The 46,405-nt window shown below is 36.7% G+C and carries 40 protein-coding genes (1 of these 40 running past the window's edge); 17 read left to right on the top strand and 23 right to left on the bottom strand.

Features of this window, described 5'->3' with window-relative positions; genetic code table 11:
- The 3 genes from tkt to glpE all read right to left on the bottom strand — a co-directional run.
- Positions 1-1,883 (bottom strand): transketolase (gene tkt, locus GQR44_RS13635; RefSeq protein ID WP_166372308.1); only part of this gene is annotated, 1,883 nt, incomplete at its 3' end.
- Between the two features lie 208 nt (positions 1,884-2,091).
- On the bottom strand, positions 2,092-2,442 hold the full coding sequence (locus GQR44_RS13630; RefSeq protein ID WP_166372307.1) for a DUF6572 domain-containing protein: 351 nt from the start codon (positions 2,440-2,442) through the stop codon (positions 2,092-2,094).
- Between the two features lie 126 nt (positions 2,443-2,568).
- Positions 2,569-2,880, bottom strand: a complete 312-nt coding sequence (glpE, locus tag GQR44_RS13625) for a thiosulfate sulfurtransferase GlpE (RefSeq protein WP_166372306.1) — start codon at positions 2,878-2,880, stop codon at positions 2,569-2,571.
- Between the two features lie 295 nt (positions 2,881-3,175).
- Between glpE and GQR44_RS13620 the strand changes: the two genes are divergently transcribed.
- The 3 genes from GQR44_RS13620 (at position 3,176) to GQR44_RS13610 (ending at position 6,572) form a co-directional block, all read left to right on the top strand.
- Positions 3,176-4,405 (top strand): O-antigen ligase family protein, encoded by a 1,230-nt coding sequence (locus GQR44_RS13620; protein WP_166372305.1) that lies wholly within the window; start codon positions 3,176-3,178, stop codon positions 4,403-4,405.
- The gene (locus GQR44_RS13615) at positions 4,402-5,478 is read left to right on the top strand and encodes a glycosyltransferase family 4 protein (protein ID WP_166372304.1); all 1,077 of its coding nucleotides are present in this window, start codon (positions 4,402-4,404) and stop codon (positions 5,476-5,478) included. The genes GQR44_RS13620 and GQR44_RS13615 overlap by 4 nt, the downstream gene beginning before the upstream one ends.
- A gap of 86 nt (positions 5,479-5,564) precedes the next feature.
- A complete protein-coding gene (locus GQR44_RS13610) occupies positions 5,565-6,572 on the top strand; it encodes a WavE lipopolysaccharide synthesis family protein (protein ID WP_166372303.1) in 1,008 nt (335 codons plus the stop codon).
- A 195-nt stretch (positions 6,573-6,767) separates the two neighbouring features.
- Here GQR44_RS13610 and GQR44_RS13605 read toward each other — a convergent pair whose 3' ends face one another.
- The 6 genes from GQR44_RS13605 to GQR44_RS13580 form a co-directional block, all read right to left on the bottom strand.
- Positions 6,768-7,724 (bottom strand): WavE lipopolysaccharide synthesis family protein, encoded by a 957-nt coding sequence (locus tag GQR44_RS13605; RefSeq protein ID WP_166372302.1) that lies wholly within the window; start codon positions 7,722-7,724, stop codon positions 6,768-6,770.
- Between the two features lie 2 nt (positions 7,725-7,726).
- Entirely contained in the window at positions 7,727-8,452 is a 726-nt protein-coding gene (locus GQR44_RS13600; protein WP_166372301.1) for a glycosyltransferase family 2 protein, read from the bottom strand.
- Entirely contained in the window at positions 8,449-10,035 is a 1,587-nt protein-coding gene (locus GQR44_RS13595) for a capsular biosynthesis protein (protein ID WP_166372300.1), read from the bottom strand. The genes GQR44_RS13600 and GQR44_RS13595 overlap by 4 nt, the downstream gene beginning before the upstream one ends.
- Positions 10,035-10,406, bottom strand: coding sequence for a capsular biosynthesis protein (locus GQR44_RS13590; protein ID WP_166372299.1), 372 nt, complete (start codon positions 10,404-10,406; stop codon positions 10,035-10,037). Before GQR44_RS13590 ends, GQR44_RS13595 begins: the two co-directional genes overlap by 1 nt.
- Before the next feature lie 36 nt (positions 10,407-10,442).
- Positions 10,443-11,210, bottom strand: coding sequence for a glycosyltransferase family 2 protein (locus GQR44_RS13585; RefSeq protein WP_166372298.1), 768 nt, complete (start codon positions 11,208-11,210; stop codon positions 10,443-10,445).
- A 149-nt stretch (positions 11,211-11,359) separates the two neighbouring features.
- Complete coding sequence (locus GQR44_RS13580; protein WP_166372297.1) at positions 11,360-12,400, bottom strand: UDP-N-acetylglucosamine 2-epimerase; 1,041 nt, start codon at positions 12,398-12,400, stop codon at positions 11,360-11,362.
- Positions 12,401-12,488: 88 nt separating this feature from the next.
- On the opposite strand from GQR44_RS13580, the gene waaA reads away from it, so the two are divergent.
- Positions 12,489-13,745 (top strand): lipid IV(A) 3-deoxy-D-manno-octulosonic acid transferase, encoded by a 1,257-nt coding sequence (gene waaA, locus GQR44_RS13575; RefSeq protein WP_166372296.1) that lies wholly within the window; start codon positions 12,489-12,491, stop codon positions 13,743-13,745.
- A 97-nt stretch (positions 13,746-13,842) separates the two neighbouring features.
- Here the strand turns inward: waaA and GQR44_RS13570 are convergent, their stop codons facing one another.
- Entirely contained in the window at positions 13,843-14,550 is a 708-nt protein-coding gene (locus tag GQR44_RS13570; protein ID WP_166372295.1) for a 3-deoxy-D-manno-octulosonic acid kinase, read from the bottom strand.
- Positions 14,551-14,587: 37 nt separating this feature from the next.
- Between GQR44_RS13570 and GQR44_RS13565 the strand changes: the two genes are divergently transcribed.
- Positions 14,588-15,637, top strand: coding sequence for a glycosyltransferase family 9 protein (locus GQR44_RS13565; RefSeq protein WP_166372294.1), 1,050 nt, complete (start codon positions 14,588-14,590; stop codon positions 15,635-15,637).
- Positions 15,638-15,796: 159 nt separating this feature from the next.
- Here GQR44_RS13565 and GQR44_RS13560 read toward each other — a convergent pair whose 3' ends face one another.
- Positions 15,797-16,801, bottom strand: a complete 1,005-nt coding sequence (locus tag GQR44_RS13560) for an NAD-dependent epimerase (protein WP_166372293.1) — start codon at positions 16,799-16,801, stop codon at positions 15,797-15,799.
- Between the two features lie 246 nt (positions 16,802-17,047).
- On the bottom strand, positions 17,048-18,700 hold the full coding sequence (pgi, locus tag GQR44_RS13555) for a glucose-6-phosphate isomerase (RefSeq protein ID WP_166372292.1): 1,653 nt from the start codon (positions 18,698-18,700) through the stop codon (positions 17,048-17,050).
- 504 nt (positions 18,701-19,204) lie between these two features.
- Here pgi and ubiE point away from each other — a divergent pair.
- The 8 genes from ubiE to hemB all read left to right on the top strand — a co-directional run bounded on the left by ubiE (position 19,205) and on the right by hemB (position 26,284).
- The gene (ubiE, locus tag GQR44_RS13550) at positions 19,205-19,960 is read left to right on the top strand and encodes a bifunctional demethylmenaquinone methyltransferase/2-methoxy-6-polyprenyl-1,4-benzoquinol methylase UbiE (RefSeq protein ID WP_166372291.1); all 756 of its coding nucleotides are present in this window, start codon (positions 19,205-19,207) and stop codon (positions 19,958-19,960) included.
- A 54-nt stretch (positions 19,961-20,014) separates the two neighbouring features.
- Entirely contained in the window at positions 20,015-20,620 is a 606-nt protein-coding gene (locus GQR44_RS13545; protein ID WP_166372290.1) for an SCP2 sterol-binding domain-containing protein, read from the top strand.
- Between the two features lie 50 nt (positions 20,621-20,670).
- Entirely contained in the window at positions 20,671-22,311 is a 1,641-nt protein-coding gene (gene ubiB / locus GQR44_RS13540) for a ubiquinone biosynthesis regulatory protein kinase UbiB (protein WP_205963077.1), read from the top strand.
- Between the two features lie 105 nt (positions 22,312-22,416).
- Positions 22,417-22,641 (top strand): twin-arginine translocase TatA/TatE family subunit, encoded by a 225-nt coding sequence (tatA, locus tag GQR44_RS13535; protein ID WP_166372289.1) that lies wholly within the window; start codon positions 22,417-22,419, stop codon positions 22,639-22,641.
- Between the two features lie 409 nt (positions 22,642-23,050).
- Positions 23,051-23,602 carry a Sec-independent protein translocase protein TatB gene (gene tatB / locus GQR44_RS13530; RefSeq protein WP_166372288.1) on the top strand — a complete coding sequence of 184 codons (552 nt, stop codon included), beginning with the start codon at positions 23,051-23,053 and terminating at the stop codon, positions 23,600-23,602.
- A 3-nt stretch (positions 23,603-23,605) separates the two neighbouring features.
- On the top strand, positions 23,606-24,400 hold the full coding sequence (gene tatC, locus GQR44_RS13525; RefSeq protein ID WP_166372287.1) for a twin-arginine translocase subunit TatC: 795 nt from the start codon (positions 23,606-23,608) through the stop codon (positions 24,398-24,400).
- Between the two features lie 5 nt (positions 24,401-24,405).
- Entirely contained in the window at positions 24,406-25,188 is a 783-nt protein-coding gene (locus tag GQR44_RS13520) for a TatD family hydrolase (RefSeq protein WP_166372286.1), read from the top strand.
- Positions 25,189-25,267: 79 nt separating this feature from the next.
- The gene (gene hemB, locus GQR44_RS13515; RefSeq protein ID WP_166372313.1) at positions 25,268-26,284 is read left to right on the top strand and encodes a porphobilinogen synthase; all 1,017 of its coding nucleotides are present in this window, start codon (positions 25,268-25,270) and stop codon (positions 26,282-26,284) included.
- Positions 26,285-26,688: 404 nt separating this feature from the next.
- Here hemB and GQR44_RS13510 read toward each other — a convergent pair whose 3' ends face one another.
- Both GQR44_RS13510 and GQR44_RS13505 read right to left on the bottom strand, forming a co-directional pair.
- On the bottom strand, positions 26,689-27,165 hold the full coding sequence (locus GQR44_RS13510; RefSeq protein ID WP_166372285.1) for an NYN domain-containing protein: 477 nt from the start codon (positions 27,163-27,165) through the stop codon (positions 26,689-26,691).
- 396 nt (positions 27,166-27,561) lie between these two features.
- Positions 27,562-28,848: a DEAD/DEAH box helicase gene (locus GQR44_RS13505; RefSeq protein ID WP_166372284.1), complete on the bottom strand. Its 1,287-nt coding sequence runs from the start codon at positions 28,846-28,848 to the stop codon at positions 27,562-27,564.
- A 197-nt stretch (positions 28,849-29,045) separates the two neighbouring features.
- Here GQR44_RS13505 and GQR44_RS13500 point away from each other — a divergent pair, with 197 nt between their 5' ends.
- Positions 29,046-30,635, top strand: a complete 1,590-nt coding sequence (locus tag GQR44_RS13500) for an ABC-F family ATPase (protein ID WP_166372283.1) — start codon at positions 29,046-29,048, stop codon at positions 30,633-30,635.
- Positions 30,636-31,343: 708 nt separating this feature from the next.
- On the opposite strand, the gene chrA is transcribed toward GQR44_RS13500, so the two are convergent.
- Positions 31,344-32,528, bottom strand: coding sequence for a chromate efflux transporter (chrA, locus tag GQR44_RS13495; protein ID WP_166372282.1), 1,185 nt, complete (start codon positions 32,526-32,528; stop codon positions 31,344-31,346).
- 220 nt (positions 32,529-32,748) lie between these two features.
- Positions 32,749-33,729, bottom strand: a complete 981-nt coding sequence (locus GQR44_RS13490) for a hypothetical protein (RefSeq protein WP_166372281.1) — start codon at positions 33,727-33,729, stop codon at positions 32,749-32,751.
- A gap of 292 nt (positions 33,730-34,021) precedes the next feature.
- On the opposite strand from GQR44_RS13490, the gene yddG reads away from it, so the two are divergent.
- On the top strand, positions 34,022-34,942 hold the full coding sequence (gene yddG / locus GQR44_RS13485; RefSeq protein ID WP_166372280.1) for an aromatic amino acid DMT transporter YddG: 921 nt from the start codon (positions 34,022-34,024) through the stop codon (positions 34,940-34,942).
- A 481-nt stretch (positions 34,943-35,423) separates the two neighbouring features.
- Here the strand turns inward: yddG and GQR44_RS13480 are convergent, their stop codons facing one another.
- The 7 genes from GQR44_RS13480 to cobT form a co-directional block, all read right to left on the bottom strand.
- Complete coding sequence (locus GQR44_RS13480) at positions 35,424-36,650, bottom strand: type II secretion system F family protein (RefSeq protein WP_166372279.1); 1,227 nt, start codon at positions 36,648-36,650, stop codon at positions 35,424-35,426.
- Positions 36,651-36,811: 161 nt separating this feature from the next.
- On the bottom strand, positions 36,812-38,497 hold the full coding sequence (pilB, locus tag GQR44_RS13475) for a type IV-A pilus assembly ATPase PilB (RefSeq protein WP_166372278.1): 1,686 nt from the start codon (positions 38,495-38,497) through the stop codon (positions 36,812-36,814).
- A gap of 6 nt (positions 38,498-38,503) precedes the next feature.
- Positions 38,504-38,932, bottom strand: coding sequence for a prepilin-type N-terminal cleavage/methylation domain-containing protein (locus GQR44_RS13470; protein ID WP_166372277.1), 429 nt, complete (start codon positions 38,930-38,932; stop codon positions 38,504-38,506).
- Between the two features lie 543 nt (positions 38,933-39,475).
- Entirely contained in the window at positions 39,476-40,921 is a 1,446-nt protein-coding gene (nhaD, locus tag GQR44_RS13465; protein WP_166372276.1) for a sodium:proton antiporter NhaD, read from the bottom strand.
- A 229-nt stretch (positions 40,922-41,150) separates the two neighbouring features.
- The gene (locus tag GQR44_RS13460; protein WP_166372275.1) at positions 41,151-42,020 is read right to left on the bottom strand and encodes a histidine phosphatase family protein; all 870 of its coding nucleotides are present in this window, start codon (positions 42,018-42,020) and stop codon (positions 41,151-41,153) included.
- A 125-nt stretch (positions 42,021-42,145) separates the two neighbouring features.
- Positions 42,146-42,919: an adenosylcobinamide-GDP ribazoletransferase gene (gene cobS, locus GQR44_RS13455; protein WP_166372274.1), complete on the bottom strand. Its 774-nt coding sequence runs from the start codon at positions 42,917-42,919 to the stop codon at positions 42,146-42,148.
- 70 nt (positions 42,920-42,989) lie between these two features.
- Entirely contained in the window at positions 42,990-44,042 is a 1,053-nt protein-coding gene (gene cobT, locus GQR44_RS13450) for a nicotinate-nucleotide--dimethylbenzimidazole phosphoribosyltransferase (protein ID WP_346774358.1), read from the bottom strand.
- A 430-nt stretch (positions 44,043-44,472) separates the two neighbouring features.
- On the opposite strand from cobT, the gene srmB reads away from it, so the two are divergent.
- Positions 44,473-45,843 carry an ATP-dependent RNA helicase SrmB gene (srmB, locus tag GQR44_RS13445; protein ID WP_166372272.1) on the top strand — a complete coding sequence of 457 codons (1,371 nt, stop codon included), beginning with the start codon at positions 44,473-44,475 and terminating at the stop codon, positions 45,841-45,843.
- A gap of 207 nt (positions 45,844-46,050) precedes the next feature.
- Positions 46,051-46,405 carry the 5' portion of a hypothetical protein gene (locus tag GQR44_RS13440; protein WP_166372271.1) on the top strand. It continues 1,196 nt past the right edge of the window, so 355 of the gene's 1,551 nt are visible here — the first part of the coding sequence; its start codon is at positions 46,051-46,053; the stop codon falls past the right edge of the window.

The following is a 46,405-nucleotide window of genomic DNA, read 5'->3' as shown; positions in this document are numbered from 1 at the left end:
GCACCGTTTAAGCCAACGTATTTGTACCAGTAATCAGCAATACCTGCTTCAATTGCTACACGTTTAGTTACCGCTGCTGGTAGTACTGACTCTTTATATTCAGCTGATTGAAGCTCAAACTGCTCTGTACAAGGAATTGATACAACACGTACCGCTTTACCTTGAGCTGTTAATTCTGCAGCACCTTGCATTGCTAACTCAACCTCAGAGCCTGTCGCAATTAAGATGATTTCAGCAGGTGTTTCAGAGTCAAGCAATACATAACCACCTTTTGCCACATCCGCTAATTGCTGTGTATCACGCGCTTGTGGTTTCAGGTTTTGACGGCTAAAGATAAGTGATGACGGTGCATCAACAGATTCAATCGCAAATTTCCAAGCAACAGCAGATTCAACGCTGTCACATGGACGCCATGTGTTCATGTTCGGTGTTAAACGTAAACTTGCAATTTGCTCGACAGGTTGGTGTGTTGGACCATCTTCACCTAGACCAATTGAGTCATGCGTAAACACTTGAATAGAACGTTGCTTCATTATTGCAGACATACGTAGTGCGTTACGTGCGTATTCCATAAACATTAAGAATGTTGCGCCGTAAGGAACAAAACCTTTATGTAATGCAATACCATTGATAATGGCAGCCATTGCAAACTCACGTACGCCGTAATGTAAGTAGTTACCCGTAGCGTCATCAGCAGTAATGGCTTTAGTACCAGACCACATGGTTAAGTTAGATGGCGCTAAATCAGCAGAACCACCTAATAGCTCTGGTAACATTGCACCAAATGCTTCGATACAGTTTTGTGAGGCTTTACGTGTTGCAATATTGCCTTGGTTAGCTTGTAAATCAACAATGTAAGCAGAAGATTTAGCTTCCCATTCAGCAGGCAATTCGTTATTAACACGACGTTTATATTCAGCTGCTAATTCAGGGTAAGCCGCAGCGTAGGCTGCGAATTTTTCATCCCAAGATTGCTCTGCGGCTTGGCCTTGTGTTTTGTTATCCCAACCTGCATAAATATCGGCAGGGATTTCAAATGGACCGTGGTTCCAACCTAATGCTTTACGCGTTGCAGCGATTTCATCGTGACCTAATGGTGCACCGTGACAATCGTGTGTACCTTGCTTAGCAGGTGAGCCAAAACCAATAATTGTTTTACAACAAATCATCGTTGGTTTAGTCGTTTCTGCTTTTGCAGAGATGATAGCCGCTTTAATTTCTTCAGGGTTATGCCCATCAACAGAAATAACTTGCCATCCGTAAGCTTCAAAACGCTTAGGTGTATCATCAGTGAACCAACCTTCTACGTCACCATCGATTGAAATACCGTTGTCATCCCAGAATGCAATCAGTTTACCTAGGCCTAAGGTTCCCGCTAAAGAACAAGCTTCATGAGAAATACCTTCCATTAAACAACCATCACCTAGGAAAGTGTAAGTATGGTGGTCAACAATATCGTGGCCTTCTTTGTTAAAAGAAGCCGCTAAAGAGCGTTCAGCAATCGCCATACCAACGGCATTAGTAATACCTTGGCCTAATGGGCCTGTTGTTGTTTCGACACCTGGTGCGTAACCATATTCCGGATGACCCGGTGTTTTTGAATGTAATTGGCGGAAGCTCTTAAGATCTTCAATTGAAAGGTCGTAACCTGTTAAATGCAATAGAGAATAGATAAGCATTGAACCATGGCCGTTAGACAAAATAAAGCGGTCGCGATCAGCCCAGTTTGGGTTAGTCGGGTTATGCTTTAAAAAGTCAGTCCATAAGACCTGCGCAATATCAGCCATACCCATTGGTGCGCCTGGGTGACCTGAATTGGCTTTTTGGACAGCATCCATACTAAGGGCGCGTATTGCGTTAGCTAACTCTTGACGAGAAGGCATCTGTTTCTCCTGATTACATTTTGAATTAATGAAAAGTGCGGACATATGAGGCGCGGATTATCCCAAATACCCAGAGCAGGGGCAATGGTAAAGTTAAAATTTGATCACATATTTAAACAAAATAAAGATCAATCTAAGGAGGAGAACCTGAAGGGAATGAATTCCAGATAAGGATAAACTAAGGCATCTTATCTGGGATAGAGCAAGCTTAACTATGTTGTTCCGCGTAGCCTGCATTTTTATTCGGACCAAAAACAAAGATAATGCCTTTGTCTAAAAGAATTTGAGTGGTTTTATCAAAAAAGGTAATCGCTTGATCTGTAGGCATATGCTTGAGGATTAATTCAATAGCTATATCAAATCCTTCAGCATCTGGAAAAGCATTAACTAATTCACCTGATTCAATGAAATACAGATACGTATTAATTTTTTCTTGTAACGTAAACAGATGAACGTCGTCATGATCCCACACTAATGAATCAATAATACTTAAAAAGACTCTTTTGGCTTCTTTCTCCATACCAATTGCATCAATGCTATCTGTATCTACTACACTCATAAATAACCTTTATTTTTATCTTTTCTATTTAACTGGATCACTCAGGAATACGAATAATCTATTTTATATATCAACGCGATTGTCCTATGCCATCAGCTTATGTCATTAAACCATGCTATTAAGCCTTTAGTTTATTGGGAATAATTGACGCCACATAGCCATCCCACCTTCGACACTGTAAGTATCTTCATAACCTTGTTCAGCTAAATATTGAGCCACTCCTTTACTACTATTACCACGGTAACAAACCACAAAAACTGGCGTATCAAACTCAACTTTATCGAAAAATGCTTTCAGTGTGTCATTGTTTAAATTGAATGCACCTTCAACATGATCCGCTGTATAAGATTGAAGATCGCGAGTATCCACAAGAATAGCTTCTTCATTTTGTAACCGCTGCTTCGTTTCAGCTATTTCTATTAACTTGAATGTGGGCATACTTTTTCCTTATAATTTGAACGCAAAATACTTTATTTTTATTAGATTACAGATAAAATAATGATATCTCTTTTAACTCAGTTTAACTATGCGTATCATGCCCTAAAATAGTGCTTTTGCAAATTCCATATAGAACCTGAACAATCGATATACCGACCAATCATTTCGATAAAAAATTCAATATAACTCTGACATTACATATGTAAGTCTATTTAATTCACATATTTTTAGGGATAAATTTCCACTTGGAAATTTATCCCTAAAAATATAAACAACTTTAATAAAGAGCCATTTAATGAACACTAAGCATTTAACTTTACTCACTTCTTTGTTAACTTTCCTATACTCTTTAACCATACTTATGTCAGGCAAAAGTTATTCTTATATTGCTATTTTATTATGTATTATTTCTTTGTTAATTTTACCTATAACCTTAAAAAACAGATTACCTTCTGAGTTTTATAAAATTGGATTTTCTTTCATTTGCTATGCATTGGTTACCGCTTTATCACTATTAATATTAGGCGGTAAACTTAGTAACTTAGATATGCCTAGTCGAACGTTTTTCATCCTTCCAGTCTTTATTCTTCTATTGAATTTCCCTCCGAAAAAGGAGTGGGTTTTTATAGGGATTTTAACAGGCTCTTTCATCAGTGGATTGATTGCACTGTATCATTATCAAGTTTTAGGTATACGCGCATTTGATGATTTTGGATATATGGTAATTCAATCCGGTGATATTGCCATGTCGCTAGGCATTTTTTCTTTAACTATTGCAATTCAACACCTAAAAGACAAAAAAATTGCATGGACAATAATAGCATTAACATGTGCATTTTTTGGTGTGTTAGCAAGTATGTTATCAGGTGCTCGTGGCGGGTGGATAATTGCGCCCTTTGTGATTATTTGGCTGTTAATAATTAACCGCGAGTTAATCTCTGTAAAAGTAGGTGTAACCTTAGCGATAATACTTATAAGTAGTAGTCTAATTTCTCATAACATTGTAGATAAACGCATTAAGAAAGCACTTCAAGATATAACTCAGTTTACTGAACAAAATAATAGCAACTCATCTCTTGGCGCACGTATAGAGATGTGGAAAAGTGGCATTTATAATTTCATTGAAAATCCAATCTTTGGTACGGGTTACAAGGACAGACAAAAATATAACCAAACTCTAGTTGACAAGAAGTTAGTTGCCCCTATTGTCCTTAAATTTGGTAGGCTGCATAATAGCTACATTGAAGAACTATCTATAAAAGGAGTTATTGGCTTAACAACATTAATGCTGTTCTTTTGTTTACCGTTATACTTTTTCATATTCAAAAGAGATGTTAAAAACAGTGTTTTTGCACAGCTCGGCGTTGCACATATTACACTTGTGATGGGATATTGTATGACTCAAAACTACATAAATCATCATTCTGGAATGCTGCATTATTTAATGTATACAATAATATTTTACGCGATGTTTCTTCATACCAACCAAACATCAGTTCCTGAAAAGAAAGGGGTAGTACGATGAAAATTCTCGTTTGCAGCTCATATAAGCATGCTTGGAACAGTGTAAGACCTGAGGCTGAAATGTTTATTGAAATGGTCAATCAAGGGCACCGTGTAACAGTAATGACACAAGGAGATAGCCCTTATAAACAGAGGTTCCTGGACTGTGGAGTTGATGTCATTGATGGTTACCCCACAAAAAAAATATGCATTACTACGATCAAAAAAATTCGTAAAGTTTTACAAGAAAACAACATTGATATTTGTTATGCATTTAATTCTAAAACAATCCCTAACGCTGCATTTGCATGTATTGGGAGTAAAGCTAAATTAGTTGTCTATCGGGGCACGACAGGCGGCTTGTATCGTCATGACCCATCGGCTTACTTAACTCAGTTACACCCTCGCGTTGACGGTATTGTATGTGTATCAAAAGCAGTTGAAAGAGATGTTGTTCAACGAGTTTGGAAAAACAAAGATAATGTAGTAACTATTTATAAAGGTCACAAGCTAGAGTGGTATCAAGTTGCACCTACTCTACGCAGTGAATTTGGTTTAACAGATGAGCATATTATTGCTGTTTGTGCCGCACATGTAAGGCCCAGCAAAGGTATTTCTCTTTTATTACAAGCGACCCATTCGATTACAAACCCAGATTTTCATTTGATTTTAGCTGGTAGTGGATTTGAACCGTATTTTGATGAGATCAAAGCAAGTCCAATGAGTGAACGTATTCACTATATTGGGCATAGAACAGATATTCCGTCATTAATGACAATGGCAGATTTTCAGGTTCAACCATCAATCAGTGGCGAGGGTTTACCTAGAACCATTATTGAAGCAATGGCAAATGCGACTCCATCCGTCGCAACAACAACAGGAGGCTCACCTGAACTTGTTGTGGATGGTAAAACTGGCTTCATAGCGGAAGCCGGAAATGTTCAAGAGTTTGCAGATGCAATGAATAAGCTAATTAATAATAAAGAACTAATTCAATCAATGAGTATTGCCGCACAAAAGCGCTTAGCACAAAAGTTTAACGAGAAAAATACTGTTAAAGAACACTTATTGTTCTTTAACAGACTACTTAATTGAGTGATGTACAAAATAGACGTAGTTCTATCATTTGGTGCTTCTTTTGCATTGTATGAAAATAAGTTTTTATAATTAAAGAGATAAACATGAAGAATAAAATTTATACCGATATTAGTGTTGTGGTTCAAGGGCCAGTCCAAAGTTTAGGCAATAGAGGACAAGAAGAAGGTATAACTAAAAAATGTCTCAATTCAGTTAGAATGCATTTACCTGGGGCAAAAATAATTTTATCTACATGGCACAATCAAAATTTAGATGGTCTAGATTATGATGAATTAGTTTTATGTGAGGATCCAGGTCAGAATATTCGTAAATACAATAAAGATGGGTCACCTAAATATTATAATAATAATAGACAAATTGTTTCAACTTTAGAAGGTCTTAAACGAGTAACAACCAAGTATGCGATCAAATTAAGAAGTGATAATTATCTAACATCTAATAACTTTATATCATTACAAACGCAGTTCCCTGCTCGAAGTAATAAATATAGATACCTCAAAGAAAGAGTTGTTACAGCGAACGCATTTACTAGAAAGTACGCTAAAGGGCAAAAAGTAGCTTTTCATCTAAGCGATTTTTTTTATTTCGGTTTGACTGGTGATTTACTCACGTTATGGGATCTACCTTTAGTCAAAGATTATAAAAAGAAATCTGAACACGATTTTAGTCCATCACACCCTAATTATATAACTGATTGTACTCAATTATTTTGGTTACAAGCATTACAAAAATTTGAACCTTCAATTACACTTGAACACTTATTAGACAATAGTACAGAAAAATCTAAGCAATCTGATATCTGCTATGCGAATAATTTAATTATTTCTTCTCCCGAAGAGATCGGACTTAATTTAGGCGAGAAATTTTCTAACGGGAAAGTCAGAATATCAAGAGAAAGAGGAAAGTGTGCTCATATCTACTTTCATGAGTGGCAAGATCTTTACAAAAAATATTGTGACCCAACTTTTAATATAGAACCTACATACATACTTAGATTTAAGTTGTTTATTAATCGTCTAAAATACATCTTTCCCATTTATTTTGAAGCAAAGATCCGTCAGTTAAAACGAAAAAAGTATAACGTATCTTAATGTTATAGAGTTACTTTTAAGTAACTCTAGCTATTCCAGCAAAGCAAACGATTCATTTTTTATTCATGTGTATTTTAAAAAATTGACTGACTGTAAGTAGCCAACAACATCTTTGACTTCAATTGATGTAAATTATCTAAAGATATTGATACTATTGGCTCGTCCAGAACTATATTAAATTTCACCCGATTATATTTATTTAAAAATCAATTTAAGATCAGTATAAAGTTTACTAATAGGTAGTTTAAAAAATCTTCTTATCGATAGCCCTAGCTGTGCTTTTGAAAAAGGGATTTTTTGTTTTTTGTTACAATATTTCTGATAGAGCTTCAACCAATCTAAATGGCTATATTCATTGGCTCTTTTTTTTCTACGAATAGACGTATCCCTTAAGCCTAAACCTATAAACTCTGGATCGGAAATAATAATATTATTTGCTAAAAATTCATCCCAAAACTTTACATCCTGTATAGTAGAATCATAACGATGTTTCAATAACGGAGCATCTTTAGTTAATCTCCTCAACCATATTTGACAGTAGACCTGCTCTGCTTCTAAAGATTGACTTCCTTTTTCACGTAATATACTTTTCTTTAATAACTCTTGGGCAAAAGGTTGATCTTCAAAAAGAGGTTGTTCCCAGATCAACTTTAAATCAGTAGTTAAACCATAATAGAAAAAATCACTCGCATTGAAAACTACTTTATGACCGTGGGAAGTCCGACGAAATAAATTACTATTGATGACGACTTTCTCAGTAAGAAGTTTATATTTATTCGAGTTTTTGGGGAATGCTTTTTGAATTTTGACAAACTCATTTCCAATTAAGAAGTTATCGCTTCTTAATTTCATCGCATAAGGCGTTGTCACAACTGCCAGACCAGCTTTTGTAGAAAGGACCTGGCGATGGTAATTAAGAGGGCAATAAGCATCTTCATTTTGTCCTGGGTCGTCACTTAGTACTAATTTATCATACTCTAAGTGACTAATATCCTGCCCTTTCCACGTCGAAAGGATAATAGTGGCACCCGGTAAATGTTGGCGAATACTTAACAAACACTTTTCAGTTATGCCTTCTTGTTGCTTTCGAGCTTTAGAAGACTGTACTGGTCCTTGTACAACAACACTGATTTTTTGGAATACTAGATCCACACTCAATCCTTTTTCAAAAATAATAAATATTCATCTGGAACACCACAAAAAATAACTTCATCACGCTTGATTAGGTGATAATGAACTTCATTTTTTTGATTAATAAGGTAATTGTATAAAGGCGCGATGTAAAGTTCACCTTTTTCCCATTGACTTTCAGGTTTAGCAATATAATCACAATAACTAAGGTTGAATAATGAAATACTCCTAAAATAATATAAACCTGTACTACACAAGTTTGAAATAGCTCGTTTTTCTGCTGTTTCAATAACTTTAGTGCTGTTGCTAGACTCTGGCTTTGCAAATGACCAATTATCACCTTCCCCTTCAAATACCTCTAAATAACCATTCCAACGTTCGATATTCTCAGGGTAACGAAATGCAGGTCTAAAGGTGTCAATATTAAAAATAGTAATTGTTTCTTCACTATTAGATATTGATTGCAAACCAAGGTAGACAGTTTCTGCTTGCCCTTTTGTCTCTTTATCCAAAATAAAAATATGTGCTTCTTTTATTCCTAAAACAGCGATCTCTTTTTTGATGAAATCAACCGTCCCTAAAATATCACGAACGATAAATAAAAAACTTTCTGTTTGAAAATATTCAGAAAAGCTATTTACAGCATGTGCAAAAAGAGACTTTCCATGAGCTTCAAGCATATATTTTGGTTTTGTATATCCAGCTTTAAAGAAACGAGAACTTAATCCAGCCATTGGGATAACGATCATTGTTTAACCTCTTTAATTATTTTGTATAACCTAAATGCATTGGCCATTAATGCTTGTTGCCTTTTTTTATCGTCACTATGTAGAGGTAACATCGATAAAAATAGCTGTATTTGCATTGCGTATAAAGCATTACTTGTTAGATTAAACTTATCATTCACTAATGTTAAAAATAAGGATTGGATACCTTTAATTGAATTTGGCACGTCGAGTGTAAATTGAATACTATTCTGCTTAATATCAACTTCATAATATTCAGCTATGATCCAATCATATAACCCTAATATTGAATGGCTAAGTTTAGCTACATCATAAAGACCATCACCAAAAATAGTGAAATTTTCATTTAAATCGATCCCTCGAGGATCAATTGTTTTTATATTATTGGTTCTAAAATCATACAATATATTACTAAAGCAAAAGTCACCATGAACTACGCTATTATGGTGACTTGAGGGGGGTAAAAATTGTTCACTACATTGTAGTAAATCAGAAAATGAAGCGTTTAGATTTTGATTGTACAACCATTTAGTCTCCAGAGTACAGCCAATTCCCTGACAATACTCATTAAGTCTAACTGTAGTTTTATCTTGAAACATGTCCTTTAAATCAACACCTGCAGATTGATTAGGTGCTTTATATTTATGGCATTCCTCTATAAAAAACAAGCAATTACTAAGTATTTTTTTCCATACAATTTCAGGAAGAACAGAAAAAACATACAGTTCATTGAGCGCAGTATAATGAAGGTACTCTAATTGATAAGAAGCACTTTCTTTAGTGATAATTGAACCAAGGTATTGGGGCAAAAATATTCTTAATTGAGCAGGTACATTTTCAAACCAGTTAGCTTCTGCAGAGATTTTTTCAATTTTATGACTAGATTTTCTAATCCAACGAGGCGTAATCTCAAGGTTATTAAAAGCACGTTGAGTAGTAAATTTTGCTTTGGATCTATAATAAGTATTTAGGTGTCCAAAATCTAACCAATTGTCAACCTCGAGTACGCTTAGATTACACTTTTTATGATAATAATTAAGGCTCTCGATAAAATCCCAATGTGCCATAACTAAAGCCCTAACAAGTTGTTTAGGTTGATTGAAATTAAAATAACCACATACTACGTTATGCTTGTCTAACTCCTCCCCCCCCTCACTAGTGTTTAGCCAAATACTATTATCATTATTAACAACAGCCCAATGGTAACTACTATCGACTTGAGAAATAGAAATAATATTTTCATTACTTGGCAAATTAGGTAATAACGTATCGCCAAAAAGAATACTTAATGAGATCTGATTATCATATTCGGCTAAATTTAATGCAGATACTAAAGACTCGCCTAGTGATAAGCCTTCAGGAATTTTTAGAATAGTAACACGGTGTAGAGCAAGCCAAGTTAAATCATGGTTATCAGGAGTAAAACCTTCGGGTAGACTCAGAAATATTTTTTTATCTTCAGGCGCTGATTTGACTTGATGTTGAAATAAACGCCTATTACCTAATGGCAAAAATGATGGAGGAATTTTACCAAATTCTGAGCGTAATTCTTGAGTGATATAATCACCCGACATAATCAAGAACATTACTTTTCCTTAGCCAATAGCTCTTCTATTTCATCAATGCTTAAAGCAGAAAATTCAGATGGACGAATAGCACGATCATCGATATAAAACCCATCATGTCCACACCAAGGCTTACCAACTAATATTTCATCGAATGGTACTTGGTGTTTTTCTAACCAAGCAGTAATAATAGGTAAGGTAAATATATTAATCTTTCCTACATTACCTTTATAGGTACGCATGTTTCGAGCGGTATGAATAGTTATGCTATAACCTAATTCCTTATAATGACGAAGCTGTTTAATAACCGCTAAATTAGGTGAAACATTAATGTAGTCATTTGTATCTGCTTTAGTAATAGTGCCATCTAAATCGACAATAAGTTTTTTCATTAAGACATATCCACTTTCTGGATTAAAAAGGTAAGTTCAACTGCGATTATTTTCTAATAACCATAATCCAACATATTTATTGAAATTTACTTGAGCATAAGTCATCGCCATAATAAAACCAATGCTACCATCTAAAAATCCACGACGTATTACATAGATTAAAAAGAAAGTCCAAGTAGCTCTCAAAAGAGCGAAAAATAAGCCATTAGACTTTTTATTTTTACGAAAATACTTTTGAGACCCCAACCAAGCATAGTCACATGCTTTATCTAAACCATGTTTATAGTCTCTATGTGTATAATGTAATAACAATCCATTTAATACGCCGTATTTTTTTCCTGATGGAACAATAGTTTCATGTACTTCATCGAGTGTAAAGTATGCACCATCCCGTTTAAACAAGCGTAAAACTGCTCTAGCGCTACGCCCATATTTTAATGTTTTCCCATATATGGTAACTCCCCAGGGAAGTTTGAATGCATCTTGTTCTATCACACTTTGTGATAATAATTTCTTAAGTGCATTTTGCATTTTTGTATCAAGTGCTTCATCTGCATCAATAGATAAGACCCATTCACATGTTGCTTTATCTAAGGCGCGCTGCTTTTGTTTTCCAAATCCAGGCCAATCAGTCACGAACACATGATTTGTATAGTTTTCACATATTGAAACAGTTGAGTCGGTCGAACCACTATCTAAAACAATAATCTCATCGGCAAGTTCTGATACCGATTTCAAACAACGCTCAACACGATCTCCTTCATTTTTAGTAATTAAAATTACTGATAATGTATTCTTCTTCATTGTTTTTCCTTTTTAACTAAAGTTTTTAGCTGGTATATTTAAAAAATACACAAAACAGGGTTACATAATCCAATATATAAACACCAACTAAGTTAAATTTGATTACAATACTTTAAAGTATTGAACTTCAATAATTCATAAAATTCTATTTAAAACTTCCAATACTTTAGCTGTTTGCGAATTTTAATATTCCTTAAAAGATTCATCGGTTTTTTATCCATCCAATTACTTTTTAACATATGATCCACAGCATTCAATACCCTTAGAGATGACCGCCCATCTAAAAAAGGAGTAACAGAAGGACCGTACTCTTTAATGGACTGTAACAGTTCAGGTGAAGCATTTAATGCATCTAAAATAGCTGACTCTAAGTTTTTAGGATTATTTATATTAATAAAAGAAGCTAAAGGTTGACGATTATTTATTGTTACGACAGGTTTATTTAACAATAAGAACTCTTGAAAAATTGAAGAATTATCACACACCATGACATCTGCTCGGTGCATGCATTTAATCACTTTATTGTTGTCCATAAACATTAAATTCTCATTTTCTAATTTTTTATATTTTTCTACTGTCGCTGACGACATTTTGGGGTGTAATGTTACTAGCCACTGCCATTTTGAATTTTTACTTAATCGCCTAATTTCCTCGTAAGCTAATTCTGCACATGAAAGTGATGGGCTAAAAGTAGATGAAAATAATATTTGGGGACGTTCATATTGTTTTGATGATTGATAATTTAAAAGACTGTCTAATTTAATCCAACCTGTTTCAACAACATTAAAGTACCCTTTTTTTATTGATTCTTTAGTCAATGAAGAAGTTCTTTCAGGACCTTCAGTGCAATACAAATCGAATAACCCCCTTTCAGGATAAACGTTGCCTCGTTTACTTTCATTTAGTCCATGGAACACTTCAACTTTAAGTCCAGGAATAAAGCGAGGCACTCTATCGCCAGGAACAAAAACCGCATCTGGCTGATACTTAATAGCTAAATCAAACGTCTTAATTTGAACTTCGTCAACATTAAGAAAAGAAGGGTTTACATCTTTCCCTATTAATAACCAACAAACTTGATGGCCTTTTTCTAAAGCTTCTGCTTGAAGAGGTCGTAAGATATCAAATGAATAGTTTTGCTCTACATAAAACAAAAACTTATATTTAATAGGTATATCTGAATTCTTCATAATTTAGCCTTTTAAAGTATATTTCTATCTAAAAATAAAATTAGTGTAAACTATATAAATATTTAGATAGCAAACTAACTGATACCACATGCGAATATTATATACATTACTGCTTATATTAGTGTCACCTTTTTTCTTTTACTCTCTCTATAAATCAAAGCCTAACAAGCCTAAGTTTGGTGTACGTTGGAAGGAGCACTTCGGGTTTACACCTCAGTTACAGCATGCGATAAATGCGCCGATCTGGATCCATGCGGTTTCTGTTGGAGAGGTATTAGCCGTTACACCTTTAATCAAAACATTCAAAAAACTAAATCCTACAGTATCAATTATCATTACTACCACCACCAGCACAGGTGCTGCAGAAGCAGAAAAACTTGGAGGTTTAGTTGAACACCGTTATACGCCTGTCGACTTTTCATTTGCAGTTAATGGATTTATTAGCGCTATTCAACCGCAAGCGCTGTTTATTATGGAAACAGAACTGTGGCCTAATACCTTACACTGCTGCCAAGTAAATAACATTCCCGTCACTATTATTAATGCTCGTCTTTCTGCACGCTCTGAAGCTCGCTATAAAAAATTCCCCTTTGTTTTCAGTTTATTGCTTAAAAATATTAATTATATTTTGGCGCAGACAAAACAAGATGCACAGCGTTTTATGAACTTGGGATTAAAAACAGAGCAAGTCAGTGTTACAGGTTCAATTAAGTTTGATATTAAGGTGAATAACGAACAGCTAACACAAGCTTCATTATTGCGTCATTCGCTAGGACAAGACAGACCTATATGGATTGCCGCCAGTACGCATAAAGGTGAAGATGAACAACTTATAAAAGCTCACCAACAGCTATTATCGAAGAAACCTAACGCATTATTAATCCTAGTCCCTCGTCATCCGGAGCGCTTTTTATCGGTGCAAATATTGGCAGAGCAAACTGGTTTATCAGTGACCACTCGCAGTAGTCAACAAGCAATTACTGAGAATACTCAGGTCTATTTAGGTGACTCAATGGGCGAAATGATGGTTTTATTAGGAGCCGCTGATGTTTGTTTTATCGCCGGTAGTTTAATTGGGGATAAAGTGGGTGGACATAACTTGTTAGAGCCCGCAGCACTTAAAAAGCCAATTTTAACTGGTCCAAGTTATTTTAACTTTAAGCAAATAACCGAGCAGTTAGTCGAGCTTGGCGCTTGTACGGTCTGCAATGATAGTAGTGAAATAACACATTCTTTAATGCAATTATTTGATAATAAAAAAATGCGCCTTGAACAAGGCGAGATAGCGTTTAGTTTTGTACAGCAGAATCAAGGGGCATTGCAGAAAACTATTGATAAGATGTAAACCGATAAGATTCAAACTATCGACAAAATGAAAACCAAAGGCGCGAGGTAAACTAAAAGCGCAATGCAAACTAAAGACGCGGTGCAAACTAAATAAACTAAGCATGTTGATAAGCGTTAAATAAGCACTGCCAATCATTCTGAGTCCATTTTATCTGGCGTTTATTAAGCTCTTTATTAAAGGATCTTAATAAGCGTTGAAGGTTTGCTTCTTTCCAAGCCTCTCCCTGTTGCTGATAACATTTATCAAAATCAATGATCCAAGCTTTCCCATCATTATCTAAAAGAATATTATGAATGTTTAAGTCCGTATGATTTACCTGAGCTTGATGCATTTTTTTTATTTGTATCGCAATCGCGCTATATTCCGTTTCAGTTAATGGACGTTGCTGTAACACCGCCACTAAATCCTGTGCATTTGGTATTTTTTCTGACAGCAGATCCGCCTGATAACAAAAATTTCTTTTAATCACTCGCGCCGCAATGGGTTTAGGCACATTTACATCATGTTGCTTTAAGGTTTGTAACAAATGAAATTCAGCCACTGAGCGTGTTTTTTGCCAACCATTAAATAAATAATGGTCTGATATTATCTTGCCAAATAAGCCACCTCGTCGATAATGACGTAGCGCAGCTTGCATTTTTGCCAATTGAACAAACCATGTTGTACCTCGCCCCGTCGCAGAGCCGACTACTTTATCTTGTTCAAGCCAGAATTGAGCATCAAAACAACGTTCAATATCATCGCTAATTAAGCTATCATCGAATATTATATAGTGTTTATTTTGCTCAACTGTTTTCAACATGACTCTAATCCATTTACTTTAAAGATAAGATATTAACATGCCTCTATTTACAACTGCACCAAAATCTATCTGTCTACTGCGCCTCTCAGCTATTGGTGATGTATGCCATGCAGTCGCGATGGTGCAAGCAATTCAAAAACAATGGCCGACCACTAAGATAACGTGGATCATGGGTAAAATTGAAGCGCAATTGTTGCATGACTTACCCGATGTAGAGGTGATCGTTTTCGATAAAAAAACTGGCTTCTCGGGAATGAAGGCAATTTGGAAGCAACTGTCTGGCAGAAAATTTGATGCCTTATTGCATATGCAATTAGCACTACGAGCGAGTGCACTAACACTGGGTATTAAAGCTAAATACAAAGTAGGATTTAACCGTAAACGCGCTAAAGAAGGGCAATGGTTATTTACCAATAAAAAGATCCCAGATACGGCCTCACAACATGTGTTAGATAGCTTTTTTGAGTTTGCCTACTTTCTAGGTATTGATAAAACAACACCGACTTGGAATATTCCACTTAGTGATGCAGATATTGAATTTGCAAATCAAGTTAGTCATTTAAACCGACCTTTGTTTGTGATCAGCCCCGCTGCCAGTAAAGACGAACGAAACTGGTTGATTCCTCGCTATGCTATGGTCGCGGACTATGCAGCTAAAACAGGTTTTGCAGTGGTGTTATGTGGTTCACCGACCCCAAGAGAACAAAAACTCGGTGAAGCTATAGAGAGAAAAATGCATCAGCCGGTCATTAATCTAATTGGTAAAACATCGTTAAAACAATTAACCGCCGTATTAAAAGAAGCTTCACTGGTATTAGCCCCAGACTCTGGTCCTGCCCATATAGCAACAACACAAGGAACACGAGTGATAGGTTTATATGGTCATAGTAATCCTAAACGAACAGGCCCTTACCTAAGTAAAGATAGTGTTGTTAGCGTTTATGAAAAACATGTACAAGAACAACATAAAAAACCTTTGCAAGACCTACCTTGGAGTGCGCGCGCTAAGGGTGATCATATTATGCAGGATATAAGTACAGGTCAAGTGATAGAGCAGTTTAATAAATCAACCGACTCGCTAATTTAACGCAGTCAAACTGCTCTTCTACACTAATATCAATTTAGCACTGATGTCAATTTAGCACTGATGTCAATTTAGCATTTATGCTTAAGCAATAAAAAAGGGCTAATACAATTAGCCCTAACACTTAACCATTTTAGCCAAGCTTATGGGAGGATTGTAAAGTTACTTTTGGTAAAATTCTTTATACCATTTAACAAATTCAGCAACACCTTCTTTAACAGTAACCGCCGGCGTATAACCGATAGCCTTAAATAAGTCACTGGTATCTGCATAGGTTTGATAGACATCACCAGCTTGCATTTCTCGAAAGTTTTTCTTCGCTTCAATACCTAATTCACTTTCAATCGCTTGCACAAAGTTCATCAAACTAATCGGAGAGCCGTGGCCAATATTGTAAACAGCATAAGGTGCTGAGCTCGTTGCAGGGCTTCCGGCTTCAACGGTCCAATCTGGGTTTTTGACAGGTTCAACGTCTGCAATACGAATAACACCTTCTACAATGTCATCGATATAAGTGAAATCACGCCACATATCGCCATTGTTATTGATATCGATTGTTTCACCTTCCAGAATCTTTTTAGTGAAGATGAACGGTGCCATATCAGGACGTCCCCAAGGACCATAAACAGTAAAGAAACGTAAGCCTGTCGTAGGAATATCGTAAAGATGAGAGTATGTATGTGCCATTAACTCATTAGATTTTTTAGTGGCTGCATAAAGAGAAATGGGATGGTCGACCGAATCGTTAGTGGAGAAAGGAACTTTAGCATTGAGACCATAAACAGAACTTGAAGAAGCATAAATTAAATGCCCAACTTGATTCTGACGACAACCTTCAAGAATATTTACATGGCCTACTAGATTACTATCAGCGTAAGCAAGTGGATTTTCGATAGAGTAGCGAACGCCTGCTTGTGCACCTAGATGTATGACTCGATCAAATTGCTGCTGTGCAAATATAGCTTTAATGCCGTCACGGTCAGCGAGGTCTAATTTAATAAACTCAAACAGTTCATGCTCAATACGTTGTAATCTCGCTTCTTTTAATGCGATATCGTAATAATCATTAATATTATCAATACCAATGACTTGATGCCCTGCTGCTGTTAAACGTTCCACTACTACACTACCAATAAAACCAGCGGCACCCGTTACAAGATATTTCATATTAACTCCTAAATGTAGGTCATTGTATTTTTCTTTTTATTTTTTAGAATGACTAATTCAACTAGCTCAGACATTGCAGCTATAATTGCAGCTATAGTAGTGATTTATCAATGCGGAGTAAAATGCCTCTCATGCAAAACAAAAAAGCGCCTAAATATAACCAATAACTTCGATTACATTAAGACGCCCATAGCAGCTCAAAATTAACAATAAAAATTAGTTATTCATGTTTATTTCCAAGCTTTCTTATTTCCAAGCTTTCCAAGCATTAATTAAACCATTGGTTGAACAGTCGTGGCTATTCACATTATCGTCATTACTCAACTCAGGTAAAATTTGTCCTGCTAGTTGTTTCCCTAACTCAACACCCCATTGATCAAATGTGAAGATATTCCAGATAACCCCTTGAGTGAAAATCTTTTGCTCATACATTGCAATTAATTGACCAAGTGTACTTGGTGTGATTTTTTTCACTAGAATTGAGTTAGTTGGTTTATTACCTTCAAACACTTTATAAGGGACTAAATCAGCCACTTCTTCAGCAGATTTACCCGCAGTAGTAAACTCAGATTCCACTTGCATTTTGCTTTTACCAAAAGCTAATGCTTCAGTTTGAGCAAAGAAGTTAGATAATAATTTAGCATGGTGATCACCAGCCGGATTATGGCTTACAGCAGGAGCAATAAAGTCACAAGGAATTAATTTGGTTCCTTGATGAATCAATTGATAGAAAGCATGTTGACCATTAGTACCAGGTTCACCCCAAATAATTGGACCTGTTTGGTAATCAACTGGGTCACCATTACGGTCTGTACATTTACCGTTAGACTCCATATTTCCTTGTTGGAAATAAGCAGGGAAACGATGCATATATTGGTCATAAGGAAGAATAGCTTCTGACTCAGCGCCATAGAAGTTATTATACCAAATCCCAATTACCGCTAATAACACAGGAATATTATGTTCAAATTCTGTAGTGGCAAAATGCTTATCCATATCATGAGCACCAGCCAGTAACTCTTCGTAATTTTCAAAGCCAATGGTTAATGCAATCGATAAACCAATCGCTGACCAAATTGAGTAACGACCGCCAACCCAATCCCAGAACTCAAACATATTTGCAGTATCAATACCAAACTCAGTTACGGCATCCGCATTCGTTGATAACGCTGCAAAGTGCTTAGCAACAAATGCTTCATCTTGCGCAAAGTTTAAGAACCAATCACGCGCACTATGTGCATTGGTCATAGTTTCCTGTGTAGTAAATGTTTTAGATGCGATTAAAAACAACGTCGTTTCTGGATCTACTTTTGTTAACGTTTCAACAATATGCGTACCATCAACATTAGATACAAAATGAGTTTCAATACCTTCTACTTTATAAGGACGTAATGCTTCAGTAACCATGAATGGACCTAAATCAGAACCACCGATTCCGATATTCACCACATCTGTAATACGTTTACCGGTATAACCCAGCCACTCACCAGAATGCACTTTTTCACAGAATGTTTTCATCTGAGCTAACACTTGGTTGATTTTAGGCATCACATCTTCGCCATCAACCATCACCGGCGTATTACTACGGTTACGTAATGCCGTATGTAAAACTGCACGTCCTTCTGTAATATTTATTTTTTCACCAGAAAACTGCGCTTTGATAGCCGACGCTAAATCTACTTCTTTAGCGAGATCAATCAAACTCGCTAGTATTTCTTCAGTTATTAAATTTTTAGAGAAATCGAGTAAAAAATCTTCATTAAATTGACGAGAGAATGTTTCAAAACGTTCTGGGTTTTCAGCAAATAATTGAGATATTTGCATATCAGCATGATCATCAAATAAGTTTTGTAAGGTTGACCAAGCAGCGGTTTGTGTAGGTTGGATATTTTTCAACATATGGGGTTCCCAAGTTTATGATATTAAATTGTATCTACTCATGTGTGCTCGCCAGTCAATCAAAGCGGCACAGAGTCATGTAATATTTATAACTAGCATGTAAAAGCAGTAAAGATGGCATACAGCCATGGTAATTAGTTATTCTTTTAATTTGATAATATCGGCAATTTCACAGTATTTCTGTGATAAAGCGTAACATTAAAAACAAAAGAAAATAAGCTACTTAAATCAATAAAAGAGCAAACAATAAAGATCCAATTACAAAGGAAAATTGCTATCATAGTGTCATATTTATACTTGAATGACAGAAGATGTAGATTTAGCTTTTTATAAAACGGCAGTATGAAAGTACAGGCATTATAATTTTGAAAGCATTGATTTTAAATACAGAAATCAAACTGCTTTAATTAAAACTGTATTAATGTGTGCCTTGCTGAACTTAATATCTTCAGGTAGTTTGAGCATAATACCCAATAATTTTATCCTTAAGGTAAAGAGATAACCATGCAAGAAAAGCCAGACAATACGACTCATTTTGGTTTTAAAACCGTTGAAGAAGATAAAAAAGTGGAACTAGTTGCAGACGTTTTCCACTCTGTTGCTGCTAAATATGACATTATGAACGATGTCTTATCAATGGGTATCCATCGAATTTGGAAGCGTTTTACTATTGATTGTTCAGGTGTACGCCAAGGTCAAAAAGTATTAGACCTTGCAGGTGGAACTGGCGATTTAACAGCAAAATTTTCTCGTATTGTAGGCCCTAAAGGTAATGTGGTTTTAGCTGATATTAATGATTCCATGTTGAAAGTTGGCCGTACAAAGTTACGCGACATGGGTATTGAAGGCAATGTGAGTTATGTGCAAGCGAATGCAGAAGAACTGCCCTTCCCTGATAATCACTTTGATTTAATTACCATTGCTTTTGGATTACGTAATGTAACGGATAAAGATAAAGCGCTCGCTTCTATCTACCGAGTTTTAAAACCAGGTGGACGTTTATTAGTGTTAGAGTTTTCAAAACCTATTTATACACCGGTTAAAAAATTCTATGACTTCTATTCTTTTAATATTCTACCAAAATTAGGTAAATTAATTGCTAATGATAGCGAAAGTTACCAATATCTTGCGGAAAGTATTCGTATGCACCCAGGACAAGAGGCGCTAAAAGAGATGATGGAAAATGTTGGGTTTGAAGGAACTGAATACTTTAATTTAAGCGCTGGTATTGTGGCTTTACACCGTGGTTATAAATATTAAGCGTGTTATTCAAAAAACTAATAACAGATAAAATCTATTACAACGAGACTCAATATGCCATTAAATAACTTGCTTTGCGGTTTATTAGAAACAGGTGTAAATCAATTACATCAATTAGATAGCAGCGCTGTCATAAAACGGAAACAACTTAATGGCACTATTATTGGGGTTAGTTTAAAAGAGCTTAATTTCCCTTTGTATTTTGTTATCTCATCGCAACAGGTTGATATACTCAATAAGTTCTCCGGCGATCCTGATTGCTTTATTCGCGTCAGTGTTAGTGCGTTACCTAAATTACAAGATAATCATCAATTAACTCACTTGATTAAAACCGGACAATTAGAAGTTGAAGGTGATATTCAATTAGTGCAACAGTTTGCACAACTATTAACAGATATGGAGATAGATTGGGAAGAGCACTTATCGCATAAAGTCGGTGATGTGATTGCTCATAAGTTTTGTTACCACGCGAAAAAAATACAGCAAAATGTTCAGCAGCAGTTAATGAATGTAGAAAAACAAACGGCGCTCTATATTACCGAAGAGGTTAAACTTGCGCCTAGTGGCTTAGAAGTTGCCTATTTTTGTGAGCAAGTAAAAACGTTAGATAAGCAAGCAGAGAAACTGTTGGTGAAGTTAAACCAGTACACAAATAAATAAAGTAAATTAAATTAAATTAACCATATGCTAACAAGTTAGCTGGAAGATAGATGATCAAAATAAAAGAATTATCGCGTTTGTACCAAATTAATAAGACCTTTATTGAGTACGGTTTAATTGAATTAGTTCCAAAAGCGCAAATCCCTAAAAGTTACTGGTTATTACGTCTGTGTTTATTTTGGTTACGAAACCAACATCAAGACATGGATTTACCTGAACGCCTGCGTTTAAGTTTACAATCACTCGGTCCTATCTACATAAAATTAGGACAAATGCTATCAACCCGTCGTGATTTGTTAGCGCCAATTTATGCCGATCAACTGGCGCATTTACAAGACAATGTTCCAGCTTTTTGTGGTGATTTAGCAATCAAACAAATAGAAAAATCATTTCAATGTCCAATCGATGAGATTTTTGATGATTTTGATAAAGTCGCATTAGCATCAGCTTCCATTGCCCAAGTTCATACGGCTATTTTAAAAGAAGATGGCAGAGAAGTAGTTATTAAAGTGACACGCCCTGGCATTAAAAAAACTATTGCCGCTGATATTCAATTAATGAAATGGCTAGCAGCATTAGTTCAGCGTTTTGTTAAAGATGCAAGACGCCTGCGCCCTGTTGAAGTGATCAAAGAATACGAAAAAACTATTATTGATGAATTGGATTTAATGCGTGAAGGCGCCAATGCAATCCAATTAAGACGAAACTTTCTAAACTCTAAAGTATTGTATGTACCTGAAATATATTCAGACTACTGTACAAAAGACGCATTAGTAATGGAACGAATCTATGGTATTCCCGTTTCAGATATTGATGCATTAAAAGCACAAAATACTAACCTTAAATTACTCGCAGAGCGCGGGGTTGAAGCTTTCTTTACCCAGGTATTTAGAGATAGTTTTTTTCATGCGGATATGCACCCAGGTAATGTATTTGTTTCCTACGAACATCCAGAAGACCCATTATGGATAGGCATAGATTGCGGCATTGTTGGGACATTAACCAATGAAGATAAACGCTATTTAGCAGAGAATTTTTTAGCCTTCTTTAACCGTGATTATAGACAAGTTGCACAACTGCATATTGATTCTGGTTGGGTACCGGCAGACACACCAGTAGAAGAGTTTGAATTTGCTATTCGCGCCGTCTGCGAACCTATTTTTGAGAAACCACTTTCAGAAATTTCATTTGCTCAAGTATTGATCAATCTTTTCAATACAGCTCGACGCTTTAACATGCAGGTCCAACCGCAATTAGTGTTATTGCAAAAAACCTTACTTTATATCGAAGGATTAGGCCGTCAGTTATATCCACAACTAGATTTATGGGATACAGCAAAACCCTTCTTAGAAAACTGGATGCGTGAACAGGTAAGTCCTAAAACACTGCTCAATAAAATTAAATTAAAAGCGCCGTTCTGGTTAGAGAAACTACCTGATATTCCAGAGTTGGTTTATCACAATTTAGCGCAAAGCAAACAAATCCAACAACAACAGCAATTATTAATGCAACGCTTTAATGATCAGCAACAAAAAAATAACAAAAACCAAGTGGTAACATCACTGGCAATAACGTTGAGTATCATCACTGCACTTTTCTATTTACAATCAGAGGGTAGGTTTAACTTGTATTTTGCCTTACCCGCAGTAATATCATGGGTAATTGCGTGGCGTTTTAGCAACAAATCTTAATATTTTTAATAGCAGATAAAGAGGCTATTGATTAATTTATATTATTTTTAACGATTTTTTAATCACTTTATTTTTAACAACATCATTACATATAGGAAATAGATTATGGGCGGTATCGGAATTTGGCAGTTAATTATTATTGCTGTGATTGTTATTGTTTTATTCGGCACAAAAAAATTACGCGGTATTGGTGGTGATCTTGGTGGTGCAATCAAAGGTTTTAAAAAAGCGATTAAAGACGAAGATACAACACCGACTGAGTTAGAAAAAAAACCAGACGCAAATTTAAAATCTGAGCAGAAGAAAACTGAAACAGAAAAAAGTGACTAAAATATTAATCGGTTGATAGGTTGATAGGTTGATAGGTTGATAAATTAATAAATTAATAAATTAATAAATTAATAAATTAATAAATTAATAAATTAATAAATTAATAGGTTAATAGGTTAATAGGTTAACTTTCAATATTTTTCTGCCGCTGTTTAATGGGCTTATTATCTAATAGTTGATTAGGTATGTTAAATATCGTCGCTCATACTTTTTAGTGATAGAAAATATGTTTGACGATAGATTAGATATTTAATGATAGATGATATGTTTGGCCACAAGTAATGTGTTCGGCTATTAATCTAAATGAGTCATTAAACAATAACTCATTAAACAATGATTCAGTCACGCAAGTAAGTCTGTAGAAGTTTATTACAGCCGCTAAATTGCTCAGTAAAAGGTACTTTAATTAATGTTTGATATTGGCTTTTGGGAGATCATGTTGATCTCTATAATTGGATTAGTAGTATTAGGCCCACAACGTTTACCTATTGCCATTCGTACGGTAATGAAATGGGTCAATACAGCCAAAAGTATGGCTAATTCGGTGAAAAATGAGATTTCACAAGAGCTTGAATTACATGAAATGAATGAAAATATGATCAAAGCAAGCAAACAAGGGCTGGATAAACTAGATCCTGATTTAAAAGCTTCCATTGATGAAATGAAAAATAGTGTTAGTGAATTAACCCATCCCTATAAAAATAATGTAGATGACTTAATTAATGCACAAGCCACGACTAAAAAAGATAGCACCGATGCTAAAAATCCGGCAATAGAGCCAGCGAATGCATCCGCTCAAGATAAAACCACGGAAGAGAACCTACAATCACAACACACTCCATCAGATGATAATAGGTTCGATAATGGTTTCGATAAGAGCTCAGCTACTAAAGTGCCAGTAACTGAAGCAGAGCAATCAGACCACGCATCTTCAAGCCACGTTTCTCAGCAGGATAAATAACTCATGAGCGAGCAATCGTCAGATCAAACGCAACATAGCTTGCCTTTAATTACTCATCTTTTAGAGTTAAGAGATCGCATTCTTAAAGTGGTGATCGTGGTGTTAGTGATATTTTTTAGCTTAGTTTATTTTGCTAACGATATTTATCACTATATTGCCATCCCACTAACTAGCCAATTACCTATTGGCTCAAGCATGATTGCAACAGGGGTCGCTACGCCCTTTTTCACACCAATTAAACTAACTATCGTATTATCTATTTTTGTCGCAATACCGGCTATTTTGCACCAAGTATGGGCTTTTATTGCCCCCGGCTTATACAAGCATGAGCGCCGACTTATTGCGCCCTTGGTGATCAGTAGCGCGCTTTTGTTTTATCTAGGCATGATGTTTGCGTATTATGTAGTATTTCCTTTGGCCTTCTCCTTCTTTACTAGCACCGCTCCAGAAGGTGTGACAATTGCCACCGATATAAGTAGCTATTTGGACTTTGTATTAAAACTCTTTTTTGCCTTTGGCTTAGCCTTTGAAATACCCGTTGCCACTTTAGTTTTATGTTGGACAGGCGCAACTACACCTGAAGCATTAAGAGCAAAACGCCCTTATATTGTGGTCGCCGCGTTTGTCTTTGGCATGTTATTAACTCCGCCCGATGTTATTTCACAAACACTCTTAGCTGTACCCATGTTGATTTTATTTGAACTAGGGTTATTGTTTGCTCGTTTTTATGTGAAAAAGCCAGAAGACGATGAAGAGGTAGAAAACACAATCCACAAACAATCGAAACAGAGTGATTAACCGTTATGATTGATATCGGCATTAATCTAACTAATAAGCGCTTTGACAAAGATCTAGAGTCGGTAATTAGCAACGCCAAGCAAGTAGGTGTGAAGCAACTTATTGTAACCGGCACCAATATCACAGAAAGTGAGCAAGCACTTACCTTAGCAAAGGCATACCCTGACTTTATTTATAGTACTGCAGGCATCCATCCGCACGATGCTAGCCACTTTACAGAACAAAGCTTAACACAACTGAAAAAGTTAGCTGCGCAACCTCAGGTGAAAGCTATTGGAGAATGTGGATTAGACTTTAACCGCAACTTTTCAACACCAGCAGAGCAAGAAAAAGCATTTGTGCAACAACTAGAGCTAGCCGTTGAATGCCAGTTACCTGTATTCATGCATGAGCGAGACGCAAACCAGCGTTTTTTAGCGTTACTAAAGCCTTATATTAATCAATTACCTAATGCAGTATTACACTGTTTTACTGGTGATCAAAAAGAGCTAGAACGTTGTTTAGCACTTGATTTACATATTGGTATAACCGGTTGGATATGTGATGAGCGCAGAGGCCAACACTTGCTTGAGTTAGTGAAACTAATACCAGATAATCGGTTAATGATTGAAACAGATAGCCCCTATTTATTGCCTCGTTCAATGCGCCCTAAGCCAAAATCTAGCCGAAATGAGCCAAAATACTTACCCTATATTGCGAAGGTCATTGCGCATGCTCGTCAGCAAGAGTTACAATATTTTCTCGATAACACAGAAAAAACAACCCGCTCTTTTTTTAATTTAACTTAACTTTTCGCTTTTATTAAGCCTCTATTTTTACGCATTATTAAGTCCTTAAAATAGACCGCTTAAAAAGGCTACAGGAATTATTATGACCGTTTCTCAAAGCTTTCCTGCTCGTCGTTTACGCAGATTACGTAAACACGATTTTTCGCGTCGTTTAGTACAAGAAAACCGTCTTACTGTAGACGATTTAATTTACCCAATGTTTGTAGTTGAAGGCACAAATCGCCGTGAAACAATTCCTTCAATGCCAGGTATCGAACGCTTATCAATCGATTTATTAGAAATTGAAGTCAAAGAATTGGCCGCATTAGGTATTCCTGCTGTTGCACTATTTCCAGTCACTCCGAGTGAAATTAAAACAGAGATGGCTGAAGAGGCCTATAACGAGAATGGACTCGCGCAACGTGCAGTAATGCGTATTAAAGAAGCTTGCCCAGAGCTAGGAGTGATCACCGACGTTGCTTTAGACCCTTTCACCACACATGGGCAAGATGGCATTATCGATAGTGAAGGTTATGTATTAAATGACATCACGACTGAAATTTTAGTAAAACAAGCCCTTTCGCACGCCCAAGCGGGTGCTGACATTGTTGCGCCATCAGATATGATGGATGGCCGAATCGGCGCAATCCGTGAAGCGCTTGAAAATGCAGGCTTTATTAACACTCAAATCATGGCCTACAGCGCAAAATATGCATCTACTTATTATGGCCCTTTTCGAGATGCAGTCGGCAGTGCTGGTAACTTAAAAGGCGCGAACAAATTTACTTATCAAATGGATCCTGCGAACAGCGACGAAGCTATCCATGAAGTTGCCTTAGATATTCAAGAAGGTGCAGATATGGTGATGGTTAAACCAGGTATGCCATATTTAGATATTGTACGCCGCGTTAAAACTGAGTTAAAAGTACCAACATTTGCCTATCAAGTAAGTGGAGAATATGCGATGCATAAAGCAGCCATTGATAACGGTTGGTTAAAAGAAAGAGAATGTGTTTTAGAATCTTTATTATGCTTTAAACGCGCTGGAGCAAATGGTATTTTGACCTACTTTGCGAAGCAAGTAGCGCAATGGCTAAAAGAAGAAAAAAATAATTAACCTTTAAAAGCAAAAGCCATTTAACCACGAAGGCACGAAGTGAAAAGAAGATTAGGTCAAAACAGACTTTAAATTTTTATCTTTTACCTTAGTGTTCTTCGTGAAGCGCAGCGCTTCGTGGTTAATACTGTTTTTTAAAACAAAAAGCTGATTAACCACAAAGACCTAAATAACAAAGAAAATAAGATAAAAACAGACTTTAAATTTTTATCTTTTACCTTAGTGTTCTTCGTGAAGCGCAGCGCTTCGTGGTTAATACTGTTTTTTAAAGCCAAAAGCTGATTAACCACGAAGAAAAAAGAAGGTTAGGTCAAAACAAGTTTTAAATATTGTATTGATTTTCTTTCTGTTTTTCATGAAGAGCGCTCTGTGGTTAAAACTGTTTTTTTAAAACCAAAAATTGATTAAGGTAATAACAGGTCTTTTTCGATAGGATGAAATACGGTACACGCATCTATTAATGCTTTAGCTGTTAACTTTGGCACTCCGTAAGCTTCTGTCGTAACTTGATAGACATCTTTTACTTTATCCAACAAAATAGCAAAATCACCATCACCCGTTAATAAAATGATCGTATCAACGGAAGCAGCAACTTCCATCACATCAATAGTAATACCCACATCCCAATCACCTTTAGCAGAGCCATCGCTGCGTTGTATATAAGGTTTAAGCTTAACTTGAAAACCTATATGCTTTAACACCTCTTGAAACTTTTGCTGTTGGTTATCGCCGCGGTCAATAGCATAAGCTAATGCACACACAATCTCACCTTGCTGTGAAATCTGCTGCCATAATTTACGGTAATTAAATTGTTTGCCATAAGCTTGGCGAGTGGTGTAGTAAATATTCTGAACATCAGCAAAAACAGCAATTTTTTTCATAGCAAGTAACCTTGTGCAACCTTGGTAGGTGATCTTTGGTTGCAGTGTAGCACTTTGAATAAGTGACGTATTTAGACTTTTGAGGTTGAAAGTGAGAGTGCTGGAAAGCCGATGGCTGAAATCAACGATATCAATTGGCTACGCTAAAATTTTGTTAAATATGGCGACATCCATCCCCACCGTTGAGCTTTCCAAAAAGATGGTCGCCGACAGGGCGAAAACACTTCATGCAATAATAAAGATAATGCAACGAGCGCAGACGAGTTAACTCCCCTGTATAACCAGACAAACAGTAGATACAAAAAAGCCCCTATTATCATTCCAGTAATCACGTACTGAACAAATAATAAGGGCTTAAATCACGCTAAATTTTTGCGTAATTAAAAATCTAACCTTCTAACCGCCTACAAAATTATTTCTTGGGCCGTTTTGTTTCTTAGCACTACCCGTTCTTGCACCTGAACGAACGCCATCCTTATGCGGAACTTTTGGCGCTTTAGGCTTCTTGATTTGCTTCTCGTGTGTACCTAATACAGAAGGCTGTAATGGCTCACCAGGTTCAAAACCTTCAAATACTTTGCGAGGGATAACCTTTTTAATAAGACGTTCAATATCTTTTAATAACTTGAACTCTTCTTGGCAAACTAGTGAAACAGCTAAACCTTCATTACCAGCACGACCAGTACGACCGATACGATGCACATAATCTTCGCTTACATTAGGTAAATCGAAGTTAACAACATTAGGTAGTTGGTCGATATCGATACCACGAGCGGCAATATCTGTTGCCACTAACACTTGAATTTGGCTATCTTTAAATTGTGCTAACGCTTTAGTACGTGCACCTTGGCTTTTATTACCATGGATAGCTGCACTACGAATCCCACGAGCATCCAAGTTTTTAACCAATCGGTTTGCTCCGTGTTTAGTTTTTACAAACACTAAAACTTGTCGCCATTTATTATCAAGAATTAACTGACTTAATAAAGCAGTCTTTTTAGTCTTATCAACTTCATATAACGTCTGTTCGATTTTCTCAACCGTTGTATTACGCGGGCTAACTGAAATTTCAACAGGATTATTAACCAGACCTTTAGCTAATGAGCGAATTTCATCGGAGAAAGTAGCAGAAAATAGTAAGTTTTGACGTTTAGGCGGTAACGCTTTTAGGATCTTTTTAATATCGTGAATAAAACCCATATCTAACATACGGTCAGCTTCATCTAATATTAAGACTTCTAACTGTTGAAAACGCACTGCATTTTGTTGGTAGAGGTCTAATAAACGACCAGGCGTAGCAACCAAAATATCAATGCCACCACGTAACATTTGCATTTGCGGGTTAATTTTCACACCACCGTACACAACCATGCTGCGTAATGGCATGTTTTGGCCATATTTTTGTACGCTTGCTTGTACTTGAGCCGCTAGCTCACGTGTTGGTGTTAATATTAATGCACGAACTTGATTCGGTTTAGCACGTTCACCTTTTTCTAGCATTGCTAATAATGGCAATGTAAACCCAGCAGTTTTCCCGGTACCTGTTTGCGCAGCGGCCATGACATCTTTACCTGCTAATACGGCAGGAATAGCCTGTTCTTGGATAGGGGAAGGCGTTTCATAGCCAGCATTTTTCACTGCTTCTACTAACGACGCGGGTAAACCTAGGGAATCAAAACTCATATAAAATCTCATTAAAATACGGCATATGCCTTAAGACGCGTAGCTTACCTTAAGGAACCTTTTCACGCTATCAGTTAGTTTCAACGGCGATGCATAAAATTCATACAATTCTAACGTGATTAACCTCGCATAATATGTATAATACCCCCCTTAAAAATGCCCATAAAAGCAAGACTCCAACAATTTAGGAATAAGCCGTGTTAAGTACAAATAACATCACCATGCAATTTGGTGCAAAACCACTTTTTGAAAACATTTCTGTAAAATTTGGTACTGGAAACCGTTATGGTTTAATCGGTGCAAATGGTTGTGGTAAATCAACTTTCATGAAAATATTAACCGGTGACCTTGAGCCTAGTGCAGGTAATGTGACCAGAGATCCTAACGAACGTATTGCTAAACTACATCAAGACCAGTTTGCTTTTGAAGAGCATACAGTACTCGATACGGTATTGATGGGCCACAAAGAGATGTGGGAAGTAATGAACGAGCGTAATCGTATTTACTCATTACCTGAAATGACTGAAGCTGAAGGAATGCATGTTGGCGATTTGGAAAATCAATTCGCAGAAATGGACGGTTACACTGCCGATTCGCGTGCAGGGGAAATATTGTTAAGCGTTGGAATTCCACTTGATCAACATTACGGCCCAATGTCAGACATTGCGCCGGGTTGGAAACTACGTGTATTACTAGCACAGGTACTTTTCTCTAATCCAGATATTATGTTACTCGATGAGCCAACCAATAACTTGGACATTGATACTATTCGTTGGTTAGAAACGGAATTAAAAGCACGTCAATGTACGATGGTAATCATCTCGCATGACCGTCATTTCTTAAACTCAGTCTGTTCACACATGGCAGATATCGATTATGGTGAACTACGTCTTTTCCCTGGTAACTACGACGAGTACATGACGGCGGCAACGCAAACTCGTGAACGTCTACTGTCTGAAAATGCGAAGAAAAAAGCACAACTATCTGAGCTACAAGACTTTGTAAGTCGTTTCTCTGCAAATGCATCAAAAGCTAAGCAAGCGACATCACGTGCGAAGCAGATGGATAAGATTGAACTAGCAGAAGTTAAAGCTTCTAGCCGTGTAAATCCTTACATCGTATTCAAACAAGAGAAAAAACTGTTCCGTAATGCATTAGAAACAGTATCGATGACAAAAAGCTTCGATGAGAATACCTTATTCAAAGACTTAAACCTGATGATTGAAGTAGGCGAACGTGTTGCTATCATTGGTCAGAATGGTGTTGGTAAAACAACGTTATTACGCACTTTAATGGGCGAAGTTGAATTATCTTCTGGTGAATACAAATGGTCTGAAAATGCACAGTTAGGTTATTACGCACAGGATCATTCATCAGACTTTGAAAAAGACCAAAATCTAATGGACTGGATGGGTCAATGGATGCAAGAAGGTGATGACGAGCAAGCTGTTCGCGGAACTTTAGGGCGTTTATTATTTGGTGCAAATGACATCACTAAATCTGTCAAAATAATTTCAGGTGGTGAGCAAGGCCGTATGTTATTTGGTAAGTTGATGATGAACAAACCAAATATTCTATTAATGGATGAACCAACCAATCACTTGGATATGGAATCTATTGAGTCATTAAACTTAGCCTTAGAAAACTACGAAGGTACATTACTGTTTGTCAGCCATGACCGTGAATTTGTATCTTCACTAGCAACTCGTATTATTGAAATCAAACAAGATAAAGTTATTGATTTCCATGGTACTTATGATGAATATCTAAAAAGCCAAGGTGTTTAATCAAAAAAGTTAGTGATCACTTACTTGCTTTAAGTGTTTAGCGATCTAGTCCCTTAAGACTGACTACTTTAGAATCCGATGCCCACAAGGCATCGGATTTTTTTATGCCTTTTATTTGCCGCTGTAACCACAAAGGCCAAAGAGTGCATAAGATTAGGTCAAAAGCTAATTAACCACGAAGGCACGAAGTAAAAAGAAGGTTAGGTCAAAACAAGCTTTAAATTTTTCATTTTTTACCTTCGTGTTCTTCGTGAAGCGAAGCGCTTCGTGGTTAATATCGGTTTTTAAAAATAAAAGTCAATTAACCACAAGGCACGAAGTAAAAAGAAGTTAGGTCAAAACAAGCTTTAAATTTTTCATTTTTTACCTTCGTGTTCTTCGTGAAGCGAAGCGCTTCGTGGTTAATATCGTTTTCAAAATAAAAAGCCGGTTAACCACGAAGGCACGAAGTGAAAAGAAGGCTAGATAAAAACATGCTTTAAATTTTTTATCTTTTACCTTCGTGTTCTTCGTGAAGCGTAGCGCTTCGTGGTTAATATTGTTTTTTAAAACCAAAAACTAAGTAACCACAAAGCACGAAATGGAAAAAAGGTTAGCTCAAAACATGCTTTAAATTTTTTATCTTTTACCTTCGTGTTCTTCGTGAAGCGAAGCGCTTCGTGGTTAATATCGGTTTTTAAAATAAAACGTTGGTTATTCATGGAAGAATTAAATAAACCCTAACATTGCCCCTGCGGTCGCAAATAACAACACTAAAAACATAATTGGGCACTTTAGGCACTTCAATAAATAAAGCCCTAACAATACCAACGCCATATCTAGCCCATTAAAAACAGCACTTATAAATACTGGTTGATAAAGCGCACTCACCAACAACCCAACTACAGCGGCATTAACACCATTAATAGCAGCAGCAAGATTGGGTATTTTTGATAAGCGCTGCCAATGGCTCAAACAACTTAATAGCAATAAAAACCCCGGTAAAAACACAGCAATAGTCGCAACCAAAGCACCTAAAATAGGCGAGTTAGGTAAAATAAAATAGCCAATGTAAGTAGCAAGAGTAAACATCGGACCGGGTACAGCTTGTGCAATCGCATACCCCGTTAAAAACTGATCTGGACTAACTTGTCCCTCGACAATATTCTGCAGTAAAGGTAATACCACATGCCCTCCGCCAAACACTAAGCTACCCGCCTGAAAGAAGTCAGAAAACACAGAAAAGGCCAGTGGCATAGAGGGGAGTAATGCAGTCACAGTAGGTAGAAAAAATAAAAACAGCAAAAATAAGATCAAAGGGACATGGTTGATTGAAGAGGTCAACACTTTGATTGTATTTTGAGGATCCTTTTCAAGCGTTTCGGTTGGATTATCCTTTAATAAAAATATGCCCACCAGCGCGGCAATAACTAAAACTAAAATTTGACTTAATAACCCCGGTATTACTAATAAAGTGGTTGCTGTTAATAGGCATAAAAAAATGCGCATATTATCTTTACAGAAATTTTTATACATCATTAAGACTGCATCAAAAACCACCACCACGGCTAATAACTTAAGACCATGTATTACGGACTGGAAAAGATGATGACCAACTAATTGCCCCGCACTTATCACCAGTAATAACATGATAATAATGGAAGGTAAGGTAAAGCCTAGAAAAGCACAACAAGCTCCCGTTAATCCCGCACGATGATAGCCAATAGCAAAACCAACTTGGCTTGAACCAGGGCCGGGTAAAAACTGACTTAACGCTACAAAGTCTGCATATTGCTTTTCGCTTAACCAAGCTAAGCGTTGTACAAAGGTTTCTCTAAAGTAGCCAATATGCGCAGCTGGACCGCCAAAACTGATACAGCCTAAGACAAAAAAGGTTTTGAATATTTCCCACATACTTCCATATCCTGATACAAAGGGACAGTAATTACTGATAATTTAAAATAGCCGAAAATACAGAGCGAATATTACAAGAGGATGACACCAAGGTAACTAGGTAAATAGGTAAATAGATAAATAGATAAATAGTTAAATAGTTAAATAGTTAAATAGTTAAATAGTTAAATAGTTAAATAGTTAAATAGTTTTTATTACAGTCTCTACACAGGTTTCCTTTCTAACCTTTTTTTAATGACAAGTGTAAATACTGCAAGTCATTACTCCATAACTGCAAAAATTTACGTGATTTATCTTTATTAGTCAGACATTTTGCAAATAGAATAATATTGGCGCCAATCAAATCACTACTTTTCTGTATTGCATATTGTTTTAGCAACGTCTGCTGAAAAGGCTTAATTGGAATGGCAAGATCCTTAGCCTCTGCAGCATTCAGCCATAAAAGTTCTTTATCAGCGTGACTTATTGTTCCCCAGTACATTCGAGGTGCAAAATTTTCTAATACTTCAGCTTTAGTTAAGGACACAAACAAATTCTTTGCCCTCCACTTATGCTTATCACTGGTATAGACCCAAACATCAGAGGTAGCTAAAGAGCTGTTATTTAATAAGCTCTTTAATAACTTAGGTAATGTTTGTTTAATACTTTTTTTAGCGACTATATTCGACGATAAATTCAAGTCAGTCGCACCTTCTAAATCATTTTCTAACTCACATTCAGCTTCAATTATTGTGGTTGATTTTAAGCTATCATTTTTACTTGTTTGATTGTGAAGAGGCGCTGTATTGGCGGAAATCCGAGTGCTAAACCTGGTCGAGAAATCAATTTTAAATCCATCCTTAAACTCAACACTTTGTTGTGCCTTTTGTTGCGGTTCATGTTTATTGACAGATTGAGCCTTGTCTTTATCATTTTCTGGTAAGTTTTTTTTAGGTCGGCTATTTAAAGCAGAGCAGGTTGGTAAATGATAGCGGGAGCCAAAACAAGCTTGTTTACCATCTTTAGAAGAGCGTCTAAAATAGGCACTCTGTAAACATTCAGGGCAAAATAATGAATGTCGGTATAATGCTATTTTTTCAGACGACAGCAATTTAAATTCAAAAATAGAGAAAGTAGTTTGCGTTTGAGCTTCGCCTTCTATCCGCTGAGTATCACCTTCAGCGCTGTCTTTTTTCGGCAAAATACAGATGGCATCTAACATCAACTTCTCTCTATAAACGTTATAAAATAAAGCACTAACAAAAGCACAACTGTAAAACGACAATAATCACTATCTTAGCAAGATATCTTATCAATAAGCTTTGCTAACGTGTATCAAATGAAGGTGACCTTCAATTCAGTACTATTTAAATCAATGGGCTTTAATGCATAGCTTTAAGCCAAACCACAACGATTAACAATACGAGTAAATAAAAACGTTTATGTATTGCATCCAACTGATTAAACACGATAATGTGACACTAATTCTAATCTAATGATAACGTTGGTTTTTTATGTCTTTTATTAATGAAAATAAATATACGTTTTATGGCGTTATTGCGATCCTTCTTTGGAGCTCTGTCACCGCTTTGATTAGAGACTTATCAGAGTTGTTCAGTCCTATCGCAGGCGCAGCCATGATGTATAGTGTTAGTGCTATTTTTTTAATGTCCGTCATGGGTGTACCAAAAATAAAAGACTATCCGATACGTTATGTGTTAATTGGCGGCAGTTTATTTGTTACCTATGAAATCTGCTTAGCATTGTCTTTGGGTATGGCAAATAGTCGACACCAAGCAATGGAAATGTCTATTATCAATTACCTATGGCCTGCGTTGACCATATTATTGAGTGTGCTAATCAGCCCTAAAAAAGTAAACATATTAGTATACCCAAGTATTCTTATTGCATTTACTGGCGTCGGATGGTGTATTGCCGGTGACCAAGGCATCTCAATCAACACTTTAATGAATAATATTTCAGATAACCCAATAACCTACTTAATGGCTTTTTCAGCAGCCTTCATTTGGGCATTCTATTGTGTAATTACCAAAAGAATTAGCAACGGTAAAAATGCTATTGTACTATTTTTTGCTGCTACGGCGATAACGTTATGGGTAAAGTACTTTTTCAGTAATGAACCTAGCTTGCATTTCACACTGCCTTCAACGGTAACATTAATCATTTCAGGTATAGTAATCGGCACTGGTTATGCTTTATGGAATCAAGCGGTAATAGGTGGGAATATCATTTTATTAGGCACCATCTCCTACTTCACCCCCGTATTTTCTACGCTTTTTGCTTCTGTTTATTTATCAATTTCTCTAACCAATTCCTTCTGGAAAGGTGTAGCTTTGGTAACGCTAGGATCATTGATCTGTTTTTTCGTGACAAGAACAAAATCTAAGCCTAACAAAGTACCGGTGAAAAGTTAAACCCGTCCATTAAGTAATAACTTAGTGATAGCTTAGTAACAGGAAACTCTCTTTTATCGATAACTCGGGACGTATAATTGGTGATGTTTTAACTATTTATACGAGTCCATATTTAAGATGAAAAAATTAGCAAGTTTTCAGATTGTAGAATTACAGGTACAGGTGAACAGATCCTAGGCGTAAAGTGAGGCTCTAACGGGTTATAGCTGTAAAAGCCTTAAAAACACAAAATAAAAAACTAATACTTAATATTCTTCACACCTAAAAAAGAATATTCAATACGTAATAAGGAATACTTAATCACGTTCAACGTGACATAAAAGCCACTTACTCAAAACGTGATAATAATTTAAAATCTGCAGAGCAATCAAAAAAGCGAACTATTTACAGTTCGCTTTGGGTTGTTTAGAGTTTCCAACTTAATTTGTCGGTTTCCAACTTAATTGATCCTGTTTCCAACTTAATTGTCGCTGATCAGCTGTTAACCAATAACACTACCTAATTGGAATATAGGTAGATACATGGCGACTATAAGCCCCCCTACCACCACTCCTAACACCACCATGATCATGGGCTCTAATAAACTAGTGAGGCCATCAACGGCATCGTCAACTTGTTGCTCATAAATATCGGCTACCTTACTCAACATACCATCTAGATCACCAGATTCTTCACCTATCATTACCATTTGTGAGACCATATCAGGGAATGCAGCAGTGGTTTTCATAGCAACGTTAATTTGCATACCACCCATCACTTCTGAACGCATGGTATTTACAGCAGTACGGTAAACATAGTTGCCCGAGGCACCAGCAGCAGAGACCAATGCATCCACTAAAGGAATACCAGCAGCTGAAGTCGTAGATAACGTACGTGCAAAACGTGCTACTGCGGCTTTATTGAGAATCGTTTTAATAACAGGAATTTTAAGTACAAATTTATCTGTATTATTACGTACTTTTTCATTACTGCGATGCGCCCTTTTAAACAAAAATACCGCCAACATACAAGCGCCAATAATGACATACCAATAGCTTTGTACAAAATCAGAAATACCTAGTACAAATAAAGTAAATGCAGGTAACTCGGCACCAAACCCAGCAAAAATATCTTGGAATTGGGGAATAACAAATAGTAGTAGAAGCAACGTAACAACTCCAGCAACCACTAAAACAGCAATGGGATAAAACATGGCTTTTTTAATTTTTGATTTTAACGCTTCTGACTTTTCTTTATAGGTAGAGATTCGGTCGTAGATGGTATCTAAGGAACCAGACTGTTCACCTGCATCAACTAAGTCACAATATAAATCATCGAAATTTCTCGGGAAGGCACGCAAAGCTTGAGAAAGTGGAGTCCCCGTGGAAACGTCATTAGCGATTGAGGTCATTAACGTTCTCAAGGAAGCCTTTTCATTACTTTTTGCTATCAGCTCTAAGCTTTGAACTAGAGGTACGCCCGCACTCAACATGGTAGCTATTTGTCGAGAGACAACAGCGATATCCATAGGTTGAATTTTATCACCAAAAGAAAACAGCGATTTCGCTTTCTTTTGCGTTTTCGTGACACTCACGCCCTGTTTGCGTAACTCAGACTTTATTTCAATCGCGCTTTCAGCTTGTAATTCACCTGATAATTTTGCCCCTTTACGGTTAATTCCCTGCCAGGTAAAGGTATGTATATCGGCCACTGTTTTTTTCTTCGCCATTAAAAATCCTTTAATAATTATTTAACTGCTACCAACGTTTTTGAGTGGAAACAACATAAACCTATTAGCACCATAAGCGACTGTTGTTATTGAATTAATCTAAAAAATACAGCTCTATTAAAAATAGGAGTGTTAATTAATGCTATCAATTAGTTTTAATGTTAAGTGACGCGTGTGACTTCATTTAAACTGGTGACACCATTTAGCGCTTGCTTAATCGCAGATTGACGTAGGGTGTGCATACCTTCATCAACGGCAGCATCGCCTATTTGCATGGCATTACCGTCATTTAATATAATCCGTCCCAATTCATCTGACATTTCCATCACCTCATAAATACCCACACGACCTTTATAACCATCTGTGCATTTATTACAGCCTACGGGTTTACACAAATGTTGTTTTTCAGCCAAATGCTCAGGTTTAAAACCCAATTCAACCAACTCAGGATCAGACATTTGCAACGGTACTTTACAGTACTCGCATAAACGACGTGCTAAACGTTGGGCAATAATCAATGATACAGAAGAAGCAATATTAAAAGCAGGTACGCCCATATTTAATAAACGTGTCAAGGTTTCTGCTGCTGAATTGGTATGCAAAGTAGATAAAACTAAATGCCCAGTTTGAGCCGCTTTAATACCTATTTCAGCGGTTTCTAAATCTCGAATCTCACCGACCATTACAATATCGGGATCTTGACGTAAAAAAGAGCGTAAGGCAGAGGCAAAGGTCAGCCCTGCTTTGTTATTAATTTGTACCTGATTGATACCAGTTAAATTAATTTCTACCGGATCTTCGGCTGTAGAAATATTACGTTCGACGGTGTTTAGAATATTCAACCCCGTATAAAGCGAAACTGTTTTACCACTCCCTGTGGGACCAGTAATCAATATCATGCCCTGTGGTTTAGATAAGGCATTCATATATTTAGCTTTTTGCTCATCCGTATAACCGAGTTTATCAATATCTAAACTGGCGGCAGAGGAGTCCAAAATACGCATTACAATTTTTTCACCCCACATAGTGGGTAGCGTACTAACACGTAAATCAATATTACGTTTATTAGATATTTTTAATTTAATACGGCCATCTTGTGGCAAACGTCTTTCTGCAATATCTAATTTAGACATTACTTTTAAACGCGCTGAAAAACGGTTGGCTAAATTAACCGGTGGAGAAGCCACTTCATGCAAAATACCATCTACGCGAAAACGAATGCGGTATTTTTTTTCATAGGGTTCAAAATGCAAATCCGATGCACCTTTTTTTACTGCGTCACCCAATATGCCATTAATATACTTAACAATCGGCGCATCATCATCAACGGCTTGTGCTTGGTCAAGGCGAGATTCTGTTTCATCAATTTCAATATCATCAATGCTGCCCATATCTTCTAATGAGCTAGTGCCATCGTCTAATAACGTTTCTATGGCTTCATTAAGCTTACTTTCTTCCACCAATAATGCTTCAGTGTGCATACTAAAGCTAAAGCCAAAATCTTCAAGGGCGGACACATTGGTGGGGTCTGACATGGCAATATAGAGTGTATTTTGCTGCATATACACGGGCAGGGCATGATGTTTCTCTATTAGTTTTTGGTTAATAAACTTTTCAGGAATATTATCCAGCTCTAATGCATCGCTATCTAATAGAGGAATACCATATTCAGCTTCACAGAACTCTGCTAAGGCTAAACTTGCAATAAAATTATTTTCAACTAGGTAAGATACTAACGCTTTCTGTTCAGAAGCAGCCGAGATGCAGATTTGTTGTAGTTTATCTTGCTCAAGTAAACCACGAGCGGCTAGGCTAGAAGCCAAGCCGCTAATATTATGGATTGCCATTAGGTATTAACAAAGACCTGCACCGGTACATGTACCGCCAGATGCAACCCAAGTCATTTGACCTGAGGAATAAGTACCAATAAGAATATAAGTCGCTTCCGCACCGCTTATTTTGCGAATACCTCGAGATGTCGCAGTAATTTTAGCGTCAGATGCACTTTTATCAATTTTTACGAACTTAACATAGTTACCCGATGTGCCAACATTATTAACTCCATTCGTACCATCAGACGTACAATTAGTTATACCTGAATTTATCTGTGCACAAATATCAACAGCAGATTTCATTGGAGATGTAGCCAATACAACTTCAGAAAATTTAGCTTTTTCAGTGTATGTATTATAAGCAGGCAATGCTACCGCTGCTAGAATACCAATGATCGCGATTACGATTAATAGTTCGATTAATGTAAAACCTTGTTGTACTTTTTTCATTTTTTTATCCTTAACTTTGTTAAATCATTGTTTGTTTTTAGTAGGGGTAAACAATCATTTTTATGAACATACATTTTCTAACCATTCAGTTTTACATTAGCACCAGCATCTGCGTTGACAAGAATGATAGCAATATAAGTTGAGCGAGACAGGCTGTTATCAGCCGCCTTATTTAATTACCTCATTTAGAGTAGTTCTTTTATAATAAAAGAAAAGAAATAAACGCAACTTTTTTAAAAAAACCTTTCAAAGCGCATGAAATGGCAAGTAAATTATAAAAACATAAATAAAAATAGATTTTATATTGACCTTTAATTTCATTATTCTTTCATTTTTCAAAAACTAACTTTTAGCTTAGCTTTGCAGTTAATAGTAGACCTAAATTAATTTTGCACTTAACGATTAACAGTTACTTTTTAGTAAAAGTAACTGGCATCTCGCATTAGATCACACCATTGAAGCTATTGTAAGTTAAACAACTCATAAAAAATATACATTTATAGGTATTAAGTTAAGCTATCCTTGACCTAGATTAAATATGGTTTAATTAAAATAAACGGCATTAAACCAAAGATGCGTGTAAATACTGGCGATATAACCTAATGCAATCACGGGTGCCCACTTTAGATGCACACCAAAGGTATAAATTCCTCGTGCTTGTCCCATTAATGCAACCCCTGCTGCACTACCAATGGATAACATGCTACCTCCAACACCTGCCGTTAATGTTACCAATAACCATTGTCCAGTATTCATATCTGGTTCCATGCTTAATACCGCAAACATCACCGGAATATTATCTACAATCGCTGACAACACTCCCACGGTAATATTGGCATAAGTGGCATCCCAGTTACTGTACATGGCTTCGGAAATCATGCCCAAGTAACCAATAAAGCCCAAACCTCCCACACATAATACAACCCCGTAAAAGAATAATAACGTATCCCATTCTGCTTTAGCCACTTTATGAAATATATCAAAGGGAGCACCGTCTCCTAGACCACGTAGACGTTCATGCTCCTTTTTATCCACAGTATGCTCAAGCGCAAACTCATAATGGTTCTTTTGTGTTTTACGTAAAAAGAAAGCAAAGAACTGTAGAACCCCTAATCCTGTCATCATGCCTAATACAGGAGGCATGCCTAAGAATGAATGCCCAGCTACCGCAAAGAAAATAGTCACTAAAAACAAACCAACGATACGTCTAGCACCGCGCTTCATGTGTACGATTTCGCCATCTCCCTGAGCCACTTCTTTGGAGATAAAGAAACTCATGATCACAGCGGGGATCAAGAAATTAACTGCGGAAGGAACAAATAACGCAAAGAAAGTGGTGAACTCAACCATGCCTTTTTGCCAAACCATTAGCGTTGTAATATCACCAAACGGGCTAAATGCGCCACCAGCATTAGCGGCTACAACAATGTTAATACAAGCTAATGCGATAAATTTTGTATTTTTACCACCCACTTTCATGACAATCGCACACATTAATAATGCGGTGGTTAAGTTGTCTGCAATAGGTGAGATGAAAAAAGCGAGGATACCCGTTAACCAAAAAATCAAACGTAACGTAAAGCCTTTATTAACCATCCACGCACGTAGAGAATCAAATAACTTACGCTCCTCCATGGCGTTAATATAAGTCATCGCTACTAATAGGAAGAAAAACAACTCTGCGTATTCTAATAAATTATGACGAAATGCCGCTTCAGCCTCATGACTCATGCCATTTTGAGAATAATAAAAACCAATCATGCCCCAAATAATACCCGCAGCGACTAACACCGGTTTGGACTTACGAAGGTGGATCACATCTTCCAACATTACTAAGCAGTAGGCGATAGCAAAAAATAAAACAGCTGCATAACCAATACCATGTGAGGTGAGATCAATATGCTCGCCAGTACTCGCTAATAAGGAGGAAGAAAATAGGACAGTACAAAGCGTCAATATGACACTTAAGACCTTAGGCAGCTTTAACATTACGTTTTCCTTAAAGTAATTAATAAATTGAAGCGATAAATTTTGGCGCGATTCTAACATATGCCCCACTCAGCCAACCTATAGTTAGCAAAGCTTTAACACAAAAGTTTGAAGGCTGAAGCAAGATGACATAAAAAGTCTCTGCATTTAAGTCATCGTAAGTTCTAATAAGCACTCATAATCATTAATTTTATTACTTGCTCAATAACATCCGAAGAAGATAAAGCATTTAAAACTGACGGTTAATACCAATACAACGAGATAATGCGTTTTGGTTGGGGAAAAGATTAAGACTAGAGACACTCATTTTATCTATTTGTAATGTTAATGAATGCTGTAAAGGGATTTGTAAAAAATCAGATAAAATAGAGCGAATAACACCAGCATGACAAATAATGATCACCTGTTGTGTTTGAGTTTGCTCTGCGAGTTGTTGCTGTAATGCTTGCCATGCGTTTATGACACGTCGGTCAAAACTACGCGCACTTTCACCATCTGGAAAAGTAAAATGCAGTAAATCATTATTCCACTCTTCTATGTTTTTTTGGCCAATGGATTGCCAGCTTTGCCCTTCCCATTGTCCAAAGTTGATCTCTTTAAAATTTTGGTTTATTTGTACTGAAATTTTAGATACTGAGTCTTTGAGCGCAGACCCTTTTGAAGCTGAACCTTTTGAAGTTAGGTCTTTTGTTCCAGAATAATTGTTATCAAAATAAGTTTGCAACCCTTGAGCTAATTGAGCACAACGTTGTAATGGACTAGTTATAATTATTGGCAGGTCTAGCTTTTGATCCTTATGATGTGGGTGTTGGAGTTGTTGCGGATGATCCGAAAACAAGCAATGGGTTTGAAAATAATCAATTAGCTTTTGTAGATCTTTATTAAATGAAGACGTGACTGCGCAATCTAGCTGCCCGTAACAAACACCAGACGGGACATCAACATCACCATGACGCACAAGAAAGATACGATGATTGATTGTTGTAACATTTGTAATGGCATTGGAAGTAGAAGTTAGAGCATGATCAGAAGATGGTGATAAATCTGAAGTTAGGACTTCAGGCGTTAGTGATTGCTTACTGTCTTTTTCTATTACCATCCTCAGCTACCCTCTATTTATTACTCTCTATTAAACACGTATTTTTGTGGAATACTTTGATCATCTTACATTCAGGCGTAGCTTATTTAAATCATGTAAAAACAGCTTACTTAGAAACAAACAACTTAAACATAAGCCACCAGCATTAATAAAATAAGTAGTTCATTTAATTGTTGCACAAACCCTAGACAATCTCCCGTATAACCTTGTATCTTTTGTTGAAAATAGGTGCGACATAAGATGGTGCTAATGACAACCACGGTAAAAACAAATAATAAGCAAAAAAACGACATCCATAATATTGAAATAGATCCCATCAATAAAGCAGCAAGTAAGTATTGTTGAGGCAGACGTTGTGACGATCGCGTTGATTTACTACTCGATTCTTCGCGCGCATAGTCTGTACTTTGCATTAAACACAGCACGCTACATCGACTTAATACCGCCGCACTTATAACGCTCAACGCAAAAAAACTAACGCCATGATTAATAAGCTGGCTTAACACATGGATCTTCAATGCTAATAACAGGATTAACCCTATAACGCCGTAGGTACCAATTTGGCTATCTTTCATAATTGCTAGACGTTGTTGCTTGTTATAACCGCCACCAAAACCATCGCAGCTATCGGCAAAACCATCTTCATGGAAACCACCTGTTAATAATACGCCTGTTAGCAACATTAAAATAATGCTGATACTAGGGTCAAACACTAACTGGCACAGGGTATACACAAGCAAGCAAATAAGTGCATAAATCAACCCTATAATGGGTAAATACACATTGCCAAGATGAAAAGGATAAGCAGTAAAATCCAATTTTTTAGGGATAGGTAAACGAGAAAAAAATGATAGCGCATAACAAAATAAAACCCATTGTTTTTTAAAAAATTGCGTCATACTTTTCTCATCTGCATGTTAGATTGCTTCTCTGTATATTAGATTAATTGTGTAATTCTATTAACTGCGATTACTCACTATCACTGACACCCGCATCGGCAAAAGAGGCCATCTCATTTAAAAAAGTTAACGCGGATACTAATAACGGGTAAGCAACCGCCACACCGGAACCTTCGCCTAAACGCATTCCCAAATGTAATAAAGGCGTCGCGCCCATTTCAGTTAATAATAGTTGATGTGCTTGTTCTTCTGATTGATGGCAAAATTGTGTGTATTGTAAAAAGTCATCGTGCATTTCACTAGCAACTAAGGCAGCGCTTGAGGCAATAAACCCATCAACAAGCACTAACATAGAAAGCTCTGCTGCTTTTAACATCGCCCCCACCATCATCGCTATTTCAAAACCACCAACACTTTGTAATACGGTTAATGGATCGGCATCATTTAATTGATATTTAGCAACAGCATGGTCAATGACCTTTGCTTTCATCGCGATGGTTTCCTGATCAATCCCCGTACCTTTGCCTGCGCATTGTTGTCCCGTTAAATTAAGAATAGCAGCCATAATAGCAGCGGCAGAGGTAGTATTAGCAATCCCCATTTCACCAAAGCCAATGACATTACAACCTTGCTTATGTTGTAACTTAACAAGCTCGGCACCTTGATTGATTGCTTGTAAACATTGCTCTTTGGTCATGGCCGCTTGTTGTGAGAAATCTTTGGTGCCTAACGCTATCGGAGCATTCACAAAATGCGGAGATGTTATATGTGAAAAGTCTGCTTTAACTCCCGCATTTACAATCTTTAATTCAATATCATGTTGTGCTGAAAAACAGTTGATTGCGGCGCCGCCCTGTAAAAAGTTTAATACCATTTGCTCAGTCACTACCTGCGGAAATAAACTCACGCCTTGCTCAGCAATACCATGGTCGGCGGCAAAAATAATGATACTCGGTTTGGTAAAAATGGGTGTTAAACTTTGCTGTAATAAAGCGACTTTAAATGCGATCGATTCTAATAAACCTAAACTGCCCTGTGGTTTGGTTTTAAAATCAATTTTTTCTTGCAGTGTATTAACAAATTCAGAGGTGACTTTATCTAGCGGAGCAATAATATTAAACACTGACAATCCTTACCGTAATTTAAAAGAAAACAAACAATTCAAATGGCGCTTATAGCTAGACTTATGCCTAAACCTATAACAGCGCTTATAAAAGTACTTATTAAAAAGTTAAAGCTTACACTGTTTTTACGTCAGTCTCGCTAAGTTTGATAATAATAATAAACTGCTATTTATAATATTAGCTTTAAATTGCACCGACCATGATCAACCAACTATGTTAATGAAACATAAAAAGGCAACATCAGCTTAAGAAAGTGACTAATACCTTGAATTCAAGCTCCAATACAGTGACATTTTATTCAATTAGCTTCACTTCCCTGCTGACATAACACATGAATTCAACTAATAAGTTAATTAATAGACAATTTCCCCCCTAAACATGATCTTTGCTTTATAATGCGCTTTTTGTTTTATTGTATTGGAAGTATTCATGTCATTTGCATCACTCGAGCTTGATCAGCATTTATTAAACGCCGTTGCTAAGATGGGGCACACACGCCCTACTAGTATCCAGAAGTTGGTTATTCCACCAGCAATGGATGAACGAGATATCATGGCGAGTGCACCTACAGGTACGGGTAAAACCTTAGCCTTTTTATTACCTGCGATACAACGCTTAATTGACTACCCACGTCGTAAAGGTGGCTCAGCACGTATTCTTGTTTTAACGCCAACTCGTGAGTTAGCAGTACAGATCAGTGAAGTTGCAGAGCAATTAATCGCAGGTACACAACTGGTTGCAGGCAATATTATTGGTGGCATTTCATACCAAGATCAAGAAGATATCATTATGGGTTCTGTGGATATTGTCATTGCCACGCCGGGACGCCTAATGGAATACATTGATGCTGAAGCATTTGATTGTCGTGAAGTTGAATGTTTGATCCTTGATGAAGCAGACAGAATGTTAGACATGGGGTTCATTGCAGAAATGGACCGCATTGCTGGTGAAGCACGCTGGCGTAAAATGACCGCTTTATTTTCAGCAACACTTGAAGGTAAAGGTTTACGTGAATTCGCCCGTGATGTATTAAATAATCCAGTGCAATTAAATGCAGAAGTGACACGTAGAGAAAGTGGCAAGATTTTACAATATATCCACCTTGCTGATAATCCTGAGCACAAACTACAAATATTAGCGGCACTATTACAACAAGAGCCAGAGCACGAACAAATTCACAAGATGATTGTTTTTGTAAAAACACGTGACCGCCTTGCGCAATTAGTAGCTCAACTGGCTGAATTAAATATTCCTTGTAACTATTTACGTGGTGAAATGGATCAAGAAAAGCGTAACCTTTCATTGCGTCAATTTAAAGAGGGTACAACCAATATCCTGATTGCAACGGACGTTGCGGCTCGTGGTATTGATGTGCCAGATATTACTCATGTAATCAACTACGATATGCCACGTAGTGCCGACATTTATGTACATCGCATTGGGCGTACAGCTCGAGGTGGTAAAAAAGGTACCGCAGTTTCAATTATCGAAGCACATGATATTGATATTTTGGCAAAAGTTGAACGTTATACCGACCAAATCTTAAAACGCCGAGTGATCAAAGGTTTACGCCCACAAAATAAAGAAGCGAAAGCGAGTGTACGTAAGACTAAAAAACCAATCACTAAAAAAGGCAAAGCTCGCGAAGAAGAAGTAAAACGCCAGCAAAAAGAAAGACGCCAAAAGAAAAAACTAGAAATGGGTAAACAACGTCATCGCACTATCAAAGGCAAGGGTAAACCAAGCTGGGCCGGTAAGGGTAAAAAAGAAGACGACACCTCTGCCTCTTCTAATGAATAAATTGCTAAGTTAGTAAGCTAAGAGTTAGTAGTTTGCCTTAGGGCTATTTAACTGCGACTCTTACCTTCACTAACGACCTCAATTGATTTTTTAGCACTCGGTAATTAACTTTTCTATAAAATGCGAAGTTAATTAAAGAGTGCCGCTAACATCCTGTTATAGTATGCATTATTTATTTTTATTAGCAGATGCTGCCAGAGGTCAATTATGCGTTTTTTCCAGTCTTTATTTTTTACCGCTCCTTTTGCGCTCATTTTATCTGCATGTACTATTACTCAGCCGCAATCGCAAAACAAACCTCAAACAAGCACACCGCAACTTACAAAGGAAGTGGTTCATAAAGCATTTTCAAGCATATTAGAGAATAGTTTTAGGGGACAACTGACTACAGAGAATAATCAATTTTATTTTCAAGCCTGCGAAGATGATCAGCAATATACTATTGTCACAGATACTGAATTAGCGACCATCTATAAAAAAATAAGTAACAATGCACAACAGCCCGTTTATATTGAATTTGCAGGTGAAATCAACTTTACGACCAACAAACGAGCTAAAAATC

The sequence above is a fragment of the Psychromonas sp. SA13A genome (assembly GCF_011378715.1).
In the GTDB taxonomy this organism is placed as follows: Bacteria; Pseudomonadota; Gammaproteobacteria; order Enterobacterales; family Psychromonadaceae; genus Psychromonas.
Note: the sequence above shows the minus strand (reverse complement) of the source record. Positions and strands in the feature narration are given on the sequence as shown.

Coding starts and splice junctions, on each gene's coding strand:
- GQR44_RS13630 (WP_166372307.1), bottom strand. CDS start 2,442: ATGAGTGTAGTAGATACAGATAGCATTGATGCAATTGGTATGGAGAAA.
- glpE (WP_166372306.1), bottom strand. CDS start 2,880: ATGCCCACATTCAAGTTAATAGAAATAGCTGAAACGAAGCAGCGGTTA.
- GQR44_RS13620 (WP_166372305.1), top strand. CDS start 3,176: ATGAACACTAAGCATTTAACTTTACTCACTTCTTTGTTAACTTTCCTA.
- GQR44_RS13615 (WP_166372304.1), top strand. CDS start 4,402: ATGAAAATTCTCGTTTGCAGCTCATATAAGCATGCTTGGAACAGTGTA.
- GQR44_RS13610 (WP_166372303.1), top strand. CDS start 5,565: ATGAAGAATAAAATTTATACCGATATTAGTGTTGTGGTTCAAGGGCCA.
- GQR44_RS13600 (WP_166372301.1), bottom strand. CDS start 8,452: ATGATCGTTATCCCAATGGCTGGATTAAGTTCTCGTTTCTTTAAAGCT.
- GQR44_RS13595 (WP_166372300.1), bottom strand. CDS start 10,035: ATGTTCTTGATTATGTCGGGTGATTATATCACTCAAGAATTACGCTCA.
- GQR44_RS13590 (WP_166372299.1), bottom strand. CDS start 10,406: ATGAAAAAACTTATTGTCGATTTAGATGGCACTATTACTAAAGCAGAT.
- GQR44_RS13585 (WP_166372298.1), bottom strand. CDS start 11,210: ATGAAGAAGAATACATTATCAGTAATTTTAATTACTAAAAATGAAGGA.
- GQR44_RS13580 (WP_166372297.1), bottom strand. CDS start 12,400: ATGAAGAATTCAGATATACCTATTAAATATAAGTTTTTGTTTTATGTA.
- waaA (WP_166372296.1), top strand. CDS start 12,489: ATGCGAATATTATATACATTACTGCTTATATTAGTGTCACCTTTTTTC.
- GQR44_RS13570 (WP_166372295.1), bottom strand. CDS start 14,550: ATGTTGAAAACAGTTGAGCAAAATAAACACTATATAATATTCGATGAT.
- GQR44_RS13565 (WP_166372294.1), top strand. CDS start 14,588: ATGCCTCTATTTACAACTGCACCAAAATCTATCTGTCTACTGCGCCTC.
- GQR44_RS13560 (WP_166372293.1), bottom strand. CDS start 16,801: ATGAAATATCTTGTAACGGGTGCCGCTGGTTTTATTGGTAGTGTAGTA.
- pgi (WP_166372292.1), bottom strand. CDS start 18,700: ATGTTGAAAAATATCCAACCTACACAAACCGCTGCTTGGTCAACCTTA.
- ubiE (WP_166372291.1), top strand. CDS start 19,205: ATGCAAGAAAAGCCAGACAATACGACTCATTTTGGTTTTAAAACCGTT.
- GQR44_RS13545 (WP_166372290.1), top strand. CDS start 20,015: ATGCCATTAAATAACTTGCTTTGCGGTTTATTAGAAACAGGTGTAAAT.
- ubiB (WP_205963077.1), top strand. CDS start 20,671: ATGATCAAAATAAAAGAATTATCGCGTTTGTACCAAATTAATAAGACC.
- tatA (WP_166372289.1), top strand. CDS start 22,417: ATGGGCGGTATCGGAATTTGGCAGTTAATTATTATTGCTGTGATTGTT.
- tatB (WP_166372288.1), top strand. CDS start 23,051: ATGTTTGATATTGGCTTTTGGGAGATCATGTTGATCTCTATAATTGGA.
- tatC (WP_166372287.1), top strand. CDS start 23,606: ATGAGCGAGCAATCGTCAGATCAAACGCAACATAGCTTGCCTTTAATT.
- GQR44_RS13520 (WP_166372286.1), top strand. CDS start 24,406: ATGATTGATATCGGCATTAATCTAACTAATAAGCGCTTTGACAAAGAT.
- GQR44_RS13510 (WP_166372285.1), bottom strand. CDS start 27,165: ATGAAAAAAATTGCTGTTTTTGCTGATGTTCAGAATATTTACTACACC.
- GQR44_RS13505 (WP_166372284.1), bottom strand. CDS start 28,848: ATGAGTTTTGATTCCCTAGGTTTACCCGCGTCGTTAGTAGAAGCAGTG.
- chrA (WP_166372282.1), bottom strand. CDS start 32,528: ATGTGGGAAATATTCAAAACCTTTTTTGTCTTAGGCTGTATCAGTTTT.
- GQR44_RS13490 (WP_166372281.1), bottom strand. CDS start 33,729: ATGTTAGATGCCATCTGTATTTTGCCGAAAAAAGACAGCGCTGAAGGT.
- yddG (WP_166372280.1), top strand. CDS start 34,022: ATGTCTTTTATTAATGAAAATAAATATACGTTTTATGGCGTTATTGCG.
- GQR44_RS13480 (WP_166372279.1), bottom strand. CDS start 36,650: ATGGCGAAGAAAAAAACAGTGGCCGATATACATACCTTTACCTGGCAG.
- pilB (WP_166372278.1), bottom strand. CDS start 38,497: ATGGCAATCCATAATATTAGCGGCTTGGCTTCTAGCCTAGCCGCTCGT.
- GQR44_RS13470 (WP_166372277.1), bottom strand. CDS start 38,932: ATGAAAAAAGTACAACAAGGTTTTACATTAATCGAACTATTAATCGTA.
- nhaD (WP_166372276.1), bottom strand. CDS start 40,921: ATGTTAAAGCTGCCTAAGGTCTTAAGTGTCATATTGACGCTTTGTACT.
- GQR44_RS13460 (WP_166372275.1), bottom strand. CDS start 42,020: ATGGTAATAGAAAAAGACAGTAAGCAATCACTAACGCCTGAAGTCCTA.
- cobS (WP_166372274.1), bottom strand. CDS start 42,919: ATGACGCAATTTTTTAAAAAACAATGGGTTTTATTTTGTTATGCGCTA.
- srmB (WP_166372272.1), top strand. CDS start 44,473: ATGTCATTTGCATCACTCGAGCTTGATCAGCATTTATTAAACGCCGTT.